Below are 57671 nucleotides of genomic sequence, written 5' to 3' on the forward strand. Positions count from 1 at the left end.
CCCTCACCCTAACCCTCTCCCCCACGGCTTGGCTGCGGAACTTTCGTTCGCAGCCAAGCCGCGGGGGAGAGGGGACCGGAAAACTGCACGACCCTCCCGGGGGGAGGGTGAGATCATAAAACGACGGCTAATCGCCCCCGCGGCGGCCTACTTGGGAATCGCCGAAAATGCAAACCGCTCGGCCGCCCGTTGCAACTCGGGGCGACCGGCTAGAACCGCGCTCTCCCGCTCTCCGCTGAACCGATTCGAGGCGGAGCGGAGTACGACGCGAATCTCCCGATCCAAGCCTGCCTCGCGGGCGATCGCGAACGCCACGCCGACCTGAAAACGATCCTGCGGATAAATCGGAACTCCCAGCGTCGCCAGCGACCAGCGATCGATCGGCACTCGCACCCAACGCCCCATCCCCAGCTCAAGTGCGTCCGACTCGCTCGGCTGCTCCACCAGGGCGGCGAGCGACTCGGGCAGTCGGCCAACTGCTTCCGGAGTGACGTAAACGGTCGCACGACTGCTGTGCGGAGCGTACAGCGCCCAGGAGAGCCAGTGGTCAAACCGCCCACTCCGCTCGAGCACCGGCAGGCTCAGCATCAGAACCACGATCCAGCCGGCTGCCGCGGACGACTCGCGCTTCTCCGACTCACGAACCGGTGGACCTTCCACGCCGAGTTCCGATGAGGACCTCGTGGTGGGCCAAAACAGCAGCACCGCCTGAAGCGCGAAGAACAGGTTCCAGACCAACACTCCAGGCTGATGCCCCAGCCCGATCGGGCCGAGGACGAGGATCAGGGTAGTGTGCAAGGCGACCGCCAGCACGACGCCGATCCGGCGGGTCCACGTCCCACTCCTTTGAGGACCATTTCTATGAGGCCAAGCCAGCAGGATTGCGACCGCCGCCTCGCCCACCGGTAACCCCAGCGCCGCACCTCGGACCCATTCGGGCGACAGATTTTCGGGAGCCCGGCCGACCAGCCGCACCATGGCTTCGATCATCTGCGTCCCGACGGTGTGGACGAATTGGAAGTCGAGCTTCCCCACCGCCGACCAGCCATAGATGCCGATCGTCAGCACGCGGATCCAAAACAGGCCCCGGCTCGCGGTGCACAGGGCGAACAGCGCGGCCAGCGCCGAGATTTGGTAGGCCCAGGGCTGCAGCCGATGCTGGTCGAGCACGACCGCCACCCCAAACCCCAGCGGAACCAGCCAGCGGAGACTCGCCCCACGACGCGTTACCCCGCGAGCCGCCATCGCGAGCAGCCCCACGACGACGGCGGCGAGCGCCAAGTAGTCGAGCACCGCCGGGGCAGCCAGGGCGAACCGCAGCAGTGGGACCCGCGGGAATAGCTCCTGAGGCATCCACAACCGCCAGGTGACGGCGAGGAGCCCCAAGCCGAAGAGCCCCACGCTCGCTTCGAAAAAGCGGTAGCGTACGGCCTCGGAATCGACTGCGGCCATTACACGTCCAGGTTGCGGACATCGAGCGCGTGTTTCTCGATGAACTCCCGTCGCGGTTCGACCTTGTCTCCCATCAACAGCCGGAACATTTCGTCGGCCGCTCCGGCATCAGCCATGCTGACTTGGACCAGCGTCCGGTTGGCCGGATCGAGCGTGGTTTCGCGAAGCTCTTCGGCGTTCATTTCACCGAGACCCTTAAAGCGCGTGACCTGCAATCCTTTTTCCCCAGCGGCGCGAATCTCCGGCAACAGCGAGCGGAGGTCGGGCAGCGGTCGCCGGGCATCTTCGCGGACCAATTCGAACCGCGGTACGGTCGTCCCGGTGCGGTCTTCAGGGATCAGGTCCTGAATATCGAACTGCAGTTCGCGAAGATCCTTGAGCCCTGAGTTGATCGTCCGCACTTCGTGCAGTTCGATCAGGCGAACCGGCAACCGATCGGCAAGCGTTGCTCCCGCCTCGTCGCCCTCCTCTTCGTCGTTCGCTTCGAGCGACAGGCCGCGCTCGGCGAGCAGTTTCTCGGCCGCCTCGCTCTCCTGGAACCAAAAATCCTCGGCCCCCACGAACAGGTGCAGCGGCGGCAGTCGTCCGCTGTCGGGATCCTGGCGGAGGGCATGGGCGCGAAGGTTAATTCCCCGCCGCTCGAGCGCGATGATGGCGTCTTCGATCCCGGCGAGCGTTTGGCAGAGCCGCCGCATCTCCTCCCCTTCGACCCGCCGGCCGGTGTCGCTTTCGAGCACCGAATCGGCCAGACCGCGGTCGAGCAACTGCGTCCGCATCTCTTCTTCGCTCTGGACGTAGTACTTGGTTTTGCCTTTGGTCACCCGGTACAGCGGGGGCTGAGCGACGTAGACGTGACCGCCGGCGCACAACTGATACATCTGGCGATAGAAGAAGCAGAGCAGCAAGGTACGAATGTGGCTGCCGTCCACATCCGCGTCGGTCATGATGATGATCTTATTGTAGCGACGCTTGCTGATGTCCTGGTCGGCGCCGATCCCGGTCCCGATCGCCTGGATCATCGACTGCACTTCCTCGTTCGCCAAAACCTTATCTTCGCGGCTCTTGTACGCGTTGATGATTTTACCGCGGAGCGGCAGGATGGCTTGGAATTCTCGCATCCGGCCCCCCTCGGCCGAGCCACCGGCCGAATCACCTTCGACGAGATAGACTTCGCACTCTTCCATGTTCTTGCTGATGCAGTCGCGAAGTTTCCCGGGCAGCCCACCGCCGCCGAGCGCGTCTTTGCGTTTGCGGAGCAGATCCTTCGCCTTGCGAGCCGCTTCCCGAGCCTCGGCGGCGAGCAACCCTTTGCGGACGATCGCCTTGGCGGTCCGTGGGTTCTCCTCGAGGTACTTGGCCAGCGCCTCGCCGACGCCCTGATTGACGATCCCTTCGACGTCGTTGTTGCCGAGCTTGGTCTTCGTCTGGCCTTCGAACTGCGGATGCGGGACGCGGACGCTGATCACAGCCGTCAGCCCCTCGCGGAAATCGTCGCCACCGGGCGTGACCCCTTTGAAGAGATTTTCCTTGCGTCCGTAATTGTTCAGCGTGCGGGTCAGGGCCGAGCGGAAACCGCTGACGTGGGTTCCCCCTTCGATCGTATGGATGTTGTTCACATACGACTGAACGGTCTCGGTGAATTCGGTGCTGTACTGAAGTGCGATCTCATACTGCACGCCGTCGCGATCCCCCTCGATCACGATCACGTCGCCGTGCAGGGCGTCGGTGGCGCGGTTCAGGTGCTCGACGAATTCGACGATCCCGCGGGTGTAGTGGAAATCGCCCGACTCGCCATTCCGCTCGTCGAGAAACTTGATCCGCACGCCCGAGTTGAGGAAGGCGAGTTCCTGGAGGCGTTTATAGAGCGTGTCGAAGTTGTAGCGGGTGGTCTGGAAGATCTGCGAGTCGGGCTTAAAAGTCGTTTTGGTGCCGAGCTTCTTCGTCTCCCGCCCTTTCTTGACCGGACCGAGCGGAATTCCCCGCTCGTATTGCTGAGTCCAGACGTGCCCTTCGCGGCTCACTTCGACTTCGGCCCACTGGCTGAGGAAGTTCACCACCGTAACGCCGACCCCGTGCAGACCGCCGGAGGTTTGGTAGGCCCCTTTCTGGAACTTGCCGCCAAACTTGAGGACCGTCATCACCCCTTCAAGGGTAGTCACTTCGCGATCGAGCTCTTCGCTCAACTGGGCGTGCCGATCGACCGGGATCCCCCGCCCGTCGTCCTCGACCGTCACGCTGTCGTCGTTGTGCACGGTGACCGAAACGTGCTTGGCGAAACCCGCCATCGCTTCGTCGATCGAGTTGTCGACGACTTCGTAGACCAGGTGGTGCAGCCCCCGCGAGGTGGTATCCCCGATGTACATGCTGGGGCGTTCGCGGACGTGCTCCAAGTCCGAGAGGTGCAGCAAGTCGGCCGAGGTGTACTCGCTGTTGGCCAGCGGAATCGTGCTGCCGGCAACCCCGGCTGAAGCGGTTTCGTCGGCGGCTGCGGCCTCCTGCGGTCGGTCGGGAGTCGCCGGGGACGAGTCGTCTTCAGGACGCGAGGGCTGATCGGCTTCGCTCATCGAATATTCTGCGATTCATGGGCAGTTGGAGTCGAAAGAGGCCCCGATTTTAGCCCTTTTCCGGCTCTACCGCGATGCCACTGGATGAGAAGGGAGCCTCAGTGCACCCGCTGGTGCGCCTCGAACATTTCCAGAATGGAATCGAGATTTTCCTGTTCGATCAGGGCCACGATCACGTCGCCAGCCCGCAGCGTGTCGGAGGCTTCCGGGACCCGGACAAAGCCGTCGCGCTGGATCGCCGCGATCAGGCAGCTGCCCGAGAGGGGCAGGGCGGCGAGCGACGCCGTGGTGATCTGAGCCCCTTCGAACACCTCGATCTCGTAGACGCCGATCGAGCCCTCGGGCAAGCGGCTGGAACTGATCACCGCCCCTTCGTTCATAAAACCAAGAACCTGTCGGGCGATCACATCGCGTTCGCTGACAGCCAGATCGATGCCGAGCTTGGCCACCACGTTGGCATAGTCGGGACGCGCGACGACCGCCATTACATGCGAGGCCCCCATCTCCCGGGCTTCGACCCCGGCCATGATGTTGTTCTCATCGTTGCCCGTGCAGGCGACGAAGTAGTCGGCCGAGCCCGCCCCTTCGTCCTCGAGCACCATCCGGCGGTTCGCATTGGCCGCGAGCACGGTCACATGCGGGAGCATCTTGGCAAGATGATCGCACCGTTTGGCGTTCATCTCCAGGATCACGACCCGGTAATCCTGATCCGAGAGCGTCTGGGCCAAGTGGTAGCCGGTTTCCCCGCCCCCGGCGATCATCACGGTCTGCCGCCGCCGCGAACGCGTCCGGCTGTCGAACTGATGGCGGCTGGTGGCGATGTCGTCGGGAAACCCGATCAAGCTGACGCGGTCCCCGGCTTTGAACTGATCTTCACCGCTGGCGATCCACATCCGCCCGCTCCGCAGGATCGAGCCGATCCGCACGCCGCTGGGCATCTTCAGATTCCGCAGCTTGATGCCAATCGCCGGAGCGGCCGCATCGATCTCGACTTCGTACACTTCCAACTGACCGCGAGCAAAGTGCTCCAGCGGAATCGAACCCGGGTTGCGGATTGCCCGCGCCAGCTCGGTCGCCGACAGTTGCTCGAGACTCAGCAAGCGGTCGATGCTGAAGTGCCGCTGATAATCAAAAGTGCTCAGATCGCGGAACGCCGGAGCGTAGACGCGGGCGATCGCCCGCCGCGTCCCGAGGGCTTTGGCCATGCTCGCCGCGACGATGTTGACCTCGTCGTCGCCGGTGACCGCCAAGCAGATGTCGGCCCCACAGACGTCGGCCTGGAACAGCACCGTACTCTGCGAGGCGCTGCCTTGCACCGCTCGCACATCGAGCTCGTTGTTGATCCGCCGCACGTTCTCCGGATCGCAATCGACCACCGTGACGCTATGGCGGCGGCGGCAGAGCAGATCCGCGATCCAGGTGCCGACGGTCCCCGCCCCGAGAATCAGAACTCGCATGGCCCCGCTTCGTCTTTCGTTAAGCCCACCAGCTTCCCCTTAAACCCACCAGCCGATCACCATCAGGATCAAAAAGATGATCCCCATGAAACCGGTCACCCAGTAAGCCGTGTGGAGTGCCTGCCGGAGGATCGCTCCCATGTCTTCGTGCCGAGTGCCGCCATAGACGATGCTGATCGCAACCAGCAGCGGCAGATAGTACAGCAGATAGGTGGGCGAAATCGAAAGCATGGAAGGGTGCGGGTAGCAGGTTTCAGGTAGCAGGTTGCAGGAACCGGCAGAAAACACGAGTTAGCTGGCGGGTTGGCCGACGGGCTTACCGGCTTTCGCCGCGGCGGCTTGCGGAGCGGTGTTGGCCGCTGAAGAATCGTCAGCCGCTGCGGGTTCTTCGTCGGCTTCCTCGGACGCTTCTTCCTCCTCATCGCGCCGCCGACCGCTGATGGGCGTCGAGAGGGGGCCCGAGTAGGCATCGTAGATGACCAGGATATTCAGCAATCCGGCGATCATCGTGTACCAGGTGCCCATTTCATAGCCAGCACCGAGGCGCGCGTACCAGGCCGCGACGTCGTCGGGATTGTCCTCGAACACGGGTCGCCGCGGAGGCGCCATGAATCCGCCCCACAACGGCTCGTAGCTGGCGCGCGTCTGCCCGGTCCGCTCGTCGGTGAACCCGCGGAGCCGATTCGTCTGCACCAGAGCCGGGAGGGCGGCGACCCCCACACCGAGCTGACAGATGTAATTCCAACGTTTGTCGTTGGGGACCCAGGAGGCGTAGACGACATGCCCGCCGCCGATCGCGAAACCGACGAAATAAGTCGTCAGGATCGCGATGAAGAACATCGCCGCCTTGCTCTTCCGCCCCTGGTAATAATGCCCCGCCCCGGGGACGAGCCACGCCAGGAGGGCCGCCAGCGAGCGGTTGCCGAGGTCGAATTGATGCCCGTCGACTTCGATGCGATTCGTCGCGGAGGAAGGGTTCGCCATGGGCCGCACAAAACCGTCACTCGAAGTATCAAAAGGGAGAGCCCAGCAGCGGGGCGGCTTCATTCTGACGCAAACCGCTGCTCGTCACTAGGCTCTGTCAGAAAACCCTGAGCCGACGGCGCTAGCCGCGGGTGCTGCAGCGGAAATTCTGGGCGCGCGAAGGCCCGAGGCTAGCGCCTACGGCTCAAAAGACGGAACTCACTGGGCTTTCTGACAGAGCCTAGACGGATCCGCGGAGATTGCACAAGCCGAGCCCCACAAACAGCCCGCTGCCCCCAATTAGCCCGCTGCCCCCAATTAGCCCGCTGGGCCGAATAGACTAAGAAGCCCAACCGACGAACCGCCTGTTGCGACAACAGCCCCCGGCCCAACCTTTCCCCCTCTCGACCGGAATCCAGCCGATGTCCGTTTCCTCGCCCCGCCCGCTGTGGACCGCCGCCGCATGGTTGCTCTCGCTATCACTCTCCTGGACGGCCGCGTGCTCAGCCGCCGACGGGCCCAAAGCCGACGGGCCCAAAGCCGAGGGGGCGAAAGCCGCAGAAACCGCTCAGCCGTGGGTCGTGTACGAAGGGACAGAAGGCCTTCCGGGGAGCGGCAAGCGCGTCGTCTTAATCTCGGGCGATGAGGAGTACCGCAGCGAGGAAGCGTTGCCACAACTCGGAAAAATCCTCGCCGAGCGACACGGTTTTCGCTGCACCGTGCTGTTCGCCATCGATCCGAAGACCGGGGAGATTTCGCCCGAGACGAGCGACAACATTCCGGGGCTCGAAGCCTTGGCCGATGCCGATTTGATGATCATCGCCACGCGGTTCCGCAATCTGCCCGACGCGCAGATGGAAAAAATCGTCCAATACATCGAAGCGGGGCGGCCGGTCGTGGGAATGCGGACCGCGACTCACGCCTTCAATATCCCGGCCGATCGCCGCTTTGCCCGCTACAGCTGGAATTACAAAGGCGATGACTATCGCGACGGGTTCGGCCGCCAAGTGCTCGGGGAAACCTGGATCAGCCACCACGGACGGCACAAATTCGAGAGCACGCGCGGGATCATCGCCCCCGGAGCCGAGGATCATCCGATCGTGCGAGGCATCGGTGAGGCGAAAATCTGGGGCACGACCGACGTCTACGGCGTCCGCCTGCCCCTGCCGCAAGACTCGAAGCCGCTCGTCCTGGGCCAAGTCCTCTCGGGGATGCAGCCCGACTCGCCTCCGCTTGCGGGGGAGAAGAACACCCCGATGATGCCGATCGCGTGGACGAAAACGTATCGCGATGGGCGCGTTTTCTGCACCACGATGGGCGCCGCGACGGATCTGCTCAGCGAAGGGGTCCGGCGGATGCTGGTCGCCGGCGTCTACTGGGCGAGCGGACTCGAGGAACAGATTCAAGCAGACATGAACGTTGATTTGGTGGGAGATTTTGAACCAACCGAGTACGGTTTCGGTGCGTACAAAAAAGGGCTTCGGCCTGCGGATTTCGGGCGTTGAGCGAGCGTCAGCTGCCGGCCGCTAGGCCGGAGTATTCATCAGCCGCCACGCGCTAGCGTCCGGTTCTCACGGCGTTTTCGGAAACTGGGGGCTAGCGCCCGGCGGCTGATGAATAATCCGGGCTAGCGTCCGGTTCTCACGGCGTTTTAAGGAACCGGGGGCTAGCGCCCGGCGGCTGATGGGGCCGCCCAGCCGCGAGGGAGAGGGGACCGGAGACCCTTCCCCCCGCTGGGCGCGAAAGCACCGCCGACCGTTACCCTTGCCGAATTGGAGCGTTCCGGGCTACTCTCGTCGGATATCTTACCTAACACGTACCGCAGCCCCGGCCGGCCTGAACCGCCACGATCGTCCCGGGCGCGTTAACAATTGCCCTACCGCGGGAAAGATCTACGTCCATGTCCGACTCGAAAACGGTTGCCGAGGCCGAAGTCCAGCAAAGGCTCGGCGAACTTCAAAACATCCCCGTGGCCGACGCCGATCCCGCCGAAACGGCTGAATGGATCGGTTCGCTCGACTATGTGCTGAAGACCAAAGGGCCGGAACGGATCCGTTTTCTGCTCGACCAGCTCCGCGATCGGGCGGCCGAAGAAGGGGTCGAGATCGCCGGCGATACGAACACGCCCTACATCAACACGATTCCGGCCAAAGACCAGCCGAAGTTTCCGGGGAACCGGGAGATCGAGCGGCGGATCAAGTCGATCATTCGCTGGAACGCGATGGCGATGGTGACCCGCGCGAACAAGCGGTTCGAAGGGCTCGGCGGGCACATCAGCACCTTCGCCTCGAGTGCGACGCTGTATGAAATCGGCTTCAACCATTTCTTCCGCGGTCGCGGCGAAGACGGCTACTCGGGCGACATCATTTACTTCCAAGGACACGCCTCGCCGGGGATGTACAGCCGCGCCTTCCTCGAAGGCCGGTTGACCGAGGAGAACCTCGAGCACTTCCGCCGCGAGCTGCAGGAAACGCCAGGCCTGTCGAGCTATCCCCACCCCTGGCTGATGCCCGGTTTCTGGGAGTATCCGACCGTCTCGATGGGGCTCGGGCCGATCATGGCGATCTACCAAGCCCGCTTCAACAAATACCTCCGCGACCGAGGGCTCAAGGACACCACCAAGCAACGCGTTTGGGCGTTCCTCGGCGACGGCGAATGCGACGAGCCCGAATCGCTCGGCGCAATCACGCTCGCTTCCCGCGAACAGCTCGACAACCTGATCTTCGTGATCAACTGCAACCTGCAGCGGCTCGACGGTCCGGTTCGCGGCAACGGCAAGATCATCCAGGAGCTCGAGTCGCTGTTCCGCGGGGCGGGCTGGAACGTGATCAAACTCGTCTGGGGCGACGACTGGGACGCGCTGCTCGAAAAAGACGAATCGGGTCTGCTGGTCAAGCGGATGGGCGAAGTCGTCGACGGCCAGTACCAAAAATACACCGGGATGCCGGGCAGCTACATCCGCGAGCACTTCTTCGGCAAATACCCTGAGCTGCTCGAATTGGTCAAGAACTACTCCGACGAGCGGCTCGAAAAGCTCCGCCGCGGCGGCCACGAACCGGAAAAAGTTTACGCCGCCTACAAGAAGGCGACCGAGTACGACAACGGCAAACCGACGGTGATTCTCGCCCAAACGATCAAGGGCTATGGGCTTGGCGAAGCGGGAGAAGGCCGCAACGTGGCCCACAACCAGAAGAAGCTGAACGAAGCCGAGTTGCTCGAATTTCGGACCCGCTTCGGGATCCCGATCAGCGACGAAGAGGTCGGTAAGGCTCCGTTCTACAAGCCACCGGAGTCGAGCCAGGAGATCAAGTACCTGAAGGCTCGTCGCGCCGAACTCGGGGGCTTCGTTCCCTCGCGGCCCACGGTCCATCCGACGATGGAAGTCCCGACGCTGAAGGACTACGAGAAGTTTGCCGGCGGCAGCCAAGGCAAGGAGATGAGCACGACGATGGGCTTCGTCCGTCTGCTCACCGCCCTCTGCCGCGACAAGAAAATTGGCAAGCACGTCGTGCCGATCGTCCCCGACGAATCCCGCACGTTCGGGATGGAAGGGATGTTCACGACCGTCGGCATCTATGCTCACGCCGGGCAGCTCTATGAACCGGTCGACCGCGCTCAGGTGCTGTACTACAAGGAAGCCAAGGACGGCCAGATCCTCGAAGAAGGGATCACCGAAGCGGGCTCGATGAGCAGCTTCAACGCCGCCGGGACCGCCTACAGCGCCCACGGGATCAACATGATTCCGTTCTTTATCTACTACAGCATGTTCGGCTTCCAACGGATCGGCGACTTGATCTGGGCCGCCGCCGACATGCGGGCCAAGGGCTTTTTGATCGGTGGCACCGCCGGACGGACGACCCTCAACGGGGAAGGGCTGCAGCACCAAGACGGGCACAGCCTGCTCAACGCGATCGCCTTCCCGACCGTCCGCGCTTACGACCCGGCCTGGGCCTACGAGACGACCGTGATCGTCATGGACGGGCTCAAGCGGATGTACCAGGACGGCGAAACGGCGATCTACTACATCACCGCCGAGAACGACAACTACGTCCATCCCGACATGCCCGAAGGTGTTGAGGAAGGCATCATCAAGGGGATGTATAAGTTCAAATCCCGCGAGGTCGATGCCCCCAAAGCACGCGTTCAATTGTTCGGCAGCGGTGCAATCCTCAACTCCGTGCTCGAAGCCCAAGAGCTGTTGGCCGAGAAATACAACATTGCCAGCGACGTCTGGAGCGTCACCAGCTACACGCAGCTACGCCGCGAGGCGGCCGACTGCAGCCGCTGGAATATGCTCCACCCGACCGAAAAACCTCGCGTCAGCTACCTCGAGCAAGTCCTCGAAGGGGTTCAAGGTCCGTTCATCTCGGCGAGTGATTATGTGCGAGCCTTGGGCGAGCAATTGACGCCCTGGATCCCGGGCGATTACTACGTCCTCGGCACCGACGGGATGGGCCGCAGCGAAACCCGCCCGGCCCTCCGCCGCCACTTCGAAGTCGACGCCGAAAGCATCACGATCGCCACCCTGCACCGGCTCAGCAAAGCGGGTGTCGTCTCGGCCGAGGATGTGGCGAAGGCGATCGACGACCTCGGCTACAACGCCGAAAAACCGAATCCCTACTTCGCCTAGTCTGAATGGCTCATCGGCCGCCGGGCGGTAGCCCCGGCGGTCGAGCTATCCCACTTATCCGCATTCCAACGACTCCAACTCTATGGCAACCGAAGTCAAACTCCCCGAACTGGGCGACGGTATCGAATCGGGCGACGTGCTCGAGGTCCTGGTCAGCGAAGGTGATGTGATCACCGAAGGCCAAGATATCGTCGAAATGGAAACCGACAAAGCGACCGTCCCAGTCCCGGCGAGCGCGGGTGGCAAGGTTGTCAAAATCCACGTCAGCAGCGGCGATACCGTGCCGGTCGGCGGCGTGATCCTCGAAGTCGAAGCGGCTGCGGAAGCCGAAGCTCCCAGCAAGCCGGCCGCCAAACAACCCGAAGCGGAAGCGGAACCCGAGGCGGAAGCCGAAGAGTCGGGCGAAGCCGAAACGGCCGAGGAAGAACCGCAGGCCGAGGCGGCTGCCGAAGAGGAATCCGAAGCCGAAGCGCAGCCGGAACCGGCTCCCCAACCGGCAGCCTCCAAGCCTGCTCCCGCGAAGCCAGCCCCCGCCAAACCAGCCCCCGCCAAACCAGCTGCCCAACAACCGGCACCGGCGAAACAGGCTGCCCCGGCCACCCCGCCAGCCGGCAGCACTTCTTCCGATGCGATCATCCCGGCCGGTCCGGCCATTCGCCGCTTCGCTCGCGAAGTCGGCGTCGATTTGGCGACGGTCGAGGGGAGTGGCGAAGGGGGTCGGATCACCCGCGACGACGTTCTCCAAGTCGTCCGCCAAGCCAGCCAAGCGGCCAAGGGCGGCAATGCCGCGGCGGCGGAGCGCTCGGCAGCAGGTCCGATTGCCGGCCAAGTCGGCGGCGGGCAAGCGGGAACTGGTCAGGTCGGCGGCGGCAAAGCGGCCGGCGGGAAAACGGCATCGGCTCCGTTGCCGGGCTCGGCCGACTCCGACGCCTTCGGTCCGATTCGCGTCGAGCGGATGAGCAAAGTCCGCAAGACGATTGCCTCCCAGATGCACGCCAGTTGGTCGAACGTTCCCCGCGTGACCAACTTCGACGACGCCGACATCACCGACCTGGAGCGACTGCGTCAGAGCAGCAAGGATGACTACGCGGCCCAGGGGATCAAGCTGACGACGATGCCGTTCTTGATCAAAGCGGTCGCGACGGCACTCAAACACCACCCGGCGATCAACGCCGTGATCGACTCCGAGAACGAGCAGATCATCTACAAGGATTACGTGAACGTCGGAGTCGCCGTCGACACCGACCGCGGCTTGATGGTTCCGGTGATGCACAATACCGACCACATGGGGATCCCCGACATCGCCCGCGGTTTGGCCAGCATGGCGGCCAGCGTCCGCAGCGGTCAGTTCGCCGTCAGCGATCTGCGTGGCGGAACATTCACGATCAGCAACCTGGGTGCGATTGGCGGCCAGTACAGCACGCCGATCGTCAACATCCCTGAAGTCGCGATCCTGCTCGTTGGCCGCAGCCGCAAACTGCCGGTCGTGATGCCCGACGATTCGATCCAGCCGCGGCTGATGATGCCGCTGAGCCTGTCGTACGATCACCGCTTGGTCGACGGCGGCACCGCGGCCCGCTTCCTGAACGACGTCATCGGCTACCTCGAAGCCCCCAGCCGCCTGCTGCTGGCGCTGTAGGGCCCGGCCCCCGCGGTGGTTGTTGGGCGTTTCACAAAATCAGCCGCCACGCGCTAGCGTCCGGTTCCCACCGTGTTCGCGTGAACCGGACGCTAGCCTCTGTCAGAACACCCGCAACAACACCCTCCCGGGGGGAGGGTAATGAAGGGCAGCGGATGCACTGAATCGACGACAGACGAGGCCCGCGGGTGGACGACGAACGGATTGCCTACCATGAGGCGGGGCACGCGGTTGCGGCCGTTTGGCTCGGGGGCGAAGTGGTCCATGTGACGCTCGAACCGGACCGCGACGATGGCCCGAGCCGCGACGGCGAGCTCCTGGTCCGCTGGCACCATCGTGGCCTTTCGCCGCGGGATTTGCTCGCCCGCGAAGTGGCCGTTGCGCTCGCCGGTCCCGCAGCCGAAATGCTCTATCTGGGCGAACGACCGCATCCGCTCACGGTTCGCGAATGGGCCGAGGATTGGCGGATCGTCTGGATGCTTGCCGCTGAGTGGGTCGCGGATCCGGCGCTCCGCATGCAGTGGATCGAGGCGTCCCTCCGCGATCTCTGCGGTCTGTTCGATCAGGCGGCGTGCTGGCAGGCCGTCGCCGAGACAGCCGATGAACTCTCCGCCCACGAGACGCTCTGCGGCGAACAAGTCGAAGCGATCGTCCGCCGCTGGATGGGCTAGCTTGGTTCTCCCCAGCCTCCTCCGCCAGGGGTTTCAATCGTGAGCCGGTCGCCGCATTGCAGATCAAGCTGCACGGTATTTGGAAGCACTTGCTCGCTCCCTCCGGCTGGCGTCATGCGGTTTTGGCCGGCGGCTCCTGGTTGGCCGCCGGCGATCCCGTAGGGACGGTACTCGCCTCGCCGTCCGGTCAGCAGCGAGACGGTCAGCGGCCGCAGCATCTCGAGCTCGCGGATCACGCCATCGCCTCCCCGCCGCCGCCCCGCTCCACCGCTCCCACGACGAACCGCAAATCGCCACAGCCGAATCGGATAGCGGCTCTCGAGAATCTCGGGGTCGGTGATGCGGGTGTTGGTCATGTGCGTGTGCACGGCATCGGCACCCGAGGCTTCGGCGGTCGCTCCGGCACCCCCGCAGATCGTCTCGTAGTAGCCAAACGTGGCGTCGCCGATCAGCAAGTTGTTCATCGTGCCTTGGCTGGCCGCGGCGGCACCGAGGGCACCGAGCAGAGCGTCGACGATTCGCTGGCTCGTCTCGACGTTCCCGGCGACAACGGCGGGACAGCGGGCTGGATCTTCGTCCGCCGGTGGATTGAGCAGCCCGCTGGGAATCTGCAGATCGATCCGCTGCAGGACCCCTTCGCTGAGCGGCAACGGACGCTTGGCCAAGCAGCGGAGCACGTACAGCACGGCTGCCGAAACGATCGCTGGCGTCGCGTTCCAGCCGTGGGGATGAACCGCTCCGGTCCCTTCGAAGTCGACTTGCAGCAGCCCCTCGACGCTCTGAATCCGGACCGCGATTGGCGTTCCATCGTCCAAGTGGTCGACAAAACATCGCGGTTGGCTGCCGATCCGCCGCAGCACCTCGCCCACTGAGTCGGCGGCCATGTCCAGCAGCCGCGTCATCCACGCCGACAGGGTCTCGACGCCGTGCTGCCGCGCGAGCGCCACCAGATCGGCCGCACCACGGCGACCAGCCGCGACTTGGGCGGCGATGTCGGCCAAATTCTCCTTCGGGGTCCGCGACGGGTAAGCTCCACTGGTGAGCAGTTGTTCGAGCTCCGATTCCCGATCGTGCGAGTCGCGTACGAGCGCAAAGTTGCGGATGACAACACCCTCTTCGGCCAACGAGCGAGCCTGCGGCGGCATCGATCCCGGGGTGATTCCACCGATCTCGGCGTGGTGCGCCCGGCTGGCGACAAAGAAGTCGGGGCGACCGCTGCGACTCTCCACGAACACCGGTGTCACGACCGTCACGTCGGGAAGATGCGAGCCGCCGGCATAGGGATCGTTCGAGACGTAGCAATCGCCGTCGAACATTTCACCGTAGGTCGCCATCAGGCTTCGCACGGTGTGCCCCATCGCCCCGAGGTGCACCGGGACATGCATCGCTCCGGCCACCAGCGAGCCATCCTCGCGAAACACCGCGCAGGAGTAGTCGAGCCGTTCCTTGACGTTGACGCTGACCGACGTCCGCCGCAGGACTTCCCCCATCTGCTCGGCGATTCCCTCCAAGCGTCGCGCCACGATCTCCAACTGCACCGCCTCCTCCATGGCCGCATCGGGGCGGGCGTCCAGCTCGCTTCCAATATTTGGGGCTGGTCTGGGGGTGACGACCAGAGAACCATCGGGCCAGCGGGTGGCTTGCCAGCCGGGCTCGACCACCAACGTGCTGTTCGCCGCGGCGATCACCGCGGGGCCCTCGACGATGGCTCCGGAGGTCAGCTCACGCCGCTCCACCAGAGCCGCGGATATCCACTCGCCGCCGATGAACAAGGGCTGAGCCGTCGTCGCGCGCCCATGCTTCACTTCAGCCGGAAATATTTTCTCCGGTCGCTCGATCCCCAGCGGTTCGTCGCTCGTCTGCTCTGCTTCGAGCCGCAGCGTGACGAGCTCCACGGGGCGATTGGCCCGCGCATAGCCGAACGTCGAGCGGTGCAGCTCAGCAAACCGTTCGGCGAGCGAATCGAGGGGCCGTAGCGGCAGTTCCAACGTCGTTTCCGTACCCGCATACCGCACCTCGGTCGTCACCCGGTGCTCGACCGCGGCGTGGGAGGACTGCTCATCGGCGAGGTCCGCCGCCAGCAACGCATTCACCTCCGCCCGCAGCTCACCCTCGACCGCGTCGATCGTCTCGGAGTCGACGGCATCGAGCGTCTGATAGAGGCCACGCGTGGCGGAGCGGCCGACGGCGGCCAAGCCCATCCCGAGCGCGCTGAGCATCGCCGCGTCGGGATGATCCACCACTTGCCGCATCCCCAGGGAACCGGCGACGGCGCAGGCATGTTGGCCAGCGGCTCCGCCCAACCCCACCAGCGACATCGGACGCGGATCAGCCCCTTCAGCCGTCGTGACCGTGCGGATCGCTTCGGCCATGTGATTGACGGCGATCTGCCAAAACCCTTCAGCCAATGCTTCGCGGCTCGGAAAGCTCACTCCACTGCGGGCCAAGTCGGCAGCGACCTCGTCGAGCCTCCGCAGCGAGGCGGCGCGGTCGAGCGGAAACGGGAACTCCGCCTCGACCACTCGCCCGAGCACCAAATTCAGATCGGTCACCGTCAGCGGTCCCCCGCGACCGTAACATGCCGGACCGGGATCCGAGCCGGCGCTCTCGGGACCCACATGCAATCGTCCCTGCTCGGCGTAACAGACCGAACCGCCGCCAGCGGCGACCGTGTGAATCGCCATCATCGGCGTCATCACGCGGACTCCCGCTTTGCGAGATTCGAACTGCCGCACCAACCGCCCTTCGAAGCGGCTCACATCGGTGCTGGTCCCACCCATGTCAAACCCGATCACCCCGCCGCTCGAGGACTGGTCCACTTCGGCCAGCTCGCGACCAATCGCCGCGAGGGCGACGACGCCGCCGGCCGGGCCTGACAAAATACTGTCGCGTCCCCGAAACGCCTCGCCACCGACCAGTTGTCCGCCGCTGGTCATCAGTCGCAACCGCGTCCGCGAGGGGCCGCCGAACTGCTCCCAAACCCGACCGATGTAGCCGGCGAGGATCGGATTCAGATACGCGTCGAGCACCGTCGTCTCGGCGCGGGACAGCAGTTTGACGAGCGGTACGACTTCGCTCGAGACGCTCACTTCCGGAAAACCGACCTCCCGGGCCAGCCGCTCGACCGCGCGTTCATGCACATCGTTGCGGTACGCGTGCAGCAGACAAATCGCCAGCGACTCGGCCCCGCGGGAGCGTAGTTCCTCGAGCTGCTGACGGACCACCGACTCGTCGAGCGGGCGGAGTACCTGCCCCTCCGCATCCAGACGCTCGTCGATCTCCAGCACCATGTCGGTCAGCGGCGACGGTTTATGAATGTCGAGCGCAAACAACTCGGGGCGTTCCTGCGATCCGATGCGGAGCAGATCGGCGAAGCCTCGAGTCGTCACCAGCGCCACGGCGGCCCCGCTGCGAGTCAGCAGGGCATTGGTGCCGCGAGTCGTCCCGAGCCGAACTTCCATCGGCGGCAACGGCTCGCTCAGCGGCAGCCCCAGCAGCCGGCGGACGGCGAGCACCGGCGCTTCGAGAGCACTTCGCAGCTCGAACGCCCGCGGAGAGCCCGCTTCGCCCGCGGCTAGCGAAACTTCCAACGGCGATTGAAGCGTAAACGTCCCAGAGCTCGATTCGAAACCGGCAACACGCCGCGACTCGAGCGGTTCCCCGCCGTCACCGATCAACGTCAGCTCAAAGCCGACCCAAAAACCATCGGGATCACCACGCCGCGATCGGTCGACGATCCGAAGCTCGCTCGATTCCGGGGCGACACTCCCTTTAGTGACTCCGCTGCTGAGCACCTTACCGCTCCGCCGCACACCAGCGGCATCGCTGACAAAGCAATCGGTGAACGTGCCTCCAACGTCGATCCAAACTTTCAAAACCTCACTCCCCACGGCGTTCTCCGCCCTCACGAATCCCACTCTCGTCGCATCCGCAAATCTGAAATCTCCGGGATCGAACGGAATCGAATTGCTTGAGCTTATGCCCCGGGATTCGAGACATAGGGAAACCGCGAAGGACACGAATCAAACGAATAGCGGCCACGGAAGGACACAAAAACTCACGGAAAGGGGAGGGACCGCGGATAGCACAGAGAACGCGGATGAACAGGAAATCCAACGGCTGAAAACCGATATTATCCGTGACTCAGCTCTCCCACCTTTCCTCCGTGCTCTTCGTGTCCTTCGTGGTTTCCCTCAACTTTCGCCAATCCGTGGGCATCAGCTCGCGCACATCGATTCCGGAGTCAGCAGATCCCAGATCGCAAATATTGGGTATCAAATCTCAAATCTCACTCGAACGCCCCCACGTTCTTCTCCCTATCCACATTCCCTCCCCCTTTCCGTGCTCTTCCGTGTCCTTCCGTGGCCAGCATCCATCCTGAAACCTGCTACCTGAAACCTCCTATTGCAATAGTGCATAGAGCACCATGTTGATGCCGATCTTGGCGGCGTCTTCGGTGGAGTAACCAGGGCATTGGATCGAGTTTTGGCTTTCCAGGGCACAGCTCAGATCGTAAGGCGAGAACAACACGACGACCCGATCCTCCACCGTTGCCGCTTCGAGCACGGCGGTCGTCTGCCGCTTTTGCACGTTCAGCGCCCCGGACGTTCCGCGAACCGGGATCCGCAGCGTGACCGTCGAGAGATCGAAGCCGCCAAAACTCGAGGTCATCAGGGGATGATCGATCGGCAGGGGCTCGAGTTGGCTCTTCGGCAGCAGGCGGTCGATCTCCTCCCGCACCGAAGCGGTGAAGGCGTCGTCGCCGCAGATCGAATCGATCAACAAGGTGCCGCCGTTCTCGATGTAAGTTCGCAGCACCTCGACTTCCTGGTCGGTAAAGCGAAACCCACGGCGGCCGTGCACCCACAGAATCGGAAAGTTTTGTAGCGGTTCGGCAGCAATCGGCACTTGGGGAGCTTCGGTCGCGATCCGCACCGGCACGTCACGGCTCAGGTACCGCATCAAGTTCGGGACCGCTCGCTGCGCCTCTTCGCCGCCAGCGTCGAGCGCCAACTGCGGAATTGTGATCACGCCCCGGTCGCCGGGACGAATCTCCGAGTCTTCCGCCAGCACGCTCCGCATCTCGAGCTTCTCTTTCAGCTCCCGCCCGGTGGCATAGGCGATGATGTTTTGTCCCATTGCCACCGCCGCCTCGATCTGACGACCGATCGCGTCGGGATACTCGGTGCGGCCAGCCGGATCGCTGAGTTCCCAGCGGCAGGTCAACGCCTTGGGCAAATAGGCCACGCCGGTTCGGCAACAGGCTTGCACGCCGTACACCCAGAAGTCTTTGCCGAGCAGGGCCGGATCGACGCGGCGTTCGGCGAACCACAGCGGATGGGTCGGAGGCAAGCGTTCGAGCGGGCTGTCGAACAATTCCTCGCAGAGCGCACTGACCGAACGCTCGAACGGCGCGGGGTCTCCGCACCCGTCGCCCGCGGTCGCTTCGAACAGCAAAAAACCACCCGCGTCGACGTACCCCTTGAGCAGCTGTCGCTCGGCTGCGTCGAACGCCAGTGGCTGCTGGCCCGCGATCAGGATGACGGGCGTTTGCAGCAGATCGGCCACGCTGGCGCCTTCGAGCTGCACGGTCTGCCAAGTCAAGCTCCGACCCCAATCACGCTCGACGTGGCGGACCAACTGGCGGACCGCTTCGGGATGCTGCTGCCACTGGTTTCCCTCGCCGTACTGGAGTCGCCCAAGAACGACCTGCCGCTTGCCTTTGGAGAGGAACAGCAGGGCGAACGACGTCGTCACCGAGCGGTTCGCCTCGGCTGGGCCGACTCCCGCCCAAAAGCCCTGGAAATCGTCTTGGACCCCGAGCAAGTACTCCGCCCCTTCGCGATACCAGTCGTGGCCGCCGATCAACCGCCGACCGCTCATCCGCCCTACCCGCTCGAGGGCGTAGAGGTAGTAGAACAAGTTCGAGGCGAGCGACCGCGGGCCGGGATTCGAGCGAACCGTAAACCGCTCGCCGAGCCACTCGAGCGCCCGCTCGATATCCTCGTCGTCGGCTCCCTCGCCGCAGCACTCGATCGTGTCCCCGTCGATCCGCGCCCCACCACTCGACAGGCGACCGCGGCAGATGATCGTCGAAGCGATTCCCGCACAGGTCATGCTGCCGCTCGGCTGCGTGCCCATGCCCTCGCTGTAAGCCCATCCGCCGCTGCTCCGTTGTCGCTTGTCCCAGTAAGCCGCGGCTAACTCGAAGGCTTCACTCGAAACGGTCACGCCCCGTTCCTCCGCGGCAGCTAGTGCGAGAAGCGCGAATTGGGTGTTCGATGGGTCGCCTCCCAGCGGTTCGGCATTCGCTGGCGTCGCGTAGTAGCTCCAAGCTCCAAGGTGGGCACGCGGCGTATCCCCTTTGATCTGCTCGCGCTCGAGCCATCGCACGTTGCGGCGGATGCGGGGCAGATCCTCGGCCGCCCCGATCTCACAAAAAGCCATCGTCTGCAGCGATACCGAGTAGGTGCTCTGAGTCTCGATCGCTCGCAGGTACTGAGTCGCTTTGGTGATCGAAGGGTCGTCGACCGGAACCCCAGCGTTGACCAGCGCCAGCGTGCAGAGCGATGACAGGCCTCCCTCGTGCCGCGGGTATTCGTCCCAGCCTCCATTGGCAAGCTGGCGGTTCTGGAGGTACTGGATTCCGCGGCGAATCGACGTCTCGACTTCCGCCGCGGTGATTTGCGCATGGGCCGAGCCGGGAGCAAACAACGCCTCCAGCAGCGCTAGAGCGACCATCAACAGCGGCACCCCCAACCGCCGGGCTGAGAGCGGCAAGGCTTTGGATGCGGCGGAGTTCCGGACGACACCGCGGGTCGCTCGATCCCGGGATTTCATCGACGCTGTCCTTGATTGGCGACTGTTCAACTCCATTCTTACCTTCACCCTAGATTTTGCCACCGCCGTCCCAATTCATGATAGATCACGGCCACCCCGAGCGGCGACACGCCAACCGACGCTGCCCGAAAGCCGCATTCCCGCTAAGCTGACGGCTCGTAGTGTCTCCGGCTCTCTGCTTCCACCGGCTCCCGATCACCTCGGCTCCCGCTAGCGACCGATCCCTCCATGACCGCAAACCCTCCCAAATCCCGCAATCTCGGCGACGTCCTCCGCGAGTTTTCCCAGCATCAGCAAACCATGCGGGACGAATTGGGCAAGGTGATCGTCGGTCAATCGGAAGTCATCGAGCAGTTGCTTGCGGCGATCTTTACCCGCGGCCACTGCTTGCTCGAGGGAGTGCCGGGGTTGGCCAAGACGCTGATGGTCAGCACGTTGGCCCGGATCCTCGACGTCTCCTTCAAACGCATCCAGTTCACGCCCGACCTGATGCCGTCGGACATCACCGGGACTCAAGTCCTCGAGGAAGACGAGCAGGGACGGCGAAGTTTTCGCTTCGTCGAAGGCCCCATCTTTACCAACATCTTGCTGGCCGACGAGATCAACCGGACTCCGCCAAAAACGCAAGCCGCCCTGCTGCAGGCGATGCAGGAACGGCAAGTGACCAGCGGACGCGACACGCTCGATTTGCCCGAGCCGTTTTTCACCATCGCCACGCAAAACCCGATCGAGCAGGAGGGGACGTATCCGCTGCCCGAAGCCCAGCTCGACCGCTTCATGTTCAATATCAAAGTCGACTATCCCACCGCGGAAGAAGAGGAGCAGATCCTGACCTCGTCCAGCCGCGGGGAGACGGCGGAGCCCGAGAAAGTGCTCTCGGCTCGGGCCATTTTGAATATCCAAAAGCTCGTCCAGAGCGTCGCCGTCAGTCCCTTTGTGATCCGCTACGTCGCGCGGCTGGTCCGCTCAACGCGGCCCAAAGACGAAGCCGCTCCGGAATACGTCCGCGAGCTGATCGACTGGGGGGCGGGGCCGCGGGCAGGCCAGTTCTTGATCGCCGGTGGCAAAGCATTGGCGGCGATGGATGGACGTTTTAGCGTCGCGCCGGAAGACATTCGCCGGATCGCGATTCCCGTCCTCCGGCACCGCGTCGCCACGAACTTTCAAGCTCAGGCCGAAGGGCAGACCACCGACGACCTGATCGCCCGCCTGCTCAAGGACATCCCCGAACCGGAACCCGACAAGTTCACGAAGCCAGAGGCCCGGACCAAACCCGATCCACCACCGGTGCAGCGGTAGGGGGAGAGCGGGGTGGGCTTTTTTCCATCACCCGCCACGCGCTAGGCGTCCGGTTTTTTCAGCGTCTTTCGGGAACCGGGGATTGCTCGGATTATTCATCAGCCGCCGGGCGCTAGCCCCCGGTTCTCGAAAATGCCGTGAGAACCGGACGCTAGCGCGTAGCGGCTGATGGATGATCGAGGCTAACAACCCGCCTCAATCGAGACAGAGTCACACTACAAAAAAAGCCTGGGACTCGCGTCCCAGGCTTTGCGTTCTTGTCGCTTGCCGGCTTTCGCTTACTCGGCCGGTTGGACCTGGCCGACCGCCCGCTGCTGATTCGCTTCGATCGCCGCACCGATGGCTCGCAGGATGCCTTCGCCGATCGTCAGCTCGAACTTCGAACCGCGCTCGATCGATTCGGTGACAAAGCGGATATTGGCGGTTTCGCCGGCTCGGGCCACCTTGTCGATGATCGCCGCCAGCTGGTCATTCGGCTTGACCGCCTGAGCAAACTGCAGGATCGGCAGCAGGGAGACTTTGCCCTGGCTGAGCGGACGCTCGCCACCGGCATCGCTCGCCGCTTGGTCGATCAGGTTCCGCAGCATCGGCTCGGACTGCTGACCGAGAGCCAGATAAACCGCGTCCGGGGCGGTACCGATCGTCAGCCGCAGCGTTTCACCGAAGATCTGACGCGCTTCGGGTTTGTCTTCCGGCACCGCGGCATCGACGTAGTGCAACGTGACGTCTTTGTAGTTCCCGGCGTCGAAGGTGAACTTCGGAGCTTCCGGTTCATCCTGCACCTTGGCCGCCAAATCTTTCACCAGCTGGGCGACTTTGGCCCCGTCGGAGACGAAGAACCCGGCGACTGCGTTGAGCCGATCGTTTTCGAGCGTCAACAGTGCCCCGCCGTCGCTCTTGCCTTCACCGATCGTCTCGACGGCGATCTCGATCAACCGCTCGAAGAACGCTTCGAGCTCCTGCCGATCCGCCGCGCTGAGGTTCTCTTCATTCTCCAGCATCGCGCGGATCGAACCGGTCACCTGCTGCATCGACATCCGCGTCTGCTCGATCGCGTCACGGCCGATCGCACCCGCTCCGTGGAAATAGGCGGCCGCGTCGGGCTGGATGACCGAAGCGAACTTCGAGGGGATCGGCTGCTGAGCGGCATACATCCGGGCCAGCTTGGTTCCCGGAGCGGCCGTGGTCAGCAGCTCCAAGCGAAGCTGACGCTCCTGCGGCTCGATCGCGAAGCCGAGCTGCAGGATCTCGGTGTCGTTGATCACCATCTCGAGCTGCTCGAGCGACGACTCGCCCATCTGCCGGATCTGGTCCGCCTGCTCGGCAGGCTGCTGAGCGATCGCCTGATCGAAGCCCTGCCGCAGCTGGTCGAGGAACATCTGCCGCTGCTCGGGCGTGAACGCTTGGACGTTCACGCGGACCCCGATGTTGTAATCGTCGCCCATATCCTGCAGCCACGGCAGCGGATCGTTGGGCAGCCCCTGCAGCGCCTCGCGGGTCTGCGCCGCGTAGGCCCAATTCCCCTGCTGGCGGATGTAGAGGACGTTGGTCCCGGCGGCGATCGCCAGCGTCCCGTCATCGAACTCGTCGGCCGGTCCGAGCTGGGGCTCGAGCGTCTTGAGGAACTGCTTGACGTTCGACGTGGGGAGGAACAGCACCGCGGCCCGCTCGCCAAACGGCGCGGCCAGATAGAGACCGATCGGCCGGCTGCGGTCTAAACCGTTGGTGAAGTTGGCGGCCATCATCGCGAAGATGCCGCCGCCCTGCGCTTGGCCCACCGCTCCACTGACGTAGTTCACGTCCTGAATCATGCGATCGACACTGGCGATCGAGACCACCAGCACCGGCTCCCCGGCCGGCACCGCGGGGGCGGCCGGCGTCTCTTGGGCTCGGAGCTGCGCGGGCGCGACGGCGAGACACGCCACCGCGGCAACGAGCAGGCTTCGGATGCGGTTTCCCCAAGGCATCATTCTCAGTCCTTTCAAAGATGTTGGCAGATTCAAAACGGTGCAAATTCTTCACAGGTTGCAGGCAAACACCCGCCAGAAATGTCGGCCCTACAGGTAAGTCCTACCAGCTTTCGCAGCCCCCAGTTTCAGAGCCGAGGCAGTTTTTCCGCGGCCCCCCACGCATTTCCAGCGCGGCATCTCAGCGTGGCTTTCCAGCGTGGCGCGCCCGGCAGCTCAGTCTTGCAGGGTTTAAGCCCCCTGCGGGAACTAAGCCACTGCGCGAACTGAGTCACTGCGCGAACTGAGTCACTGCGGGAATCTAGGCAACGCGGGGCGGGCAGCAAAGTCCGGACATATCGCCCCTGCACAGCGTGAGCCAGTGGCTGCGTTTGGCTGCGACTTTTTTTGAGCGACGGCTCTGCAGCGACTTTCCGCAGGGCTTCGCCGCAAAGGTTTTAGCAGCGGCGAAGAAATCCGCCAGGCGGGGGAGGCAGAAGAGAAAGCCTCCCACAGAAGAAGCGCCTTTACCGCTCGCGATACGTGATCCGACCCTTGGTCAAATCGTACGGGGAGAGTTCCACGCGGACCTTGTCGCCCGGAACAATGCGAATGAAGTGCTTCCGCATCCGTCCTGCGACGTGCGCGAGTACTTCATTGCCCGTTTCCAATTGCACACGAAAGCGGGTATTGGCCAATGCCTGCGTCACCGTGCCTTCGATCTCGAAAGCATCTTCCTTCTTTCCCATAAACCTTTGCCGCGAAGAAACCAAACTTGGGGCACCGACCGGAGTCGACGCCGGGGATGAAACTAAATTATCGCAGCAGCTTTTATACCGCTTCCCCGGAGAACGTCCAGCAACGATTCCCCCCAAAGGACGAAATATCCTGCCGTCGCCTCTAGCCGACGCGTTGCAGGACGGTGGCGAGCGTCTTTTGCAGCGCGCCGCCGCTGGCCCGCAGCCCTTGCACTTCCTTCGGCCAGAGGTCGATTTCCAAGCGGTCGACCGCCCCTTGGCGGCCAACGACCGTGGGAACCGAGAGGGCGACGTCGCGGATCCCATAGCAGCCCGACTGGACGGTGCTGACCGGCAGCACGCTGCGGCGGTCCAGGGCGATCGCTTCCACCACGTCGCGGATGGCGATCCCCACGGCAAACCCGGCGCCCCCTTTCCGCTTGATGACCTCCGCACCGCTGCCTCGCGTGCGGGTGAACAACTCGCCAGCGAGCGAGGGATTCCAGCCCGGGAATTTGTCGAGCGGCAGCCCGCCAATCGTCGCACTGCTCCAGATCGGGACCATCGAATCGCCGTGCTCGCCGAGGATCAGTGCCCGCGTCTGCGTCGGCGGCGCCTGCATCCGCTCGGCGATCAGACTGCAGAAGCGGATCGTATCGAGCTGGGTGCCGAGCCCCAGCACCTGCTCGCTGGGCAACCCCAGCCGATCGGCGGCCACGTAAGTCAGGATGTCGACCGGGTTCGAGACGACCAGCACGATCGCGTCGCGGCGGAGCCCGCCCCGCTGGACATCGTTGAGGATCGAGACGAACAGGTCGGTGTTGCGGTTGATCAAATCGAGCCGCGACTCGTCCGGCTTGCGACGCAGTCCGGCCGTGATGCAGACGATGTCGGAGCTGGCGATGTGCTCGTAGCCCCCGCCCACGATCCGCTGATCGGCGACGCTCGGTCCGCCGTGCTGGAGGTCCAGCGCCTGACCGACCGCCAGCTCCTGGTTCACGTCGAGCAGCGCAATCTCGCTGAAGATCCCGCCGCACTGCAGCGCGTACGCGGCGCAGGAGCCAACCAGGCCGCCGCCGCCAATGATGGAAATTTTCATGTCTGCCTACCTCGATGTTCGGTTCACGGTGATGGGTGGGATCCGCTGGAAAGAGCGGCTCAGGAAACGCCCAGCTGACGCATCACTTCGCCGGTGATCAGCTTGACCAACTGCTCCTCGTCGATCTGGCCATCGCCCGCCGCAGCCGCGTTGCCTGCCGGTTGGTTGCCTGCCGGCTGGTTGCCTGCCGGCTGGCTTCCCGCCGGCTGGTTTCCTGCCGGCTGGCTTCCCGCCGCGGGACTCCCGCCGCTGCTTGCAGGCCGCGGGAACGCCCGCCGCTGGACTCCCGAGGCCTGCCACGAATCGCGGAAGATATCGTTCGCGCAGACGTCGCAGTTCTTGTACTCGTCGGTGTTCCGCGGATCGGCGAAACCCCATTTGTCCTTCAGCTCCAGCAGCTCCCGCGTCTTCCCCTCGTCCAGATACTGAACGTGCCCCAGCTGCCGAGCGAGCATCAGCATTCGGCAGTAGGAGTCGAGGATCTCGGTCCACCAGTAGGCCCGCTCGACGTTCTCGCCGTAGCTGACCGTGCCGTGGTTCGCCAAGATGATCACGTTGGATTTGTCGACGAAGGGAATGATCGTGTCGGCAAAGGCTTGGCCGCCGGGCGTTTCGTACTTGGTGATCGGCACGTCGCCGAGGAACACTTCGACCTCCGGCAAAACGCACTGCGGGATCGCTTCGCGGGCGATGGCAAAGGCAGTCGCGTGCGGCGGGTGGCAGTGGACGACGCTGCGGATGTCGGGCCGCTGGCGATAGATCTCCAGGTGCAGCAGCGCCTCGCTCGACCGCTTCTTGCGTCCCGAGATCTGCTTGCCGGTCATGTCGACCAACGCGATGTCGTCGGGTTTGAGAAAACCCTTGCAGTGCATCGTCGGCGTGCAGAGGACCTCGTTCTCGCCCACCCGCACCGTGATGTTGCCATCGTTGGCGGCGGCGAATTGGCGATCGTAGATGCGACGTCCAATGTCGCAAATGTCTTGCTTGATTTTATGGATGTTCTGCATGGCTTCGGATGTCAATCGAATCGAGGATAGCCGCCGTGTTGGCGTCGATAGGTTTGATTTCGGGATAGAAAGGTTGAGCCGACTCGGGGCCTTCAGCCAAGGCGACGCGGTCGCCGACGCCCGAGCCGAGCAGATCGCAGGCGATCACCGTCTCCCCGCCATAGACCGCTTCGTCGCGACCGCTCAAGTCGGCCAAGATCTCGACCGCGCGGAGCGGAATGCCCTGCATCGAGGGATGGGCGCGGGAGAGCGTCACCGTGCCGATGACTTTGGCAATCTTCATCGCGGTCGCCTCCTCTCGGCAGCCGATGCCGCGTCAGTTATTGATGCCCCCTCAGCCTTTGTTGTCTGGGCGAGCCGCACGCATTCGGCGGCCACCGCCACGCGGCCGCTGAACGACAGCCGCTCGGCGTCGAGCACCCAGATCCGCGGCACAAACGCCGCGGCGATCCGTCCCACGTCCGCGATTCCCGTGACCGCGGCCGAGGGGATCGAAAGCTGGCGGGCAAAATGGTCGACCTGGAGCGCCGGCAAGTCGCTGATCACGACCCCAATTCCCGGCGGTACCTCGGCGGCAGAGCGCGGCAGCGAAGCGACGCTGGCGACCGAGAGTCCGCGACTGGCCAGCTGCCGGACGTAAGCCGCGGTCCGCTCGGCGTGATTGGCATCGGCGATCCAGCAGAGAGTGGTCGTCGCCGCGGCCCCCGCGCTCACAGATTGATACTGCAGCGGCTGCGATGCCGCGGATTGCGAGCACACTGCCGCGCCGCGGACGACTTCGATTCCCCGGTGGCGGAGCTGATCGGCGGCTGCGGGAGTCACCACCGCGCGGGGTGCGAGCTCGAGTCGCTTGACTTCCTCGCCGAGCCCCTCCAACGTCCGCAGCGAAATCACCGACTCGGCCATCCGCGCAGCCGCCGAGCTGTCCGACGGGCGATCGGCTGGCGGGTGACTGGCGATGTGGCTGGCGATGTGGCTGGCGGAGTGGTTGGGACCGAGTTGCTCGCGGAGCGCTTCGCGAACCAGGCGACCGATCGCCGCTTCGAGTTCCGCCCCGGCGAGGCTGGACTGGGGGCGCATGGCGGGAATGGCTTGGCCGGTGGGAGTGGGGGTCATCGGTCGATCACCCCCACGGTGCTCCAGCGGACCGGGGTGCGGCGGTCGCCGACGAGGCTGCGGGTATGCTCGCTGTCGCTGGTCAGGATCACCGAATCGCCCGGAGAAGCTCCAAAGTGGTCGATCACGATCAACGGCTCGCCGTCGCTCTGGCGGTCGACGCCGATCGGCTGCACAACCAACAGCCGCTGGCCGACCAAGCTGGGATGCTTGACGGTGGCGCGCGTCGTTCCGAGGACCAAAGCCGGTTGCATGAAGCGAGTGCAAAAAGAGGAAGCCGGGAAGAATCCGTACTCAGTACTCAATACTCAGTACTCAGTACTCCGCCGTGCCGCCGACGACGTTCAGGTCATCAATCATGCTGCAGCGGCGTTCGCGGGTGAACGTGGCCGGGCTGGTGACGCCCTCGCCAGTCGGGCCGGCGATCGAGAACGAGATGTAGCCTTCGCCGCCGAGTCCGAGCGAAGCCATGCAGGGACCGTTCTTGACGAACAACGTCGTATCGAGCGTGCGGGCCATCTTGGTCATGTTGCGGACGTCGCGAGAGTGAATGATCGCGGTGTGCCGGAACCCATGTTCGTACTTCTGCGCCAGCTCGATCGCGTGATCGACGCAGCGGGCGCGGACGAAGGGAAGGAACGGCATCATTTGCTCGACCGAAACAAAGGGGTGATCCTCCGGGGTTTCCCCAAAGATCAACTCCACTCGCCGGTCGACCTTCACGCCCGCCGCTTCGGCCAGCTTCCAAGCGTCCTGGCCGATGTAGTCCTTATTCGCGGCGTCGTGCTTATCGTCGCCGACCTGGATGATCGCTTTAGACGTCAAGGCAGCGATCTGCGAGGCGGAGAGCCGCACCGCTCCGGCCCGCTCCATCGCCTCCATCATCGCATCGAAGACGCTGTCGACGACAAAGACTTCTTTCTCGGAGATACACAGCAGATTGTTGTCATAGGCAGCCCCGCGAATGATCGAGCGAGCCGCGCGATCGAGGTCGGCCGTTTCGTCGACCACGACCGGCGGATTGCCCGGTCCGGCGACGATCGCGCGCTTGCCGCTGAGCAGCGCCGCACGGGCCACCGCGGGTCCTCCGGTGACGCAGATCAGCGCCACGTCGCGGTGATGGAAAATCGTGTCGGCCGAATCGAGCGTCGGCTCGCTGACGACACAGATCAGGTTGTCGAGCCCCAGCTCGCGATCGATCGCCTGGTTGAAGCGGCGGACTCCTTCGGCGGCGACTTTCTTGCCGGAGGGGTGCGGGTTGACGACGACCGTGTTGCCGCCCGCGATCATGTTGATCGCGTTGCCGGTAATCGTCGGCAAGCTGTGGGTCACCGGCGTGATCGCGCCGATCACGCCGAACGGAGCCCGCTCGACGATCGCCAACCCATGGTCACCGCTGAACGCTTGGGTCTCGAGGAACTCGACGCCGGGAGTCATCTCGCCGAGCGCTTTGAGCTTTTCGATCTTGTGCTCGGGACGGCCGACCCCCGTCTCCTGCATCTCCATCAGCCCCAATTCTTCGCACTGGTCGATCGAGATCCGGCGGATGATATCGATCACCCGGCGACGATCTTCTTTGCTTCGCTCGCGAAGCTCTTCGAACGCTTGCCGAGCCGCCGCGATCGCCTCTTCGGCATCGGTGAAGACCCCGTGGCGACCATGAAACGATTTTTTGCCATTCCGTCCGCCGTGGCTGCCGGTGGTATGGCTGCCAGCCGCTTTGTGACCGGGAACCGTCGCTTGCGGGCGATGCATGGCGGCCGAGGTGCCGTGGACCGGCGGCGGGTTGCCGACCTGAGCAAGGACTTCGGCAATGACATTGCGGATTAGGTTTTCGTCGTATTGCATGAGACGGTTCGTCAATCTTGGCGGCTGTAAACTTTTTGGCGGTCGATCGAAACGGTATCGACGATCCCGATGATCATGGCGTCGATCGGCAGATCCTTGGTCTCGGGAGTCAGCCGGGCGCTGCTCCCCTGGACGACCAGAACCATGTCGTCGATCCCCGCGCCGAGCGTGTCGACGGTGACAAAAGTGCGTCCGGTGGTGACTAACTGGTCCCGGTTCGCGGCGTCCAAGCGATAGGGCTCGACGATCAGCAGCTTATGGCCGGTCATCGTGCCGACCTTCTGCGTGCTGACGACCGATCCGGTGACACGTGCGACGAACATGGGGGAGGGGGTGCTAGGAGGTGCGGGCGAACAGGAGGTGCGGGCGAACAAAATGCGTTTCAGGAACCGAGCAGCTCCACGCACTGCCGGGCGACAATCAATTCTTCGTTGGTCGGCAGCGTCCAGATCTGCGTCCGGCTCCCCTCGGCATGCAGGGCCGCTTCGCCGGAAGCCGAACCGTTTTTGGTCCCGTCGAGCACGATCCCCAGCTCCTCGAGGTCGCGGCAAACGCTCGCTCGAATCGACCGTCCGTTCTCCCCGATGCCGCCGGTGAACACGAGCGCGTCGCAACCGCCGAGAGCCACCAAGTAGCCGCCGATGTAGCGGCGGACTTCGGCGACGTAGGTGTCGAGCGCGAGTTGGCACTGCGAGTCCCCATCGGCGGCCCGGCTTTCGATGTCGCGGATATCGCCGCTGTAACCGCTCAGCCCGAGCAGCCCGCCTTCGGTGGCCAGCTTGCCGAGCACTTCCTCGAGCGACAGCCCGGTGTGGGCGAGGATCGAGGGGAGGGCAAACGGATCGAAGTCGCCGACACGGTTGTTCTGCGGAAGACCCGTCTGGGGGCTCATCCCGAGCGAGGTCCCCAGGCTTCGCCCGTCGCGGATCCCGCACACGCTGCTGCTCCCGCCGAGGTGGCAGGAGATGATCCGGCGAGCCCCGCTGCCCAGCAGTTCGCCGCAGCGAGTGGCGATATAGCGGTGGCTGGCCCCATGGAATCCCCACTTGCGGATGCTCAGTGCGTCCGCCCACTCCCGCGGAATCGCGTACTGCCGCATCGCTTCGGGAGCCGTCCGGTGAAAGTCCGTTTCGAAGGCGGCGACGAGCGGAATGTCCTGGACCTGAGCGGCCAAGGTCCGCATCGCAGCCACATAGGCCGGGTTGTGCGCCGGAGCGACCGTGTTCATCTCTTCCATCGCCGCGAGCAACTCGGCGTCGACGCGAAAGACTCCCGATTTGCGTCCCCCGTGGACCGCCTTGAAGCCGATCGCCGAGACTTCCGCCGGCGAGGCCAAGCAGCCATGCTCCGGATCGGTCAGCTGCTCGAGACAGACTCGCACCGCCACTCCGTGATCGGGCACCTGCCGCGTCCGATCCTCCCGCCACGAGCCGATCTCCGCGACCGAGCGACTCTCGGCGGCACCGATCCGTTCGATGCCTCCACGAGCAAGCGTCCGCTCGTCGGACATGTCCAACAACCGGTACTTGAAACTGGTCGATCCCAGATTGGCGACGAGAATCCGCATTGCTTAGCCAGCCGTGGTTGAGCGAAAGAGGGGGAGCGGAAAGGGGCGTGCGGGGAACGCTCGCTTTGTCCTAGGCGAGCAGCGAATCGCGGAGGCCTTCCGCCGGGCGGGGCAGCACGTGGCTGCTGACCAGCTCGCCGACCTGAGCGGCCGTCGCGGCGCCGGCTTCGACCGCCGCTCGCACGCTGCCGACGTCGCCGCTGACGACCGTCGTCACCAGCCCGCCGCCGATGTCGATGCGTTTGACGATCTCGACGTTGGCCGCCTTGGCCATCGCGTCGGTGGCTTCGATCAGAGCGAGCAAGCCCTTGGTTTCAATCAGACCGATTGCTTGGTTCATCGTGTGACTCGTGCTATGCAGTGAGAGAGGTTTTGAATTGGGAGCGGGCGAGAGATCCGCCGCCGCCGGTGGTGCGGCCGCTTGGAGTGCCGCGGCTTGCTTGGCCGCGAATTTTTTCTCCGCCGATTTCTTCGCCATCGGGATGCCGTGAGCGCAAAAGGAAGGAGGGGTGATCCGCCGCGAGCGGTCTAGCCCTTGCTGGCGACGTTCAAGACTTTGCCGAGGTCGGCGTGCGGGCGGGGGATGACCTGCACGCTGACGACTTCGCCGATCCGGCCGGCAGCCGCCGCCCCGGCATCGGTGGCCGCTTTGACCGCCGCGACATCGCCGGCGACAAAAATGCTCACCAAGCCGTTGCCGACTTTGTCCCAGCCGAGGTACTGGACGTTGGCGGCTTTCATCATCGCGTCGGCCGCTTCGACCAAGGCGACGAAGCCGCGGGTTTCGATCATTCCAAGTGCGTCATTCATGGGTAGCTTTTACCGGGTTGGGTGGAAAACAGAACGAGGGAGGAATCAATGCTTGCAGCGACAATCCGACCGCTGCGGCTCGAGCTCGATCGCCGTGGCCGCGTCGAGATTGCAGGCGTTGCCTTCGTCGGTATCGATGTGAACCTCGAGCTTCGCCGCGTCGTCAGCCCGCACGAGCACGTCTTCGAACACGAGCGAGCAGCCGGGGCTGGTGACCTTCAACCGCATCAGGTCGCCGTTCTCGACGCCATAGTACTTGCAGTCGCGGTGGTTGATATGCACGTGCCGGGCAGCCCGAATCACCCCTTGCTGCAACTGCACCGTGCCGGCTGGACCGACCAGCACGCAGCCCGGCGTGCCGGCGATGTCGCCGCTGTGCCGGACCGGGGCGTCGATCCCCAAGGAGATCGAATCGGTCAGCGCCAGTTCGACTTGGCTGTGCGAACGGGTCGGTCCGAGGACGCGGACGCTCGGCAACATCCGCCGCCGCGGACCGACGACCATCACGGTCTGGGCCGCGGCAAAAAATCCGTCCTGGTAGAGCGGCTTTTCGGGAGTCAGCGTCGCCCCAGGGCCGAACAGGATCTCGACGTGCTCGTCGGTCAAGTGGCAGTGGCGAGCCGAAATGCTGACCACCAGATTCGGTTTGTCCGCAGCCTCCGCCCGCGGCGATTGCCGCGAGGCAGCGGCCGAGTGGCCTCCGGCTGCGGCCGAATGAACGGCGTGGCCGCCGACGGCGAGCCGCCGGACCGCGTCGCGGACCAGCGCCTCGATCTGTGCGGGCTCGATCTGTGCGGGCTCGATCTGTGCGGGCTCGGAAGGGGCGGGGGAGGCTGGATGAGCCATGGAATTCGCTGCAGCTCTCAAGAGTCGGAAGCGGGTAATTCGGCGATGATTAATTCGACCCCAGCGTCGCGGAGCCGCCGCTGCCACGCGCTGTCGAGGGCCTCGTCGGTGACGACCGTCTGGGCTTCGCCGAGGCTGCACAAACGCGACAAACTGGCGTGCCCAAATTTGCTGCTGTCGGCGACGATCATCACCTCGCTCGAGGCGCGGATCATCGCCTGCTCGGTCTCGACCAGCAGCAGGTTGCTGTTGTAGTAGCCTTGGCTGTCCGCCCCGGCGATCGATAAAGCCGCGCGGCGGACGTGGATCTGCTCGAGCAACTGATTCGTAAACGGCCCCAGCGAAACCCCGGTGCGCACGTGGATGTAGCCGCCGAGCATGATCAGGTCGACCGAGTCGCAGGCGGCGAACAGATTCGCCACCGGCAGACTGTTGGTCACCACCTGCAGCGGCCGGCCCAACAAATTTCGCGCTAGTTCATAAGTCGTGCTGCCCCCGTCGAGCAGAATCGTTTCGTTGTCGGCGATCCGCTCGGCCGCGCGGCGGGCGATCGCCAACTTCCGCCCCCAAAGCGAATCCTGACGGCCGGCAAAGATCCGCATGCTCGTCGCCGAGCCGGTCCAGACCACTCCGCCATGCGTCCGCTTCGCCTCGCCTTGCTCCTCGAGGTAGTCCAGGTCGCGGCGGACCGTCGAGTCGCTGACCCCCAGCCGAGCTGCCAGATCGCTGAGCGAGGCGAAGCTCTGCGACTGAATCAACAGCCGCAGTTCCTGCCGCCGCTGCTCGCTGGAAGTGCCACTTGCCACTAAACACGCTCGGATTGACCAATATCTTTCACACTTTGACAGATTATGGACAATCGTCGTCGGATTTCAATCACTCACTCCAGGGTTTCACCCTAAATTCCACCTAGAGCGCCCATTCTACTTGGCGGCCCGGGGACATGCCCCCAGTCACCCTGACCGGCAAAGTTTACCCCAAAGATTGGGGCGCCGAGGGGGCAAAGCCGAGGGTGCAGGGAGCTCCACCGGCGAACCCGCGCCAAAAAAAGCGATCGTGCCGATTCTCAGCCGCGCCGATTCTCAGCCGCGCCGATTCTCAGCCGTGCGAGTCGGGTTCCGTCGCCGTTTCCCGCCTCCGCTCGGCCCGGCGGGCGATCGCATAGGTCCGGGCGGCCCGATAGCGGATCACGAATTCGCGGGTGACGACGTAGCCGACCGCGGCGATCGGGGAGGCGACCATCACGCTCCCGACCATCAACGGCGTGAAAATCTCCATCACCTTCCCCCAGTAGAATTCGGTCACCTCCCAGCCTTCGCCCGGAGGAACCGCCAATTCGCTCCACCACTGCCGCCCAACGCTCGGCCAACCGAGCATCCAGCGGCCGACGCAGTAGCAGGGATAGAAGATGGGGACGAAGGTCGCAGGATTGCTGATCCAGACCAGCGGCAAGCCGACGACTTTGTTCGCGCGAAACAACCAGGCGCAGGCGACGACCAGCAGCATCTGGGCGCCGAGGAAGGGCGTGAAGGTCCAGAATAGCCCAATCGCCACGCCCATCGCCAACCGGTGCGGGGGATCGTCCGCGTGGAGCAGATGGCGGACGACGAATCGGCGGACCTTGCGATAGCGGCGCCGAAAACCGCGGCGGATAAACTTCATCTTGTGTTCGATTCAGCCAAAGGATCAGCGAGCTCGAGCGGTCCCAGCCCCGCCGCGGCCCGCATCATGTTCGGATCTGGCGCGGGCTTCATCCAGTCCAAAATATCGCTCCCCGCGGTGGACCTCGAGCGGGCCGACTCTACCGATTATTTCGGGTTTGCCTGAGAAAATCGAGGAACTCGCCGCCGCACGGGCAAAAAGGTTCGCGGGGGAGCGGCCACAGCGACCGATGACCAACGCCAAGGGCCCGCGGTCAACCCAGCGGACTCGGTGTTGCTCCACGTCGTTGCAAGGATCGCCTCCCATGGCATGGAAACGTCTCGCCTGCGCCGGTTTGTTGGCCGCCGCTTCGGTCTCGCCAGCCGCGGCTGACTGGGATTCCTTTTGGCACGGAGTCCACGTCGGCTACCACCGCAATAACGCCTGGCCGCATCCGTTCAGCGAGATGGCGGCGGCCCAGACGCGAGCCCCCTTCGACGTGCAGAAGATGAACGGCTGGCGGCTGCACAACACGATCAGCCACGAGCTGTTTCGCGGTGGCGACGGCGTGCTGACGGTCGCTGGCCAGCAGCATTTGGCGAACATCGTGCACCGCGTCCCGCCGGAATTCCGCGAAGTGATCGTGGTCTGCGGAGCGACGCCGACGGAGACCGAAGCGCGCGTGGCCTCGGTGCGGGCGGCGATGGCCCGCATGCACTTCGAGGGAGCCGCCCCGGAGATCTACGTCACCCACCGCGCCCCGGCGACCGGCTCGGGAGAACTGGCCACGGCCGTCAATCGAGCTTGGTTGCAATCGTTGCCCGCCCCGCGGCTGCCCGACGAGACCGCCGGCTCCGGCGGAACCCCCTGACGCCCCGGCCGAACCAAAAATCAGCCGCCACGCGCTAGCGTCCGGTTGTCACGGCGTTCTTCAGAAACCGGGGGCTAGCGCCCGGCGGCTGATGAATAATCCGGGCTAGTGCCCGGCGGCTGATTTATCCGCGAAAGGCGACTATCGGAAGGCGACTTTTTTTCCGGGAACAACTGGAGCGCTCGCGGCGGAACGACCGATTCGACCCCTACCACCGGAACCGCGCAGGCCAAGCGTGCGCCGTTCTCGTTCAACAGTGGCGGCCGCCTGCGGTCGCTGCGTTTAACTGCAAGTTTGGGGGGTTCGTCCGTGTCCAAAGCTCGTCCGCCGCACTCATCGCGTCACGTTCGCCGCCTCGCACTGGCGGGGCTTCTGATCTCCGCGACCGGCTGCGCCTCTGGCTCAACCTCGCTCGGGTCGCTGAATCCCTTTGCGACTGCGGGCGAATCGCAGCCGACGGCACCGGCCGCCGGGGGGCTCAGTTCAGCCGGAGGCATGACCTCCAGTGCGTCGGGGCTCGTGCAAGGCACGCAGGGCCAAGCCAGCTCGATGGGCATGGCGATCAAGAGCGCCTACGACAAGAGCCGCCAGTCGCTTGCCGAGCTGTTTGGCGGAACCCCCACGAGCGAGACGGACGAAGGCCAGAAGATCGCCGCCAACGATCCGCTGCTCCTGCAAAACCGCCCCACCTCGGTCGGCCCCGAGGTGTTCATCGCCAACGGCCAGCTGTGGGAGACGACCGGCAACTTTGAACGGGCGATGGAGAACTACGCCAAAGCTCTGGAAAAACACCCCGAGAATGCAGCCGCCCTGGCCAGCATCGCGCGGCTGAACGCCCGCCAGAATCGCTTCGACCAGGCGATCGAGTATTTTGAGCGAGCGATCCAAGCGGCTCCCTCCGAAGCCTCGCTGTACCACGACATGGGCTTGGCGCTGTCCAAACAAGGCCGGCACGAGGAGGCCCTCGCGGCGGTCGGCAAGGCGCTGGCGATCGCCCCAAGCACTTCCCGTTACTCCAACAGCCACGCCGCGATCCTGTTCACCGCCGGGCGCGAGGAGGAAGCGCGGACCGAGCTGATGAAGAGCAACAAGCCGGCGGTCGCCCACTACAACATGGCCTACCTCTACTACAGCAACCAAAAGACCAGCCAGGCCCTCCAGGAACTCGGCAAAGTCCTCGCCATGGGACCGCAGGCCGACGGCGGCGACCCCGCCTCGCAGCAGGCGTTCGAGCGATCGAAGGAACTGTTCGACAAGCTCGGGGGTCCGGCGACTCAGATCGCCCAGTCCTTGCCACAGCTCTACGGCGCTGCCCGCGAATCGGCAACCGCGGTCGCTCAGCTCGGCGCCGATGCCGGGGCAATCGCCACGGAAGTCCGCGATACCGCTTCCGGCGTGACCGCCAAGCTGAGCAGCAACACTCCGCCGGCAACGGCGACAGCGCCAGCAACGTCTTCAGCGGCGCCGATCACCGCCAATCCCCTGGCTGCTGCCAAAGCCGCCCCAGCACCGGCGGCCGCCAAGCCCGCAGCGAGCGACGCCGAGGTCCAGCCCGCCAGCGGCTCGCTGTTTCAGCTTCCGCCCGGGCTCGCCACCCCGGCGGCGAACCAGCCCGCTTCCCACACCACCGACGCGAAGTAGCAAGGCCACACGTACTCAGCGAAGCGGTACTCGATCCGATTGCGGGTTCAGTGTGTCGTTCCGTGACTTCGAGTACGAGTACGAGTACCGCTGCGCTGAGTACGAGTACGAGTACGAGTACGAGTACGGATACGAGTACGGATACGAGGCCTCAGTCTTCACTGATCCGGCTTTTCGCGGATGCGGTACATTTCGCGCCAGGGGAGCTGGATCCCGCCATCGATCGTGAGCGTGCTGCCGGTGATGTATTCGTTGCTCGGGTCGCAGAGGAAGGCCACGCCGCGACCGATTTCTTCGGGGCGGCCGAGCCGTCCCCAGGGAAGCTTCGAACCTTGCTCGCGCAGCGTCTCTTCGCTGAAGAACTTCCGCTCCCCGGGCGTATCGATCCAGCCCGGGTGGATGATGTTGACGCGAATCCGATGTTCGGCGAGCTCGACCGCGGCGGTCCGAGCCATTTGATCGATCGCGGCCTTGGCCATGTTGTAGGCCATCGATCCGGGAATCGCCATCACCGCATGCGGCGAGCTGATCACGACGATGTTTCCTCCGGAGCCTCCCTGGATCATCTCGAGGGCGGCAGCGCGGGTGAGATAAAACGCGCCCCACATGGTGACGTCGAGCGTCTTGTGGAACTCGTCGAGATCGGCCTCGTAGAACAACTGCCGATCGCTGTAGACGGCATTGGAGACGACGATATCGAGGCCGCCGAGGGCTGCGGCCGCGCGGCCGACGATCTCCTCGGCTTGCTGGCGATCGCCCATATCGGCTTGCAGCGTCACCGCCTTGCCGCCGAGCCGCTCGCATTCCTCACGGACACTCTCGGCCTCGTCGGCGTGGCTGCGATAGTTGATCGCCACGTCGGCCCCAGCTCGAGCCAGCTCGATCGCCGTTCCGCGCCCAATGCCCAGCGACGCGCCGGTGATCAGCGCCCGCTTTCCCTTCAGTGGTCCCGTCATCCGCCCGCTCTCCTGCCCAGACAAACAAAGATGCCAATTGGGCCAAGAGTATAAAAGCTAGCAGCGCGGCTCGCGATCCACCGTTGCGCGGCTGGCGCTAACCGACACCCTCCCCCCGGGAGGGTCGCGAGGAACGAGCGGGGAGGGCGTTGCGCGACGGAGAGCCTTCACGTGGCGAGATTCAGCGGGCCCTCCCCAGGCCTGAGAGCCCGACCCTCCCGGGGGGAGGGTAATGATAGAAGAGAACGTTCTGACAGTGCCTAGCCTCGCTCCTCCGGGCTCTCCTCTGCTCGTGCAGCACCCGCGGCTAGCGCGGTCGGCTCTTCGCTGGGCTCAGTCTCCGAGCCGGACGGCTTGAGGACGACCGGCTCGGGGGCAGCGATTGAGCTCTGCAGGTTGCGGCGAATCTGCAGCCCCTCGATCACAAAGAAGATCGCCAAGCAGAAGCAACAGCAGGCGGCGAGCAACCAGTGGTCCATGCTGAACTCGCTGGCGAACATGATCGCTCCGCCCCCCAACACCGCGAGACCGGCCAGGGCGAATTTGGTCAACTGCTGGTGCACCATCCGCTTCCGCACACTGTGGGCGATCGCCGTGCGGGCCGAATCGTTCGCCAGCTCCCGCATCGCCGCCAGATTGCTCGTCCGCTCTGGAGCCTGCGAGCGGGGAAGATAGGACGTGGGCTCCCCTCCCGAGGCACTTCCGGGGACCGAGGAGGCCGTCGCCGCGGGAACCGACTCGGGGGCGGCACCGTGGGTGGTCGCTGGCGTCGACTCCCCCCCTCCCGCCGCCCGGTGACCGCTGGGCTCCACCATGTGGGTGGTCGCCGCGACAGCCGTCACCTCGGCTGCCGCCGAAGCAGCGGTTGTGCGGGCGCTGCTCGAGCCCCCCTGCACCCGCTGCAACAGCCGGTTCATGTAGGCTTCGATCGAGTCCTCGTCCGGCGGATCGAGCGCGGAGGCGGGATCGGTGTCCGACAAATCCCGCTCGGAGACCGGCTCCGCCGCTCCCTCGGCAATGCGCTCGCCGTGCTCTGCGGACTGGCCCACGGCTGAGCGAGCCTCGTCGACTTCCTCTTCCTCGTCATCGCCGTAGGCCATCCCCATGCTGGCCAAGACTTCCGCCGCCGAGCGCGGTCCCGCCGCCGCCGCAGGCTCGTCGAGCGAAGCCGCTTCATCGTCGACCGACGGATCGCTTTCCGCGTCGAAGTCGCGATTCGCAGGGGCGGTCCAGGCCATCGTCTGCCCATCCAGCGACGGACCACTCGACAGCTGCTCCCAGGCCGACGCTCCGCGCGACTCCCCCTCGGCCGTCACCTCCGATTCCGCGTCGACCTCCGCCGCATCGCGCGGCGGTGCCCACAGCGCGGTCGCCCCGAAGGCTTCATCCGCTTCCTCCGCATCGACCGCCGGCTCGGGAGCCACAAAGCTCCACACCGGCGGCGCCGCTTCCGCCTCCCCTTCGGCATCGGGCAGCGATTCCGCGAACGCCCCCTCCCCGTGCTGCCCCTGGCTCAGCTCCTGCTCCTGCTCCTGCTCCTGGCTCAGCTCGTGCTCGTGCTCGTGCTCGTGCTCGTGCTCCTGGCTCAGCTCGTGCTCGTGCTCGTGCTCGTGCTCGAATTTGGCCGCAGGCTGGCGTTCGAAACCGGCCCGCTCGAGCTCTGCCCGCTCGAGCTCTGCCCGCTCGAGTGCGGCAAATTTTTCGGCGGCTGCCTGTTCGAAATCTTCGAGCCGCTGCTTCAGCAGCTCACACTCTTGACGGAGCTGCTGGGCTTGCGAATCGTAGTCGGCCGAGAGTTCGCTGAGGCGGGCGCCGGCGAGCCGGAGTTGGTCTTCGACCGCGTCGATCTGTTCGATCGTGGCGAACCGCTGGGTGTCGGACTGCATTTCCAGCAGAGAGGAGCGGAGCTCGCTGACTTCGGCGGTCAGCGACTGGCTGTTTTCCTGCGTCTCGTTCAGCTGACCGCTGGTATGGCTCAGCTTCAAGGAGAGTTGGCGGAAGTTCTCGCGGATCTCGTTCAACTCGAGCGACTGACCGGCGCGATCCATGTCGCGGCTTTCGCTCAACCGCAGGATCATCTTCTCCAGCAGCTCGGCATTGGAAAGAACTTCCCGCTGGTCTTCGCGAACCGAAACCGTCTGCTCGCGAAGCTCGCTCGACTCCCGCTGCACGCCGTCGACCAGCTCCTGGACCGCATCGAGCCGCTCCCGCAGGGAGTCGAGCAACGCGTCGTGCTTCTGCGTCGCCACGGCCGCTGCGCTGTTGTGCTCCTCGAGCCGCTGTTCCAGTTCGGGTCCAGCGGTCTGGCGGAGGGCTGCGACCTGTTCGGCCAGTTCGGCCATCTGCTGGCGGACTTCCAACACCGCCTGCTCGGAGTCACCGGCCCGCCGCTCCGCTTCGGCCTGGGCGGCCAACAGCGTTTCGATCTGTTTCCGCTGCTCCGCTTGACGGCGCCGGTGTCGGGAGAGTTGGCGTTTATTCCGCTCTTGCCACCGCCGTTCGTTGGCCAGAATCGCTCGATGCACCGCCGCTTGGCCTTCGACCGGAATCTCCTCCGGCAGAGCTGCAGACGGGGCAGCGGGCAGAGCGGCAGACGGGGCAGCGGGCAGAGCTGCAGACGGGGGCGACGGGGCAGCGGGCGGGGGCGAGGGGGCGGCAAAGGACAACCGCCGGCGGACCGGGCGCGTCGTCGCTGCTCGGGCTGGCGGAGCTTCGTTAGCGCTTGCGGGCTCGGGCGGGGTCGCCGCTGCAGGGGGGCCGCTCGCGACGAGCTCGAACGCGAACTGGCCCAGCTGAAACCGGTCGCCGGCGACCAGACGCGTGCTGCTCCGCGGGTTGCCGTTGACGGCGATCGGCGTGGCGGGCGAGCGGAGGGTCAGGTGTCCGCCGTCGCGGGTCAGCACGGCGTGGATCCCTTGCAGCGTCGAATCGTCCAGCCGGATCGACGCTTCGGGTCCGCTGCCAAAGGTGTAGCGAGCTCCTTGCAGCCGCAGCCGGCGGAGCGGCATGCCCGGGCGGGCGACCCGAAATTCCACGGCCGGTTCGGTCGGCTGGCGGACCTCGCTGCGCCCGGCGGTCGAGCTGGCAGCGAGCGACTCGGCGGAGCTGGTTCCGGAGAGCTTCGCCTTGGAGGAGTCGGCCTGCGGCGCTTCGGTTGGCTGGGAGATCACCGATGGAATCCCTTTGGAGCGACGATCGTATGGAGACAGCATCCTGGGCGTTATCGGCCAGCCCGGGGGTCAGAGGCCCGTCAAAACCGAAAACGTTCCAGATTTACTGAAGTCGCTTCGCCGCGGCGGCGGGGCCGTTCCTCGGCGGACGGCAAACTGTCCGATTGATAACGATCAAAATTTCTCTCCACCGAGAGCTCCTCGAGACCGCGTAACTCGCTTCGCTGCCAGGGTTTAGCGATCCGGCCCGGGCGTGCAAAAAAAGACCCCTTGACAGCGAACCGGTCGCGCTGCCGACGGCGTACTATAGTTGCGAGCAGGCGGGGCTCGGCGACGGATCCCCAGCCCCCGCGGACTCCACGCCGGACTCCACCGCGGACTCCACGGATAAACCATTTTCCGCACTGGCAGCGGTTAGCGATAAAACCAAGGGAATATCATCATGGGACGCAAAGATGCCCTGGCGAAGCTGCGAGATGTGCTCGTCCTTCGCCGCGACGCCATGCGCAAGGCGATGGCGGGCGACCTGAGCTCGTTGCAGGAACTTCGCGACCAGGGCCCGGGCGACATGCTCGATGCCGCGGTCGACACCGCCCAGGACGAGCTGAACAGCCAGTTGCTGGAGGTCGAGAGCCGCGAGCTGACGCAGATCGAGGAGGCCCTCGAGCGGCTCCGCCAAGGCACGTTCGGCCAGTGCGAAGACTGCGAAAAGCCGATTCCGCTGAAACGACTGCAGGCGATCCCCTACGCGACCGAGTGCATCGAATGCAAGCGGAAGAGCGAGAGCCGCAGTCCGGTGCTCGGTCTGCCCACCTGGAACCGCGTCTTCGACAACGCCGAGATCGATTCGGTCTGATCCCCCTCGCCCCGCTGGCGGCTCGTGGTCGAAGCGCTGCTGGGCAATGACATCTGCGGAACGAGAAACGCTGCTGTGCGATGCGCGGCAGCGTTTTTTGCTGCGCCGTGACCGACGGGGCTGGCGTTTTTTCGTTGCCGGTCCTGACGAATGCAGCAACGATGGATACCTGGCCAGAGCGAGGGCAAGCCGCGTCCGCAGGGCTGCCGATGCAGGTGGTGAGCGAGCGGCTCGCGATCGCCGCGAGCGTTTCGATTCGATAGTTCGAGAATTTGCTCATGACCCCCGTTCCTGCTCGACTGCGGTTGGCCTTGCTCGGCGGCCTCCTTCTCACCGCCTTCGCTGCTCGAGCCGAACCGGTGCTCGGGCAGAGCCAGCCACCGTCGCTCGTCACTCTCGAACCGGCCGCGGGGGCCGAAGCGGGCGATCCGCGGCTGTCGGACGATCAGCGTGCGGCGGAGGACGAGCTGTACGAGGCGCTGGCGACCGAAGTCGCGTCGCTCGAGCGGATCAGCAACGTCGTCCGCCAAGTGGCTCGGCTCGTGCGGCCGCGAGTCGTGCACGTCGAAGCGAGCAAGGTGGAGCGTAGCCAAGGGCGGAGCGAAGCGTTCGATGAGGCCGGCTCGGGAGTCCTGATCACGCACGGCCAATCGACTTGGGTCCTGACCAATCGGCACGTCGTCGCGGGGGCCGAGCCGTCGGAAATCTCGTTGCGGCTCGGAGATGGTCGAGTCCTGGTGCCGTCCCAGGTGTTGGCCGATCCGAGCACCGACGTGGCGATTCTGAGCGTCCCCGATCCCCAACTCGGCGCGACTCGGATCGGCGACAGCGACACGGTCACGGTCGGCGATTTCGTGCTCGCCGTCGGCAGCCCGTTTGGGCTGAGCCACTCGGTGACGTTCGGGATCATCAGCGCCACCGGGCGTCGCGACCTGACGCTCGGAGAAGAGCGGATCGAGCTGCAGGACTTTTTTCAGACCGACGCGGCGATCAATCCCGGGAACAGCGGCGGCCCGCTGCTGAATCTCCGCGGCGAAGTGATCGCGCTCAACACGGCGATCGCCAGCAGCAGCGGCGGCAGCGAGGGGATCGGGTTCGCGATCCCGATCAACATGGTGATGCAAGTCGTCGACCAGCTGGTCGAGTACGGGCATGTCCGCCGCGCCTACCTGGGTGTCACGCTCGACCCCGATTTTGAACCGGGCGACGCCCTGCAGCTCGGGCTGCCGCGTTCCGGCGGCGCGCTGGTCAAAGCCGTCAACGCCCACTCGCCAGCGGCCGAGGCGGGAATCGCCAAAGGGGACGTGATCACCCAGTTCGACGGGGTCCGCATCGACAACGACGACCACCTGGTCACCCGCGTCGGACTGACGGCGGTCGGCAAAGCGGTCGAAGTCATCCTCTACCGCGGCGGCAGCCTCTATCAGACCACCGTGACGGTCATTCCCTACCCCGGCTGAGCGGGCTTAGTGCTCCGCTCCGACCAGGCGAATCGTCTTCCAGCGACCTTGCAGAAAACGGCCGGTCATCAGCGCGGCCAACGACCAGACCCAACCGGTGACGACCCACCACCAGAACATCAACCGCCCGCTTTCGGGCTCCAATGCCAACCCCAGGCCGAGCGCCGCCGAGGAGGCGACGACCGTGGCGAGCAGCACGAACCAGGTGTCGCCCGCCCCGCGGAGCACTCCGGCGAGCACGAGTTGGATGCTGTCGAAGACGACGTAGGTGGCGACGAAGCGGAGCAGGATGACGGCCAGCGCGATCGCTTGATCGGTTTCCTCTCCGGCCGGTGAGAGCACCTCTCCCTCGGTGACTGCGAGCCCCTGCCGGTACAGCGACAGCAGCCACTGTGGCGCTCCCAGGTAGAGCACCGCCCAGCCGCAGGAATAGAGCAGCGCGATCGAGAGCGACGTCAGCGCCGCCCGCACCGCGAATCGCGGCCCGGAGCGCGGCAGATGCTGGCCGACCAACACCGAGGCCGCGATCGAGACGCCGATCAGCGGCACGAACGCGATCATGTTGAAATTGATCGCCATCGTGGTCGCTTGCAGCGGCAGATTCCCGAGCTGGCCGATCTGCAGAATGATCACCGTGAAGGCTCCCGCTTCAGCGACCGACTGCAGCCCCGCCGGCAGACCGTAAAACAGCAACCGCCGCATCAGCCGCCGGTCGGGCCGAAAGCCGCTGCGAAGCTGGTAAACCTCCTGAAACCGCGGCCCAGCCATCAGCACGAGGTAGGCCAACGCTTTGAACCAAAAACTGATCACGCTGGCCCAGCCCGCGCCGACGATTCCGAGACTGGGGATCACCCCCCAGCCAAAAATCAGCGGGATGTCGAGCACCAGATTCAGCACGGCCGCCGCGATGTTGATCCACATCACCGTCATCGTGCGATGCGTGCCGCTGAAGAATCCGCTCAGCGCCGTCTCCAGCACTCCCCCGAGAGCGCCGACCATCAACGTCTGCATGTAGACCGTTTCCAGCTCGAGCAGAGCCGGCGCTTGGCCGGTCCAGACAAACAGCTCGCGGGCATACAGCGCGGCCAAACCGAACAGCGGGATCGTCGTCAGGCTCATCCACACCGCTTGCCAGAGCAAGCGTCCCACCCGCTCCGGTTGCCCACCGCCGACGTACTGGGCGACGAACGCTCCGGTCATCGAGGCGATCCCGATCGGCAGGCAGATCAGCGCCCAAAAGAAATTGCCGGCCGCCATCGCGGCGCTCATCGACGCTCCGTCGTACCACAGCAGCAGCGTCCGGTCGGCGAACAGCACCGCCGACAAACAGCCGGTGCTGATCATCAACGGCACCGCCACGCGAAACACTTCCCCCACGCCCCCGGGACCCCGAGGCCACGCAGGAACCGAAGCGGACGCCGGATCGGGACTCAGTCGGACGACTTCCATGCAACTACCCTCGAACCTCTCTCGCCCTCCCCATCGGGGCAGCCATCACGCAGCCGCAGTACCCTTCTTGTCACATCCGCCGCCACGCGCTAGCGTCCGGTTCCTCATGCGGCTTGCCGGTAAACGAATACTGAGCGGCGTTGCTACGGGTAGGTTCGCCCGCTGGCGCTTGAATTCTCAGCGGCCGGGGAATTCTCAGCGGCCGGGGAATCCTCAGCGGCGGAGGAACTCCAGCGCCCCGGCGGCCGCTACGGCTCCCACCGCGATCCCGCCGAGGTGCGCGATGTTGGCCACGTGGGGCATGAATCCAGGGATCATGCAGAGAACGACAAAGCCGAGCACAAAGGCCACGTTGAACGCCGGGATGCGAAACGGCAGCGTCGGCTCGACCATCGGCCGCAGCCAAAGGTACGTGAATAGCGCCAACACACCGCCGGAGGCTCCGATGACCAGCGTCGAGCCGCCCAGCGAGACCGGGGTGTAGGCCTGCGCGAACATCCCCACGATCCCGCCGATCAAGAACAGCGCCAGCATGAACCACGGTCCGCGGAACACCTCGACGATCCGCCCGAGCTGATACAGCATGATCGCGTTGAACAGCAGGTGCATCACGCTGCCGTGCAGAAACAGCGGGGTCACCAGCCGCCAGACCTCCCCCTGCAAAATCCCCGCCAACGGACGCATCGCTTCGCTGGGGGCAACCTCCGCCGGATCCTCGAGCACCGGGACCAACGTCAACTTGCTGAACAGCTTGATCGAGAACGGGATGCCTCCTTCGGCCCGCGCGACTTGCGCCGGGCTGACGTCGCCAAAGTTCGTGAGCAGCGAAGCCGCCGCGCAGGCGATCACCAGACCGACGACCAACGAGGTCGAGCCGCCATGGGCCGTGGGGACCCGCCGCGGCTTGAAGGGCTGCTGCAGCTTGAGCTTTTCCCGCTGCTCTTTTTCTTGGCGGCGACGCAGCTCTTTGGCTTGGCGATCGACGCGGTAGCGAGCCGCCTCGGGATCGCTGCGGAACTGGGCCAGCTCTTCGCGAGCGACGCCGAGCTGGTCCTCCTCCTTAGCCCACACCTCGTAGGAGTCGTCGGCCCCGGGTTCGGTGACCACGTGGATGTCGCGCGTCAGCAAGTAATCGCCGAACCGCTCGGCTTGCTCGCGTGTCAGGTTTCCGCCAATCCGTCGCATAACTCGTCTACTCCGCCGCGGCAGACCGCGTTCGCTCGGCCGCTTCGGCCATTTTGTAATACTCGCTCCGCTGCAACTCACCGGCGGCCGCTTCGTCGAGCACCATCACGACGTCCGGATGCAGCTGCAGTGCCGAGGCGGTAATCGATGCGGAGACTGGCCCTTCGACCGCCGCGCGGACCGCTTCGGCTTTATGCGCCCCGGTCGCCAACAACAAGCAGCAGCGGGCTTCGAGGATCGTTCCGACGCCCATCGTGACGGCCAACCGGGGGACCGAAGCCTCGTCGCCGAAAAACCTCGCGTTATCGCGGATCGTCTCCGCCGTCAGGTGCTTGACCCGCGTCCGACCGGCCAGCGACGAGCCCGGTTCATTGAAGGCGATGTGGCCGTCGGTCCCGATCCCCAGTAGCTGCAGGTCGATCCCTCCCGCCTCGCGGATCGCCGCTTCGTACGCCGCACAAGCGGCGGGCAAATCGTCCGCAACGCCGTCGGGCAACTGGCACCGCTCGGGCTGCAGATTGACGTGGTCGAACAACTGCTCCTGCATGAAGCGGTGGTAGCTCTGCGGATGCGTCGCCGGCAGCCCCACGTACTCGTCGAGGTTGAACGTCCGCACTTGGCCGAAGTCCAAACCCTCCTGGCGGTGCATCTCGATCAGCAATTGATAGCAGCTGACGGGCGTTCCGCCGGTGGCCAGCCCCAGCACCGCATCCGGTTTGCGTCGCACCAACGCGGCAATGAAATCCGCAGCCGTCGCCGCAGCCGCCGCTGCATCCGCCTCAATGATCACCCGCACAGTTTCTCTCGCTTCCGCCCAGTAGCCGCCAAAGGTCCCATTCGCCGCCAAAATTCCCAGCGGTCCAGCGTAGCAAACGAGGCGTCGGGTACGAGGGGCCGTCGCTCATGGGTCGAGTGGCAGCTACGAGGGGGGGGGCAAGAGCGAGCGTCGCCCCAGCAGCAAACCGCTCTTGCATCGATTCGGGCCACTTGAGTAGCGTCCGCAGTACGCCGCGGAGGATGTCCCGCGGCGGCACCAGAGCATCTGCAAGTCGGGCCGTGCGTCAGGGAGGACGAACGTGCAAACGCTGAAAACTGCGATCGTCGTAGTGCTGCTATTGACGGTGACGTACAGCGCCTACGTCGCCTTGACCGCCCCCACGCCCGAGTTGCCCGCTGAAGTGGCAAGCCTCGTCGAAGGCGACAGCCTCGATCTGGGCGAAATCGGCATGGGGGAGATCGACTCGGGAACCCCCGTCGACTTCGCCGCTGACTTCGATAGCGGAATGGCCTCCAGCGGAGACTCGGCCGCTCCCGGCCAAGATCCATCGGCCGGCCCGAGCGGCATCGGTTTCCCCTTCGCCGCCGGGGGTGCGGCTTCGGCTCGGCTGAGCGACCAGCCCGGCTCGGTCGCCGCCGGACCGCGATCAAAGCCAGCGGCGTCTGCGAGCCCGAGCGACTCCGCCTCCTCCCGGGGTTCCAATCCGGACTTAGCCGCGACCGCTCCTCAATCGCTTCCCAAACCCGATCCCTCGACCGGCTCAGTTTCGGCCGACCCCAACCAGAATTATCCCTCGACCGCGTTCGGCGATTTTGACTTGAGCTTGGCCGGGGGATCCCCGGAGTCCGCTTCGCCCGCACCGAGCATCGCCGCTAGCGGGAGCTCCACGCTCGAGGCCTCCGAGGAAGCCGACGCTGGGGACGATGCCAGCGCTGCTCGCGACGCGGCCGGTACGGGCAACGCGAGCGGCAGCCCCCACCCGGGACTGGTCAACGCGATCGCCACGGCCGACCGCCAGTGGGAAAACGATCAACTTCGCGAAGCCCTGACGACCCTCAGCCTGTTCTACAACGATCCCGATCTGCAGGCCTCTGACCGCGAGCCGCTGCAGGCCCGGCTCGATATGCTCGCGGGCGAAGTGATTTACTCGACGCGGCACCTGCTCGAGCAGCCCTACCGTGTCCGCGAAGGGGATACGTTGCAGTCGATCGCCGAGACGTACGAAGTTCCCTGGCAGCTGCTGGCGAACATCAATCAAGTCCAAGACCCGGCGGCGATCGTCCCTGGTCAAGAGTTGAAGATCATGCGGGGCCCGTTCCGCGCCGAGGTCAGCCTCGATCGCTCGGAGCTGACCCTATTCTTGGGTGAACTCTATGCCGGACGCTTCCCGATCGGCCTCGGCAACGATCCGCTGCCGGAGCCTGGGACGTACACCGTCAAGGACAAACAAACCGCCCGCACCTATTACCCGCTGACCGGCGGCAACATTCCGGCCGGCGATCCCCGCAATCCTTACGGGCAAATGTGGTTAGACCTCGGCGGACAGCTCTGCATTCACGGCTCGCCGGAAACCGGCAGCGGCGAACCGCAAGGCTGCATCCAGCTGCGGACGGCCGACGCCCGCGACGTCTATGGCATCTTGTCCAAAGGCTCGGCGGTCTCGATCATCCGCTAGGCTCTGCTTGAATCCCCGGCGAATTAGCCGATCCCAATCCGTCACCCTCTCCTCGGGGAGAGCGGGCCCGGATTCTTCATCAGCCGCCGGGCGCTAGCCCCCGGTTCCCGAAAGCTTCATCAGCCGCCGGGCGCTAGCCCCCGGTTCCCGAAAGCGCCGAGAGAACCGGACGCAAGCGCGTGGCGGCTGATACTGCGAGCACCGGAAAACGAACGGCTTGCCGTTAAACGAACCTATTCGCAATCCGCAAAACACGATCCCGATGACGACTCCCTACGACCGCGACGCTCTGATCGAACTGATCCGCCGTGAAGCGCTGCAGACCGGCACGTTCACGCTGGCCAGCGGCAAGACCGCTTCGTACTACCTCGACTGCCGGCTGGTCACGCTGCATCCGCAGGGAGCGAACTTGATCGCTGCCGGGATGCTCGAGCGGATCGACGCGATGAGCGACAAGATCGATGCGGTCGGCGGGATGGCGATCGGTGCCGATCCGATCACCGCGGCGATCGTGACCCATGAAGGCCTCCGCGGCGGATCGATGCGCGGCTTCATGGTCCGCAAGGAACCCAAGGGACATGGCGGCGGCCGACAAGTCGAAGGGCCTGTCAAAGCGGGCGATTCGGTCGTGATCGTCGAAGATGTGATCACCAGCGGCGGCAGCGCCATCCAAGCCATTCGCGCGGCCCGCGCGTTCGGCTTGGAAGTCCGCGGCGTCGTCGCCATCATCGATCGCTTGGCCGGCGGCAGCGAGGCGTTCGCGGCCGAGGGGCTGCAGCTGCAAACGTTGCTCACGATCCGAGACTTTGGTCTCCAGCCGGACGCCTGAGTGGAAACCTCGCTGCACCGAGAACTCAAGAGCCACTACGCCGAATCCGAAACGGCGACCGAAGTCCGGCTCGGCCAGTACCGGATCGATGCGGTCAGCGGCGGTGAATTGATCGAGATCCAATTCGCCTCGCTGTCGGCGATCCGCGGAAAGATTTCCGACCTGGTTCAGAGCGAGCAGGTGCGGGTCGTCAAACCGATCGTCGCCCGGCGGCGAATCATCCGCCAACAGAAACCCGATGGACCAGTCCTCAGCCGGCGGCTGAGCCCCAAGCGTGGTGCGACGCTCGACCTGTTCGACGAACTGGTCTATCTGACCCGCGTCTTCCCGCACCCCAACCTGGTGATCGAAGTCCCGCTGGTCAGCGTCGAAGAATGGCGGCTGCCGCCGGCCCCGTCGCGGCGCTGGCGGCGGTACAAGCCCAAGCACCAGGTGAAGGACATCGTGCTCAGCGAGATCCTCAGCACCGAGAGCTTCGCCACGTCGGCCGACCTGCTGCGGCTGGTCCAGGCCGACGCGCTGCCCCGCCCGTTCGACACCGCGGAACTCTCCGCCCAGCTCGGCTGCAACCGCAGCGTTTCGCAGCGGATCACCTACGTGCTCCGCCAGATCGGGGCGATCGAACAAGCCGGCCGCCGCGGCAACGCGAATCTCTACGCGGTCCCGCTCCCGCCCAAATTCAGCAAACCGCGAAAAGCCAAGCGAACCCGCACGCAAGCGGCCTGAACAGGACGGACGAAGGCCCCCTATCACCCTCCCGGGGGAAGGGGTGACGGTGCGTTGGAACGCCGCGTTCGGGGCGACTACAATCGGCCCCTTGCGGCTCCCTCCATCCTCCCTCCTCGCGCGGGCTTCGCGACACCTTCTGGACCACCAGCGAAGCCGCTTCTCTCGGTACCAGTTATGAATTTGACCGGACTCGCTCAGCGGCTTTGTCGAGCGTTCTACCTGGGGCTGGCGTTCTGCCTGGGGTTGCTTTTTGCCACCGCGGTAACCGCCCCACCGTCGCTGTGCCTCGCTGCCGCTCCCGACACTTCGCAACCGCTCGCGCTTCGCGACCGACAAAGGATCGCCCTCGTCGGCAATTCATTGGCCGAGCGGATGAATCTGTTCGGGCACTTCGAGACTCGACTCCATCTGCGGCACCCGGATAAGCAACTGCTCGTTCGCAACTTTGGCTGGCCGGCGGACGAGGTCGGTGTGCAGCAACGGCCGGGAAACTACACCGAGATTGACGATACACTGAAAGTTTTCGGTCCCGACCTGTTCCTCTGCTTCTTCGGGTTCAACGAGTCCTTCGCCGGCACGCAGCCGGCTCAGCTCCAAGCCTTCCAGGACCAGTACCGCAAGTGGATGGCCGACGCGACGGAGAAATGGGCGGGCGAAGGAGCGACACCGCGGTTCGTCTTGATCAGCCCGATCGCCTTTGAAAGTTCCGGCAATCCGCTGCAGCCCTCTGGAGCTGCCGAAAACCGCAACCTGGCAGCCTACACGCGAGCCATCGAAGAACTGGCTGCCGCCGAAAACCTTCCCTTTGTCGATCTGTTCGCACCGACGCAAGCCTTGTTCGCCGCCGAACCGGGACTGCAATTCACGATCAACGGCGTCCACCTGAACCAGCAAGGAGATCGCGAAGTCGGCCGGTTGTTGGATTCCGCACTCTCCGCGCAAGCTGAGGAAGTCGTCGCCGAAGAGGCGGAATTCGAGCAAGTGCGGAAAGCGGTCAACGACAAATCGTGGCTGCACTTGCAAGATTACCGGATGCTCAACGGCTGGTATGTCTATGGGGGGCGACGCACTTGGGATACCGAAACGTTTCCCAAAGAATTCCATAAGATTCGCAACATGGTGGCGGTGCGAGATCGCTATGTGTGGGACTTGGCTGCCGGCCGCCCCGTTCCCGACGAGCCCGACGATTCCAACACCGGCGACGTATTCATTCCGGAAACCATGTTCGGGACCCGCGATGAAGCCTTTCGGAAGATGCGGGAACCGACGACGCTCGAGTATCCGACGCCCGAGGAGTCGATCGCCCAGATGACGGTGCCCGACGGTTTCGAGGTCAAGCTGTTCGCCTCCGAGCGGGAGTTTCCAGAGTTGGCCAACCCGACTCAAATCGACTTCGATAATCGCGGCCGGCTGTGGGTCGCTTGCATGCCGAGCTATCCGCAGTGGCTTCCTGGGACCTCTCCGCCGAGCGACCGCCTCCTGATCTTGGAAGACACCGACGACGACGGGCTGGCCGACAAGCGGACCGTCTTCTACGACAAACTCGTCTGCCCGACCGGGTTTGAGTTTTGGAATGGCGGCGTGTTGGTCGTCGACGAACCGCGAATCCTGTTTTTGAAAGACAACGACGGTGACGACGTTGCCGACGAGGTCGTACATCTGATCGACGGAATCGGCACCGACGACACGCACCATGCGATGGGAGCATGGGAGTTTTCCCACGGCGGATTGCTCCACACGCTCGAAGGGATCGCAATGTCGACGACGCTTGAGACTCCCTGGGGCCCGTTCCGAAACGCCGGCCCCTCGGGCTCTTATGTGATCGATCCGTTGACCTTGAAAGTCCGCCACTTCCGCACCCCCGCTTACGGCAATCCCTGGTGCCTGGTATTCGACTCCTGGGGCAACGGCATCATCGGCGACGGCACCGGCGCCACCCACCACTGGACGACTCCCTTGTCGGGTGCTGCGGTCGATTCCCGAAAAACCTTGAAACCAATCTTCGACAATGAAGGAATGCGACCGGCGGTCGGCAACGACTTTCTAACTTCGCGTCACTTCCCCAAAGAGATTCACGATCACTTCATCTACGGATGTGTGATCAACATGCACGGATTCCCTCGCTTTACGATTCGTGATGAGGAAAACGGAGCGGGGTTGGTAGGCGAGCGGATCGATGACCTGCTCTCTTCAACCGATATGTTTTTCCGTCCGGTCGACCCCAAGATCGGCCCTGACGGAGCGCTCTGGTTTGGCGACTGGTGCAATGCCTTGATCGGCCACATGCAGTACTCCCAACGCGACCCGAACCGCGATCATGAACATGGCCGCGTCTACCGCCTGGTTTACAAACCCAATCCGTTGCTCGAACCGGTCACGCAGGCCGGGGAGTCGCTTCCGGCGCTGCTCGAACAGCTCCGGGCCTACGAACCACGGACGCGGTACCGGGCCCGCCGCGAGCTGCGAGATCGCGACCGGGCTGAAGTTCTCGCCGCGGTTTCCGACTGGATCCAAGGCGTCGACGATTCTCAGCAGCTGTGCGAAGCGATGTGGATCCAGGAGAGTTTCCGAGCCGTCGAACCCGCGCTGCTCGACCGGATTGCCGCCAGCGACGACTACCATGCTCGGGCTGCCGCAGTCCACACGATCGGCAACGAGCACCAACGGATTGCCGACTCGCTGCAAAGGCTCTCGGCAGCGGTGGGCGATCCCCACCCGCGAGTCCGCGTCGAGGCGCTGCGAGCGCTCAGTTTCCTGGGTACCGCCGAAGCGGCCGAGGTAGCGCTGAGGGTGGGTGAGCAGAAGATGGACTACTGGACTGAGTACACGCTCGAGCACACGCTGCAGGCATTGCAACCGGCGTGGCAGGCGGCCGAACGGGCCGGCACCTTCTTGACCGAGGCCAGCGACGCGGCGAAAGCGACCTTCCGCGACTACAAATACTCCACCGGTCCGGGCCGCGCGATCTACCTGCCTCTCAAAACGGTCTCGAACGTCGACGCCTCCGAGGCCGAGCGGGCGAAGGCTCTTCAAGAACTCGCTTCCGCCGCCGGAGGTAGCGCCGAGCGAGGCCGAGCTGTGTTCGAGCGGGTGTGTGCCGCTTGCCACCAAATCGGAGACGTCGGCAAACCGTTCGGCCCTCAGCTGAACGATATTGGGCAGCGGATGAGCCGCCAGAAATTGATCGAGTCGATCGTCTGGCCGAATGAAGAGATCGCCAAGGGCTATGAGACCCTCATGGTCCTCACCGACGACGGGCGGGCGCTCACCGGTTTCGTGCTTCGCGAAGATGAAAAGACGCTCACCCTCGGGGTGGCCAACGGAAAGACCGAAGTCGTCGAGAAAGCGGCAATCGAACTTCGCCAAGAGAAGAAAGCGAGCTCGATGCCCGAAGCGCTCACCGAAACAATCGCCCCCATCGAATTTCTCGATCTGCTGCAATTCCTCACCGATGGCTGGATCGATACGGCTGAACCCACCGTCGGCCAACTGCGGAAGCGGGGCGGTTATGAGGAAATCTCCCGCACCGCGAGAATTAAGATTGGGACCGATTTTCCCGAAAGTCTTAATCGCGATGCCGCTTACCTGCTGAGCGCAAAACCTCCGCGGCAGCGCGATTTTGCATTCCACTCGCGAGAAGGCAGCGAGACGGCTCCCGCGATCACGATTCGGCTCGCCGAACCGCGGGAAATCCAAAGCATTTGGATGCAGAACCGGGTCAACAGCCAGTTCCACGCGCGGGCCGAAGGCTTGGCCATTTGGACGTCAACCGACGGAAACCAGTGGCAAAAAGTTTGGCAAGCTCCGCAGCCGGCCGCCGAATACGAAGCGGAATTGCCCGCTGGCACGAAGGCTCAGTTCATTCGAATTGGACTGCCGCAGCGGGGAATCCTGCATTTGAACCAAGTCGTCGTCTACGGAGGCCCCGGTCAACCGTAGACTCTGTTGATTCATCAGCCGCCGGGAGCTAGGTCTGTCAGAAAACCCTGAGCCGACGGCGCTAGCCGCGGGTGCTACAGCGGAAATCCCGGGGCTGCGAGGCCCGAGGCTAGCGCCTACGGCTCAAAAGATCGAAAGCGAGTGGTTTTCTGCCAGAGCGCTAGCCCCCGGTTCTCGAAAACACCGAGAGAACCGGACGCTAGCGCGTGGCGGCTGATTTAGCGGACTGTTCTGTGACGTAGCCCACTCGGAGAGTGCCATGAAATGTCCGGTTTGCGAAGAGACCGATCTGGTGATGAGCGAACGGCAAAACATTGAGATCGATTACTGCCCAAAGTGCCGTGGGATCTGGCTCGACCGTGGCGAACTGGACAAGATTATCGAGCGGGCCAACCAGTATGAGGCCGAGCAAGCAGCACAGCGGCAAATCCCCCTGCCGCCACCCAATCAAGCTCAGCAACCCTACCCGCCCCGTTCGGACCAAAAATACTACGACGAACGTGGTAAATATTACAAAAAGAAAAAACCGTTCTGGATGGAATTGTTCGACTGAGCGGCTTGCTGAACAGCACCACTTTGAATTGGTTCAAAACAGGACGGCTCGCGGAAAAGTCGTTTAACGGCAAGCCGAAGGCGACTGCTTTTTAAAACACAGTCGCCTTCAGCGTGAGAAATTTGCCTTGCACCGCTCGCTCCATTACAACGAAGGTGATCTGACAGGGGACCAACGCCAACGGAGGGGGTGACGCGGTGCGTGCTACAAGGCAGCTTCTCGGTCTTGGGGTTTGCGGAGTTCTGCTCTGCTACACCATTCCTTCCCGGCAGGCCGCCGACGCGGCAACTCCCGGCACTTCCACCGACTCGTCCTACACGGTCAGCGACGCAGGCCTCAATCCCTCTCTTTCGCTGGCGGAAAGGGTCCTTGCCGCTGAGGCCGACGGGGACTTGCGCGAGCGATCGCGGCTCGTGTTGGATCTGCTCGAATCGCAAGCCGCAGATGAGCTCAGCCGCTCGGTCGCCGCTGAGATTCGCGACCGCTTGGGGTGGAAAAGCATCGAGGCGAAGGTCGAGGAAAATCTCGACCTGCCGGCGCTAGACCGCTACGAGCGCTTTCGCAGCACTCAGCCCGACAACGTGCAGGGACATCTCGCAGCGGCCGCGTGGTGCCAGCGGGCTGGGCTTGAATCCCAGCAAATGGCACATTGCCAGCGCGTGTTGCAACTCGATTCCGAGAACCGCATCGCCCGGGCTGCACTCGGCCATCGGCGGATCGATGGTCGCTGGGTCACGCCCGAGCAGATGGCCCAGCTCAACGCGGAGATCGCCGCGCTCCGCGAGTCGCTCCAAAAGTATGGCGGCAAGCTGATGAAATTGGCCTCGGACACGCAGACGGGGAAGCCGGCGGAGCGTCAGGTAGCCGCCCAGTCGCTACTGGAACTCGACGCCACCGATGCAACTCCGGCTGTGGCCGCGATCTTCGCCGCCGCACCTCGGCCTTTGATCGACCCTGCAATCCAGTGGATGAGCGAGCGGAGCGATCCTGCCGCCACGGCGATCCTGGCGCAGTGGAGTATCGATCATCCCGACCCGGCGGCTCGCGACCTCTGCACCGCGGCGCTTCGCCAACGCCCGCTCTACCACTACGTTCCGCACTTGCTCGAGCGGGCTCGGTCTCCGCTGGTCTCCCAGATCATTCCCTCGTTTCGCCCCGACGGATCGCTAGCCGGTGTGCGGCATGTCTTTTCGCGGGAAGCCAAAGACAACATCGATGTCGCGGTCGTCGATACCATCGATGTCCGCCGCCGAAACGTCAATCGCTTTCGAAACGATGGTCCGGAGCGTCTCTCGACAATACAAGTCGCCATCGAGGACGCCAAGCGGGAACGGGAAAATCAAATCACCAACGCGATGATTGATCGCCAAAACCGGATCCAGGCGACCCGCGAGGCAGTCCAGCGGGAACGGGTCGCCGCCGTAGAAAATCAGACCAGCAAGATCGTCAACGATCGTATCCGCCTGGTGCTCTCCGAGACCTCGGGAACCGATCCCCAAGCGACGCTGCACGAGTTATGGGATTGGTGGGCGGATTATACCGAGCGCGAGCCGGCGCCGATCAAACTCGCGACCTACCGCTACAACTATCAGTTATCCACGTCCGACTTCTACACCACCCGCGAGGCCTGCGAGTGCTTTGTGGCGGGCACCCCGGTCGTCACCTCGCGCGGTGAGAAACCGATCGAGTCGATCGTCGTCGGCGATCAGGTGCTCTCGAAAAACATCGAGACCGGAGAACTCGTCTGGGATGTCGTGGTGACGACCACCACACAGCCGGCCAAGCCGCTTGTGACCGTTCAGACCGATCGCGAAACTTTCGAGTGCACCGGCGGTCACTTGTTCTGGGTTTCTGGCAAAGGATGGACGAAAGCCCGCGACCTGGAGTATCAGGATTTACTCCATGGGCTCGCACAGCCGTTGCAAGTTCGCGCGGTCAGCGAGGGAGACGCAGCGCCGACTTATAATCTGGTGACCGACGAACATCACAACTATTTCGTGGGCAAGGGGCAGGTCCTCAGCCACGATTTCAATGAGCCTGAGCCGACCACCATCCGCGTCCCTGGACTCGCTCCTGTCGCCGCCCGGTAGGGCAATCAGGTCGGGCCTGACGTCCGTTGCGGCTTGCCGAAGCCTTCCATGTCTATACGCTGGGGCCCCCAGCGTCACTCTGCCCAGAGGTCGGGTTTCGTCTCTTGAAGGATCTGGTAGATCGCCGTGCGGTCGCTCCGTGAAAGATGGGCGAACTCCTCGCTCTCATCCTCACCGAGCAAGACTTCCCGGAGTCGCCTCGCCACGTACGTCCGCACCGCGTCGGGCAGCTTGTCGAATGACGGAGAGTAGATCAGATAGCTGCAGGGGTACTTGAACAGCCGCTTCTGAAGATCGAAATCGCGGAGCGAACGGCCGCGGCTGTCGCGAGGTCCCTGGGCGGCGAACTCCTCTGTAAACTCCGAGGTTCCAGCGACCGGATCGGTCAGTTGGAATTCGTCGACGAACAGCATGTATCGCAGCAATTTGTCGCCCACAGCGGCCACGCGTCGCTCGGCCGTTTCACTGACATAACTGCTGGGCCGCTCGAGCGCCGCATTCATGATCCCGTCGTGATGAGCCGCCGACCGCGCTTCATAACTCGCCAGCGTCAGATAGTTTTGCATCTGCGTCTGATGCTCCAACACCATCAGCGCCACCACATCACTGTGCGGCGTCAGATAGCGTGAGACGTCGAACAACTCCGACAGATCGGTCACATTGGCTCCTGGCTCCCGATCAAGTGACTCGGGGTCCTGCTTGCTCTGGGAAAACACATTGCCCATGTGCCGCATCTTGCCGTGTGTCCCGCTCACATACCAGCCTCCCCAGCGTTCCTCAAAGGGGCTGCTATGGTCCGTAGTGAAAGTTCCCGCACCGTACTGCGGTTGTCCCCCCCGGTCGACGAAAGCTGAGCGAATCAAACCTCCCGGAACGCCCTGGGTGCGTGACGATGCGTGACAGGAAATGCACTGCCCGCGGTCGCGGATAAACCGCGGCTTGTCCTGCTCTTCTTGGTCGAGGGTATAAAAAATCTCTCCCTGCCAAGGATCGGTCGACATCAGCTCGATGACGTCTCCCTGCTGAACCCAGCCGACATAGGTTTCATCGTTGAAGTACAGAGCGCGGGGATGCTTGGGTGAAATTCGCCGCAGCTGGAAACTCGTCTTCGAATGGACCAGTACCTGACTCGACGCGGGAACATCGAGCGCGCGGAGCAGCGAAGGCAGATAGCCGTGCTCGGCGTCGTACTCGAGTCGCACTTCGCCCGAATCGATTTTGCCCTGCAAGTCGGCGACCGGATCGGTTGTTCTTCCCTTGCCGTAATTGATTGGAGCTCGCTCGAATTCGACTTGCCCCCAGACCGAGCTCGCCGAAAGCGCAACACACCCCCAGACGAACAGGCGGAACCCAATCCA

At 64.3% G+C, this 57671-nt stretch carries 43 protein-coding genes (1 of these 43 running past the window's edge); 15 read left to right on the forward strand and 28 right to left on the reverse strand.

Annotation, left to right across the window (positions count from 1 at the left end; all coding sequences use genetic code 11):
* Positions 1–147: 147 nt before the first annotated feature.
* The 5 genes from GNK13_RS13870 to GNK13_RS13890 all read right to left on the reverse strand — a co-directional run bounded on the left by GNK13_RS13870 (position 148) and on the right by GNK13_RS13890 (position 6457).
* Entirely contained in the window at positions 148–1452 is a 1305-nt protein-coding gene (locus tag GNK13_RS13870; protein ID WP_164103151.1) for a hypothetical protein, read from the reverse strand.
* Positions 1452–4016, reverse strand: coding sequence for a DNA gyrase subunit B (locus GNK13_RS13875; protein ID WP_164103152.1), 2565 nt, complete (start codon positions 4014–4016; stop codon positions 1452–1454). Before GNK13_RS13875 ends, GNK13_RS13870 begins: the two co-directional genes overlap by 1 nt.
* A 98-nt stretch (positions 4017–4114) precedes the next feature.
* On the reverse strand, positions 4115–5473 hold the full coding sequence (gene trkA / locus GNK13_RS13880; protein ID WP_164103153.1) for a Trk system potassium transporter TrkA: 1359 nt from the start codon (positions 5471–5473) through the stop codon (positions 4115–4117).
* 39 nt (positions 5474–5512) lie between these two features.
* Entirely contained in the window at positions 5513–5704 is a 192-nt protein-coding gene (locus tag GNK13_RS13885) for a hypothetical protein (RefSeq protein WP_164103154.1), read from the reverse strand.
* A 60-nt stretch (positions 5705–5764) separates the two neighbouring features.
* Positions 5765–6457 (reverse strand): DUF6677 family protein, encoded by a 693-nt coding sequence (locus tag GNK13_RS13890; protein WP_164103155.1) that lies wholly within the window; start codon positions 6455–6457, stop codon positions 5765–5767.
* Positions 6458–6858: 401 nt separating this feature from the next.
* On the opposite strand from GNK13_RS13890, the gene GNK13_RS13895 reads away from it, so the two are divergent.
* The 4 genes from GNK13_RS13895 (at position 6859) to GNK13_RS13910 (ending at position 13376) form a co-directional block, all read left to right on the forward strand.
* On the forward strand, positions 6859–7941 hold the full coding sequence (locus GNK13_RS13895) for a ThuA domain-containing protein (RefSeq protein WP_164103156.1): 1083 nt from the start codon (positions 6859–6861) through the stop codon (positions 7939–7941).
* A 395-nt stretch (positions 7942–8336) separates the two neighbouring features.
* Positions 8337–11066 (forward strand): pyruvate dehydrogenase (acetyl-transferring), homodimeric type, encoded by a 2730-nt coding sequence (aceE, locus tag GNK13_RS13900; protein ID WP_164103157.1) that lies wholly within the window; start codon positions 8337–8339, stop codon positions 11064–11066.
* Between the two features lie 82 nt (positions 11067–11148).
* Complete coding sequence (locus GNK13_RS13905) at positions 11149–12705, forward strand: 2-oxo acid dehydrogenase subunit E2 (protein WP_164103158.1); 1557 nt, start codon at positions 11149–11151, stop codon at positions 12703–12705.
* A 188-nt stretch (positions 12706–12893) separates the two neighbouring features.
* On the forward strand, positions 12894–13376 hold the full coding sequence (locus GNK13_RS13910) for a hypothetical protein (RefSeq protein WP_164103159.1): 483 nt from the start codon (positions 12894–12896) through the stop codon (positions 13374–13376).
* Here the strand turns inward: GNK13_RS13910 and GNK13_RS13915 are convergent.
* Together GNK13_RS13915 and GNK13_RS13920 are read right to left on the reverse strand one after the other, a co-directional pair.
* A complete protein-coding gene (locus GNK13_RS13915) occupies positions 13373–17251 on the reverse strand; it encodes a hydantoinase B/oxoprolinase family protein (protein WP_235935156.1) in 3879 nt (1292 codons plus the stop codon). The genes GNK13_RS13910 and GNK13_RS13915 overlap by 4 nt on opposite strands.
* Positions 17252–17777: 526 nt before the next feature.
* Entirely contained in the window at positions 17778–20216 is a 2439-nt protein-coding gene (locus tag GNK13_RS13920; RefSeq protein ID WP_164103160.1) for a DUF4159 domain-containing protein, read from the reverse strand.
* Positions 20217–20444: 228 nt separating this feature from the next.
* Here GNK13_RS13920 and GNK13_RS13925 point away from each other — a divergent pair, with 228 nt between their 5' ends.
* Entirely contained in the window at positions 20445–21515 is a 1071-nt protein-coding gene (locus GNK13_RS13925) for an AAA family ATPase (RefSeq protein ID WP_164103161.1), read from the forward strand.
* Positions 21516–21793: 278 nt separating this feature from the next.
* Here the strand turns inward: GNK13_RS13925 and GNK13_RS13930 are convergent, their stop codons facing one another.
* The 15 genes from GNK13_RS13930 to GNK13_RS14000 form a co-directional block, all read right to left on the reverse strand.
* Positions 21794–23485: a hypothetical protein gene (locus tag GNK13_RS13930; RefSeq protein ID WP_203545366.1), complete on the reverse strand. Its 1692-nt coding sequence runs from the start codon at positions 23483–23485 to the stop codon at positions 21794–21796.
* 503 nt (positions 23486–23988) lie between these two features.
* Positions 23989–24210, reverse strand: a complete 222-nt coding sequence (gene infA, locus GNK13_RS13935; RefSeq protein WP_164103163.1) for a translation initiation factor IF-1 — start codon at positions 24208–24210, stop codon at positions 23989–23991.
* A gap of 151 nt (positions 24211–24361) precedes the next feature.
* Positions 24362–25297 carry a lactate/malate dehydrogenase family protein gene (locus tag GNK13_RS13940; protein ID WP_164103164.1) on the reverse strand — a complete coding sequence of 312 codons (936 nt, stop codon included), beginning with the start codon at positions 25295–25297 and terminating at the stop codon, positions 24362–24364.
* 59 nt (positions 25298–25356) lie between these two features.
* On the reverse strand, positions 25357–26304 hold the full coding sequence (locus tag GNK13_RS13945; RefSeq protein ID WP_164103165.1) for a class II aldolase/adducin family protein: 948 nt from the start codon (positions 26302–26304) through the stop codon (positions 25357–25359).
* Positions 26288–26587: a EutN/CcmL family microcompartment protein gene (locus GNK13_RS13950; protein WP_164103166.1), complete on the reverse strand. Its 300-nt coding sequence runs from the start codon at positions 26585–26587 to the stop codon at positions 26288–26290. The genes GNK13_RS13945 and GNK13_RS13950 overlap by 17 nt, the downstream gene beginning before the upstream one ends.
* A complete protein-coding gene (locus GNK13_RS13955; RefSeq protein ID WP_164103167.1) occupies positions 26584–27420 on the reverse strand; it encodes a hypothetical protein in 837 nt (278 codons plus the stop codon). Before GNK13_RS13955 ends, GNK13_RS13950 begins: the two co-directional genes overlap by 4 nt.
* Positions 27417–27674, reverse strand: a complete 258-nt coding sequence (locus GNK13_RS13960; RefSeq protein WP_164103168.1) for a EutN/CcmL family microcompartment protein — start codon at positions 27672–27674, stop codon at positions 27417–27419. The genes GNK13_RS13955 and GNK13_RS13960 overlap by 4 nt, the downstream gene beginning before the upstream one ends.
* 61 nt (positions 27675–27735) lie before the next feature.
* A complete protein-coding gene (locus GNK13_RS13965; protein ID WP_164103169.1) occupies positions 27736–29268 on the reverse strand; it encodes an aldehyde dehydrogenase family protein in 1533 nt (510 codons plus the stop codon).
* Between the two features lie 11 nt (positions 29269–29279).
* Complete coding sequence (locus tag GNK13_RS13970) at positions 29280–29591, reverse strand: EutN/CcmL family microcompartment protein (RefSeq protein ID WP_164103170.1); 312 nt, start codon at positions 29589–29591, stop codon at positions 29280–29282.
* A 59-nt stretch (positions 29592–29650) separates the two neighbouring features.
* Complete coding sequence (locus tag GNK13_RS13975) at positions 29651–30835, reverse strand: acetate/propionate family kinase (RefSeq protein WP_164103171.1); 1185 nt, start codon at positions 30833–30835, stop codon at positions 29651–29653.
* Between the two features lie 70 nt (positions 30836–30905).
* Positions 30906–31175, reverse strand: coding sequence for a BMC domain-containing protein (locus GNK13_RS13980; protein WP_164103192.1), 270 nt, complete (start codon positions 31173–31175; stop codon positions 30906–30908).
* A gap of 188 nt (positions 31176–31363) precedes the next feature.
* A complete protein-coding gene (locus GNK13_RS13985; protein ID WP_164103172.1) occupies positions 31364–31645 on the reverse strand; it encodes a BMC domain-containing protein in 282 nt (93 codons plus the stop codon).
* Positions 31646–31690: 45 nt separating this feature from the next.
* Positions 31691–32491: a phosphate propanoyltransferase gene (gene pduL, locus GNK13_RS13990; RefSeq protein ID WP_164103173.1), complete on the reverse strand. Its 801-nt coding sequence runs from the start codon at positions 32489–32491 to the stop codon at positions 31691–31693.
* A 17-nt stretch (positions 32492–32508) separates the two neighbouring features.
* Positions 32509–33297 (reverse strand): DeoR/GlpR family DNA-binding transcription regulator, encoded by a 789-nt coding sequence (locus tag GNK13_RS13995; protein WP_164103174.1) that lies wholly within the window; start codon positions 33295–33297, stop codon positions 32509–32511.
* A gap of 292 nt (positions 33298–33589) precedes the next feature.
* Complete coding sequence (locus GNK13_RS14000) at positions 33590–34153, reverse strand: DUF2062 domain-containing protein (RefSeq protein ID WP_164103175.1); 564 nt, start codon at positions 34151–34153, stop codon at positions 33590–33592.
* A gap of 304 nt (positions 34154–34457) precedes the next feature.
* Between GNK13_RS14000 and GNK13_RS14005 the strand changes: the two genes are divergently transcribed.
* Both GNK13_RS14005 and GNK13_RS14010 read left to right on the forward strand, forming a co-directional pair.
* Positions 34458–35003 carry a hypothetical protein gene (locus GNK13_RS14005; RefSeq protein ID WP_164103176.1) on the forward strand — a complete coding sequence of 182 codons (546 nt, stop codon included), beginning with the start codon at positions 34458–34460 and terminating at the stop codon, positions 35001–35003.
* Positions 35004–35498: 495 nt separating this feature from the next.
* Positions 35499–36644 carry a tetratricopeptide repeat protein gene (locus GNK13_RS14010; protein WP_203329064.1) on the forward strand — a complete coding sequence of 382 codons (1146 nt, stop codon included), beginning with the start codon at positions 35499–35501 and terminating at the stop codon, positions 36642–36644.
* 158 nt (positions 36645–36802) lie between these two features.
* Here GNK13_RS14010 and GNK13_RS14015 read toward each other — a convergent pair whose 3' ends face one another.
* Together GNK13_RS14015 and GNK13_RS14020 are read right to left on the reverse strand one after the other, a co-directional pair.
* Positions 36803–37600: an SDR family NAD(P)-dependent oxidoreductase gene (locus tag GNK13_RS14015; protein WP_164103178.1), complete on the reverse strand. Its 798-nt coding sequence runs from the start codon at positions 37598–37600 to the stop codon at positions 36803–36805.
* A 260-nt stretch (positions 37601–37860) separates the two neighbouring features.
* Positions 37861–40812, reverse strand: coding sequence for an FHA domain-containing protein (locus tag GNK13_RS14020; protein ID WP_164103179.1), 2952 nt, complete (start codon positions 40810–40812; stop codon positions 37861–37863).
* Positions 40813–41212: 400 nt separating this feature from the next.
* Here GNK13_RS14020 and GNK13_RS14025 point away from each other — a divergent pair, with 400 nt between their 5' ends.
* A complete protein-coding gene (locus tag GNK13_RS14025) occupies positions 41213–41626 on the forward strand; it encodes a TraR/DksA family transcriptional regulator (protein WP_164103180.1) in 414 nt (137 codons plus the stop codon).
* A 278-nt stretch (positions 41627–41904) separates the two neighbouring features.
* A complete protein-coding gene (locus tag GNK13_RS14030) occupies positions 41905–43086 on the forward strand; it encodes a S1C family serine protease (protein ID WP_164103181.1) in 1182 nt (393 codons plus the stop codon).
* Positions 43087–43092: 6 nt separating this feature from the next.
* On the opposite strand, the gene GNK13_RS14035 is transcribed toward GNK13_RS14030, so the two are convergent.
* From GNK13_RS14035 to nagB, 3 genes are all read right to left on the reverse strand, one after another.
* The gene (locus GNK13_RS14035; protein WP_164103182.1) at positions 43093–44535 is read right to left on the reverse strand and encodes an MATE family efflux transporter; all 1443 of its coding nucleotides are present in this window, start codon (positions 44533–44535) and stop codon (positions 43093–43095) included.
* Between the two features lie 213 nt (positions 44536–44748).
* Positions 44749–45720: a rhomboid family intramembrane serine protease gene (locus tag GNK13_RS14040; protein WP_164103183.1), complete on the reverse strand. Its 972-nt coding sequence runs from the start codon at positions 45718–45720 to the stop codon at positions 44749–44751.
* 7 nt (positions 45721–45727) lie between these two features.
* Positions 45728–46516 (reverse strand): glucosamine-6-phosphate deaminase, encoded by a 789-nt coding sequence (gene nagB / locus GNK13_RS14045; protein ID WP_164103184.1) that lies wholly within the window; start codon positions 46514–46516, stop codon positions 45728–45730.
* Between the two features lie 280 nt (positions 46517–46796).
* On the opposite strand from nagB, the gene GNK13_RS14050 reads away from it, so the two are divergent.
* The 6 genes from GNK13_RS14050 to GNK13_RS14075 all read left to right on the forward strand — a co-directional run bounded on the left by GNK13_RS14050 (position 46797) and on the right by GNK13_RS14075 (position 56313).
* Positions 46797–48173, forward strand: coding sequence for a LysM peptidoglycan-binding domain-containing protein (locus GNK13_RS14050; protein ID WP_164103185.1), 1377 nt, complete (start codon positions 46797–46799; stop codon positions 48171–48173).
* A gap of 262 nt (positions 48174–48435) precedes the next feature.
* Positions 48436–49002 carry an orotate phosphoribosyltransferase gene (pyrE, locus tag GNK13_RS14055; RefSeq protein WP_164103193.1) on the forward strand — a complete coding sequence of 189 codons (567 nt, stop codon included), beginning with the start codon at positions 48436–48438 and terminating at the stop codon, positions 49000–49002.
* Entirely contained in the window at positions 49003–49728 is a 726-nt protein-coding gene (locus GNK13_RS14060) for a hypothetical protein (RefSeq protein ID WP_164103186.1), read from the forward strand.
* A gap of 177 nt (positions 49729–49905) precedes the next feature.
* Positions 49906–53670, forward strand: coding sequence for a PVC-type heme-binding CxxCH protein (locus GNK13_RS14065; protein WP_164103187.1), 3765 nt, complete (start codon positions 49906–49908; stop codon positions 53668–53670).
* A gap of 259 nt (positions 53671–53929) precedes the next feature.
* Positions 53930–54223, forward strand: a complete 294-nt coding sequence (locus tag GNK13_RS14070; RefSeq protein ID WP_164103188.1) for a TFIIB-type zinc ribbon-containing protein — start codon at positions 53930–53932, stop codon at positions 54221–54223.
* A gap of 197 nt (positions 54224–54420) precedes the next feature.
* A complete protein-coding gene (locus GNK13_RS14075) occupies positions 54421–56313 on the forward strand; it encodes a Hint domain-containing protein (RefSeq protein ID WP_164103189.1) in 1893 nt (630 codons plus the stop codon).
* A gap of 74 nt (positions 56314–56387) precedes the next feature.
* On the opposite strand, the gene GNK13_RS14080 is transcribed toward GNK13_RS14075, so the two are convergent.
* Positions 56388–57671, reverse strand: partial view of a hypothetical protein gene (locus tag GNK13_RS14080; protein ID WP_203329065.1) — the 3' portion only. It continues 18 nt past the right edge of the window; the window shows 1284 of its 1302 coding nt (coding positions 19–1302); its start codon lies beyond the right edge, outside the window; the stop codon is at positions 56388–56390.

Source organism: Candidatus Laterigemmans baculatus (assembly GCF_010367455.1).
GTDB classification, from domain to species: domain Bacteria; phylum Planctomycetota; class Planctomycetia; order Pirellulales; family Pirellulaceae; genus Laterigemmans; species Laterigemmans baculatus.

Coding starts and splice junctions, on each gene's coding strand:
- GNK13_RS14015 (WP_164103178.1), bottom strand. CDS start 37,600: ATGACGGGACCACTGAAGGGAAAGCGGGCGCTGATCACCGGCGCGTCG.
- GNK13_RS13945 (WP_164103165.1), bottom strand. CDS start 26,304: ATGCAGAACATCCATAAAATCAAGCAAGACATTTGCGACATTGGACGT.
- infA (WP_164103163.1), bottom strand. CDS start 24,210: ATGGGAAAGAAGGAAGATGCTTTCGAGATCGAAGGCACGGTGACGCAG.
- GNK13_RS13970 (WP_164103170.1), bottom strand. CDS start 29,591: ATGTTCGTCGCACGTGTCACCGGATCGGTCGTCAGCACGCAGAAGGTC.
- GNK13_RS13920 (WP_164103160.1), bottom strand. CDS start 20,216: ATGAAATCCCGGGATCGAGCGACCCGCGGTGTCGTCCGGAACTCCGCC.
- GNK13_RS14005 (WP_164103176.1), top strand. CDS start 34,458: ATGGCATGGAAACGTCTCGCCTGCGCCGGTTTGTTGGCCGCCGCTTCG.
- GNK13_RS14040 (WP_164103183.1), bottom strand. CDS start 45,720: ATGCGACGGATTGGCGGAAACCTGACACGCGAGCAAGCCGAGCGGTTC.
- GNK13_RS14000 (WP_164103175.1), bottom strand. CDS start 34,153: ATGAAGTTTATCCGCCGCGGTTTTCGGCGCCGCTATCGCAAGGTCCGC.
- pyrE (WP_164103193.1), top strand. CDS start 48,436: ATGACGACTCCCTACGACCGCGACGCTCTGATCGAACTGATCCGCCGT.
- GNK13_RS14020 (WP_164103179.1), bottom strand. CDS start 40,812: ATGCTGTCTCCATACGATCGTCGCTCCAAAGGGATTCCATCGGTGATC.
- GNK13_RS13950 (WP_164103166.1), bottom strand. CDS start 26,587: ATGAAGATTGCCAAAGTCATCGGCACGGTGACGCTCTCCCGCGCCCAT.
- GNK13_RS14035 (WP_164103182.1), bottom strand. CDS start 44,535: ATGGAAGTCGTCCGACTGAGTCCCGATCCGGCGTCCGCTTCGGTTCCT.
- GNK13_RS13930 (WP_203545366.1), bottom strand. CDS start 23,485: ATGATGCCTTGGGGAAACCGCATCCGAAGCCTGCTCGTTGCCGCGGTG.
- GNK13_RS13975 (WP_164103171.1), bottom strand. CDS start 30,835: ATGCGGATTCTCGTCGCCAATCTGGGATCGACCAGTTTCAAGTACCGG.
- trkA (WP_164103153.1), bottom strand. CDS start 5,473: ATGCGAGTTCTGATTCTCGGGGCGGGGACCGTCGGCACCTGGATCGCG.
- GNK13_RS14065 (WP_164103187.1), top strand. CDS start 49,906: ATGAATTTGACCGGACTCGCTCAGCGGCTTTGTCGAGCGTTCTACCTG.
- GNK13_RS13875 (WP_164103152.1), bottom strand. CDS start 4,016: ATGAGCGAAGCCGATCAGCCCTCGCGTCCTGAAGACGACTCGTCCCCG.
- GNK13_RS13980 (WP_164103192.1), bottom strand. CDS start 31,175: ATGAACCAAGCAATCGGTCTGATTGAAACCAAGGGCTTGCTCGCTCTG.
- GNK13_RS13890 (WP_164103155.1), bottom strand. CDS start 6,457: ATGGCGAACCCTTCCTCCGCGACGAATCGCATCGAAGTCGACGGGCAT.
- GNK13_RS14070 (WP_164103188.1), top strand. CDS start 53,930: ATGAAATGTCCGGTTTGCGAAGAGACCGATCTGGTGATGAGCGAACGG.
- GNK13_RS13940 (WP_164103164.1), bottom strand. CDS start 25,297: ATGAAAATTTCCATCATTGGCGGCGGCGGCCTGGTTGGCTCCTGCGCC.
- pduL (WP_164103173.1), bottom strand. CDS start 32,491: ATGGCTCATCCAGCCTCCCCCGCCCCTTCCGAGCCCGCACAGATCGAG.
- GNK13_RS13925 (WP_164103161.1), top strand. CDS start 20,445: ATGACCGCAAACCCTCCCAAATCCCGCAATCTCGGCGACGTCCTCCGC.
- GNK13_RS13955 (WP_164103167.1), bottom strand. CDS start 27,420: ATGACCCCCACTCCCACCGGCCAAGCCATTCCCGCCATGCGCCCCCAG.
- GNK13_RS14025 (WP_164103180.1), top strand. CDS start 41,213: ATGGGACGCAAAGATGCCCTGGCGAAGCTGCGAGATGTGCTCGTCCTT.
- aceE (WP_164103157.1), top strand. CDS start 8,337: ATGTCCGACTCGAAAACGGTTGCCGAGGCCGAAGTCCAGCAAAGGCTC.
- GNK13_RS13885 (WP_164103154.1), bottom strand. CDS start 5,704: ATGCTTTCGATTTCGCCCACCTATCTGCTGTACTATCTGCCGCTGCTG.
- GNK13_RS13895 (WP_164103156.1), top strand. CDS start 6,859: ATGTCCGTTTCCTCGCCCCGCCCGCTGTGGACCGCCGCCGCATGGTTG.
- GNK13_RS13985 (WP_164103172.1), bottom strand. CDS start 31,645: ATGAATGACGCACTTGGAATGATCGAAACCCGCGGCTTCGTCGCCTTG.
- GNK13_RS13870 (WP_164103151.1), bottom strand. CDS start 1,452: ATGGCCGCAGTCGATTCCGAGGCCGTACGCTACCGCTTTTTCGAAGCG.
- GNK13_RS13960 (WP_164103168.1), bottom strand. CDS start 27,674: ATGCAACCGGCTTTGGTCCTCGGAACGACGCGCGCCACCGTCAAGCAT.
- GNK13_RS14010 (WP_203329064.1), top strand. CDS start 35,499: ATGACCTCCAGTGCGTCGGGGCTCGTGCAAGGCACGCAGGGCCAAGCC.
- GNK13_RS14030 (WP_164103181.1), top strand. CDS start 41,905: ATGACCCCCGTTCCTGCTCGACTGCGGTTGGCCTTGCTCGGCGGCCTC.
- GNK13_RS13905 (WP_164103158.1), top strand. CDS start 11,149: ATGGCAACCGAAGTCAAACTCCCCGAACTGGGCGACGGTATCGAATCG.
- GNK13_RS13965 (WP_164103169.1), bottom strand. CDS start 29,268: ATGCAATACGACGAAAACCTAATCCGCAATGTCATTGCCGAAGTCCTT.